The 54,030-nt window shown below is 71.7% G+C and carries 55 protein-coding genes and 2 pseudogenes (1 of these 57 only partly in view); 27 read left to right on the top strand and 30 right to left on the bottom strand.

Features of this window, described 5'->3' with window-relative positions:
- The 3 genes in view from AB0A65_RS09380 to AB0A65_RS09370 are tightly spaced (at most 11 nt apart) and all read left to right on the top strand, a layout consistent with a single transcriptional unit that may run on beyond the window.
- On the top strand, nt 1–1,065 hold the 3' portion of the coding sequence (locus tag AB0A65_RS09380; protein WP_359948900.1) for an extracellular solute-binding protein. The gene continues 600 nt to the left of window position 1, outside the view; 1,065 of the gene's 1,665 nt are visible here — the last part of the coding sequence; the start codon falls outside the window, past its left edge; the stop codon is at nt 1,063–1,065.
- Nucleotides 1,066–1,076: 11 nt separating this feature from the next.
- Nucleotides 1,077–2,039, top strand: coding sequence for an ABC transporter permease subunit (locus tag AB0A65_RS09375; protein WP_359950054.1), 963 nt, complete (start codon nt 1,077–1,079; stop codon nt 2,037–2,039).
- Nucleotides 2,036–2,929 (top strand): carbohydrate ABC transporter permease, encoded by an 894-nt coding sequence (locus AB0A65_RS09370; protein ID WP_359948897.1) that lies wholly within the window; start codon nt 2,036–2,038, stop codon nt 2,927–2,929. The genes AB0A65_RS09375 and AB0A65_RS09370 overlap by 4 nt, the downstream gene beginning before the upstream one ends.
- Nucleotides 2,930–2,967: 38 nt before the next feature.
- Here the strand turns inward: AB0A65_RS09370 and AB0A65_RS09365 are convergent, their stop codons facing one another.
- The 10 genes from AB0A65_RS09365 to AB0A65_RS09320 all read right to left on the bottom strand — a co-directional run bounded on the left by AB0A65_RS09365 (nt 2,968) and on the right by AB0A65_RS09320 (nt 13,929).
- Complete coding sequence (locus tag AB0A65_RS09365; RefSeq protein ID WP_359948894.1) at nt 2,968–5,757, bottom strand: family 78 glycoside hydrolase catalytic domain; 2,790 nt, start codon at nt 5,755–5,757, stop codon at nt 2,968–2,970.
- Nucleotides 5,758–5,777: 20 nt separating this feature from the next.
- On the bottom strand, nt 5,778–6,611 hold the full coding sequence (locus tag AB0A65_RS09360; protein ID WP_359948891.1) for a carbohydrate ABC transporter permease: 834 nt from the start codon (nt 6,609–6,611) through the stop codon (nt 5,778–5,780).
- Entirely contained in the window at nt 6,608–7,507 is a 900-nt protein-coding gene (locus tag AB0A65_RS09355) for a sugar ABC transporter permease (protein ID WP_359948888.1), read from the bottom strand. The genes AB0A65_RS09360 and AB0A65_RS09355 overlap by 4 nt, the downstream gene beginning before the upstream one ends.
- A 5-nt stretch (nt 7,508–7,512) precedes the next feature.
- On the bottom strand, nt 7,513–8,820 hold the full coding sequence (locus AB0A65_RS09350; RefSeq protein ID WP_359948885.1) for an ABC transporter substrate-binding protein: 1,308 nt from the start codon (nt 8,818–8,820) through the stop codon (nt 7,513–7,515).
- An 81-nt stretch (nt 8,821–8,901) separates the two neighbouring features.
- On the bottom strand, nt 8,902–9,972 hold the full coding sequence (locus tag AB0A65_RS09345; RefSeq protein ID WP_359948883.1) for a LacI family DNA-binding transcriptional regulator: 1,071 nt from the start codon (nt 9,970–9,972) through the stop codon (nt 8,902–8,904).
- A 105-nt stretch (nt 9,973–10,077) separates the two neighbouring features.
- Nucleotides 10,078–10,809, bottom strand: a complete 732-nt coding sequence (locus AB0A65_RS09340; protein ID WP_359948880.1) for an SDR family oxidoreductase — start codon at nt 10,807–10,809, stop codon at nt 10,078–10,080.
- Nucleotides 10,810–10,899: 90 nt separating this feature from the next.
- Nucleotides 10,900–11,892 carry an LLM class flavin-dependent oxidoreductase gene (locus AB0A65_RS09335; RefSeq protein ID WP_359948877.1) on the bottom strand — a complete coding sequence of 331 codons (993 nt, stop codon included), beginning with the start codon at nt 11,890–11,892 and terminating at the stop codon, nt 10,900–10,902.
- 151 nt (nt 11,893–12,043) lie between these two features.
- Entirely contained in the window at nt 12,044–12,439 is a 396-nt protein-coding gene (locus tag AB0A65_RS09330; RefSeq protein ID WP_359948874.1) for a hypothetical protein, read from the bottom strand.
- Nucleotides 12,440–12,655: 216 nt separating this feature from the next.
- The gene (locus tag AB0A65_RS09325) at nt 12,656–13,189 is read right to left on the bottom strand and encodes an SUKH-4 family immunity protein (protein WP_359948871.1); all 534 of its coding nucleotides are present in this window, start codon (nt 13,187–13,189) and stop codon (nt 12,656–12,658) included.
- A 2-nt stretch (nt 13,190–13,191) separates the two neighbouring features.
- Complete coding sequence (locus tag AB0A65_RS09320; RefSeq protein ID WP_359948868.1) at nt 13,192–13,929, bottom strand: FadR/GntR family transcriptional regulator; 738 nt, start codon at nt 13,927–13,929, stop codon at nt 13,192–13,194.
- Nucleotides 13,930–14,255: 326 nt separating this feature from the next.
- Here AB0A65_RS09320 and AB0A65_RS09315 point away from each other — a divergent pair, with 326 nt between their 5' ends.
- From AB0A65_RS09315 to AB0A65_RS09290, 6 genes are read left to right on the top strand one after another with little or no spacing between them, the layout of a single operon-like run.
- Entirely contained in the window at nt 14,256–15,521 is a 1,266-nt protein-coding gene (locus AB0A65_RS09315) for an MFS transporter (protein WP_359950051.1), read from the top strand.
- Complete coding sequence (locus AB0A65_RS09310) at nt 15,518–17,245, top strand: dihydroxyacetone kinase family protein (protein ID WP_359948865.1); 1,728 nt, start codon at nt 15,518–15,520, stop codon at nt 17,243–17,245. Before AB0A65_RS09315 ends, AB0A65_RS09310 begins: the two co-directional genes overlap by 4 nt.
- On the top strand, nt 17,238–17,708 hold the full coding sequence (locus tag AB0A65_RS09305) for a ribose-5-phosphate isomerase (RefSeq protein WP_359948862.1): 471 nt from the start codon (nt 17,238–17,240) through the stop codon (nt 17,706–17,708). The genes AB0A65_RS09310 and AB0A65_RS09305 overlap by 8 nt, the downstream gene beginning before the upstream one ends.
- A complete protein-coding gene (locus tag AB0A65_RS09300) occupies nt 17,708–18,478 on the top strand; it encodes a triose-phosphate isomerase family protein (protein WP_359948859.1) in 771 nt (256 codons plus the stop codon). Before AB0A65_RS09305 ends, AB0A65_RS09300 begins: the two co-directional genes overlap by 1 nt.
- Nucleotides 18,475–19,269 (top strand): TIM barrel protein, encoded by a 795-nt coding sequence (locus AB0A65_RS09295; RefSeq protein WP_359948856.1) that lies wholly within the window; start codon nt 18,475–18,477, stop codon nt 19,267–19,269. Before AB0A65_RS09300 ends, AB0A65_RS09295 begins: the two co-directional genes overlap by 4 nt.
- On the top strand, nt 19,266–20,123 hold the full coding sequence (locus AB0A65_RS09290) for a phosphogluconate dehydrogenase C-terminal domain-containing protein (protein ID WP_359948853.1): 858 nt from the start codon (nt 19,266–19,268) through the stop codon (nt 20,121–20,123). The genes AB0A65_RS09295 and AB0A65_RS09290 overlap by 4 nt, the downstream gene beginning before the upstream one ends.
- 91 nt (nt 20,124–20,214) lie before the next feature.
- Here the strand turns inward: AB0A65_RS09290 and AB0A65_RS09285 are convergent, their stop codons facing one another.
- Entirely contained in the window at nt 20,215–20,715 is a 501-nt protein-coding gene (locus AB0A65_RS09285) for a TetR/AcrR family transcriptional regulator (protein ID WP_359948850.1), read from the bottom strand.
- Between the two features lie 148 nt (nt 20,716–20,863).
- Between AB0A65_RS09285 and AB0A65_RS09280 the strand changes: the two genes are divergently transcribed.
- Nucleotides 20,864–21,472, top strand: coding sequence for a hypothetical protein (locus AB0A65_RS09280; protein ID WP_359948847.1), 609 nt, complete (start codon nt 20,864–20,866; stop codon nt 21,470–21,472).
- Between the two features lie 25 nt (nt 21,473–21,497).
- Here the strand turns inward: AB0A65_RS09280 and AB0A65_RS09275 are convergent, their stop codons facing one another.
- Nucleotides 21,498–21,872 (bottom strand): RICIN domain-containing protein, encoded by a 375-nt coding sequence (locus AB0A65_RS09275; RefSeq protein WP_359948844.1) that lies wholly within the window; start codon nt 21,870–21,872, stop codon nt 21,498–21,500.
- Nucleotides 21,873–22,033: 161 nt separating this feature from the next.
- Here AB0A65_RS09275 and AB0A65_RS09270 point away from each other — a divergent pair, with 161 nt between their 5' ends.
- Nucleotides 22,034–22,759: a VTT domain-containing protein gene (locus tag AB0A65_RS09270; protein ID WP_359948841.1), complete on the top strand. Its 726-nt coding sequence runs from the start codon at nt 22,034–22,036 to the stop codon at nt 22,757–22,759.
- Here the strand turns inward: AB0A65_RS09270 and AB0A65_RS09265 are convergent.
- The 3 genes from AB0A65_RS09265 to AB0A65_RS09255 form a co-directional block, all read right to left on the bottom strand.
- Entirely contained in the window at nt 22,740–23,351 is a 612-nt protein-coding gene (locus tag AB0A65_RS09265) for a hypothetical protein (protein ID WP_359948838.1), read from the bottom strand. The genes AB0A65_RS09270 and AB0A65_RS09265 overlap by 20 nt on opposite strands.
- A gap of 251 nt (nt 23,352–23,602) precedes the next feature.
- The gene (locus tag AB0A65_RS09260; RefSeq protein WP_359948835.1) at nt 23,603–23,923 is read right to left on the bottom strand and encodes a hypothetical protein; all 321 of its coding nucleotides are present in this window, start codon (nt 23,921–23,923) and stop codon (nt 23,603–23,605) included.
- Nucleotides 23,916–24,188: a hypothetical protein gene (locus tag AB0A65_RS09255; protein WP_359948832.1), complete on the bottom strand. Its 273-nt coding sequence runs from the start codon at nt 24,186–24,188 to the stop codon at nt 23,916–23,918. The genes AB0A65_RS09260 and AB0A65_RS09255 overlap by 8 nt, the downstream gene beginning before the upstream one ends.
- Before the next feature lie 139 nt (nt 24,189–24,327).
- Between AB0A65_RS09255 and AB0A65_RS09250 the strand changes: the two genes are divergently transcribed.
- The gene (locus tag AB0A65_RS09250) at nt 24,328–25,128 is read left to right on the top strand and encodes a helix-turn-helix transcriptional regulator (protein WP_359948829.1); all 801 of its coding nucleotides are present in this window, start codon (nt 24,328–24,330) and stop codon (nt 25,126–25,128) included.
- 13 nt (nt 25,129–25,141) lie between these two features.
- A complete protein-coding gene (locus AB0A65_RS09245; RefSeq protein WP_359948826.1) occupies nt 25,142–25,375 on the top strand; it encodes a DUF397 domain-containing protein in 234 nt (77 codons plus the stop codon).
- A gap of 60 nt (nt 25,376–25,435) precedes the next feature.
- On the opposite strand, the gene AB0A65_RS09240 is transcribed toward AB0A65_RS09245, so the two are convergent.
- From AB0A65_RS09240 to AB0A65_RS09230, 3 genes are all read right to left on the bottom strand, one after another.
- Nucleotides 25,436–25,876: a hypothetical protein gene (locus tag AB0A65_RS09240; RefSeq protein ID WP_359948824.1), complete on the bottom strand. Its 441-nt coding sequence runs from the start codon at nt 25,874–25,876 to the stop codon at nt 25,436–25,438.
- Nucleotides 25,877–25,961: 85 nt separating this feature from the next.
- Entirely contained in the window at nt 25,962–26,564 is a 603-nt protein-coding gene (locus AB0A65_RS09235; RefSeq protein WP_359948821.1) for a hypothetical protein, read from the bottom strand.
- Between the two features lie 47 nt (nt 26,565–26,611).
- Nucleotides 26,612–27,571, bottom strand: a complete 960-nt coding sequence (locus AB0A65_RS09230; RefSeq protein WP_359948818.1) for a GntR family transcriptional regulator — start codon at nt 27,569–27,571, stop codon at nt 26,612–26,614.
- 120 nt (nt 27,572–27,691) lie between these two features.
- On the opposite strand from AB0A65_RS09230, the gene AB0A65_RS09225 reads away from it, so the two are divergent.
- From AB0A65_RS09225 to AB0A65_RS09210, 4 genes are read left to right on the top strand one after another with little or no spacing between them, the layout of a single operon-like run.
- A complete protein-coding gene (locus AB0A65_RS09225) occupies nt 27,692–28,273 on the top strand; it encodes a GNAT family N-acetyltransferase (RefSeq protein ID WP_359948815.1) in 582 nt (193 codons plus the stop codon).
- A gap of 12 nt (nt 28,274–28,285) precedes the next feature.
- Complete coding sequence (locus AB0A65_RS09220; RefSeq protein WP_359948812.1) at nt 28,286–29,146, top strand: alpha/beta fold hydrolase; 861 nt, start codon at nt 28,286–28,288, stop codon at nt 29,144–29,146.
- A complete protein-coding gene (locus AB0A65_RS09215; protein WP_359948809.1) occupies nt 29,143–29,850 on the top strand; it encodes a sensor domain-containing protein in 708 nt (235 codons plus the stop codon). The genes AB0A65_RS09220 and AB0A65_RS09215 overlap by 4 nt, the downstream gene beginning before the upstream one ends.
- A 27-nt stretch (nt 29,851–29,877) precedes the next feature.
- Nucleotides 29,878–30,873 carry a hypothetical protein gene (locus tag AB0A65_RS09210; RefSeq protein WP_359948806.1) on the top strand — a complete coding sequence of 332 codons (996 nt, stop codon included), beginning with the start codon at nt 29,878–29,880 and terminating at the stop codon, nt 30,871–30,873.
- Here the strand turns inward: AB0A65_RS09210 and AB0A65_RS09205 are convergent.
- The 3 genes from AB0A65_RS09205 to AB0A65_RS09195 form a co-directional block, all read right to left on the bottom strand.
- Complete coding sequence (locus tag AB0A65_RS09205; RefSeq protein WP_359948803.1) at nt 30,870–32,582, bottom strand: ABC transporter ATP-binding protein; 1,713 nt, start codon at nt 32,580–32,582, stop codon at nt 30,870–30,872. The two genes, AB0A65_RS09210 and AB0A65_RS09205, sit on opposite strands and share 4 nt — an antisense overlap.
- Nucleotides 32,579–34,267 (bottom strand): ABC transporter ATP-binding protein, encoded by a 1,689-nt coding sequence (locus tag AB0A65_RS09200; RefSeq protein WP_359948800.1) that lies wholly within the window; start codon nt 34,265–34,267, stop codon nt 32,579–32,581. The genes AB0A65_RS09205 and AB0A65_RS09200 overlap by 4 nt, the downstream gene beginning before the upstream one ends.
- Before the next feature lie 91 nt (nt 34,268–34,358).
- Nucleotides 34,359–34,934 (bottom strand): TetR/AcrR family transcriptional regulator, encoded by a 576-nt coding sequence (locus AB0A65_RS09195; RefSeq protein WP_359948797.1) that lies wholly within the window; start codon nt 34,932–34,934, stop codon nt 34,359–34,361.
- Nucleotides 34,935–35,028: 94 nt separating this feature from the next.
- On the opposite strand from AB0A65_RS09195, the gene AB0A65_RS09190 reads away from it, so the two are divergent.
- Nucleotides 35,029–35,580: a DUF308 domain-containing protein gene (locus AB0A65_RS09190; protein ID WP_359948794.1), complete on the top strand. Its 552-nt coding sequence runs from the start codon at nt 35,029–35,031 to the stop codon at nt 35,578–35,580.
- Here the strand turns inward: AB0A65_RS09190 and AB0A65_RS09185 are convergent.
- Nucleotides 35,570–36,310, bottom strand: coding sequence for a GAP family protein (locus tag AB0A65_RS09185; protein ID WP_359948791.1), 741 nt, complete (start codon nt 36,308–36,310; stop codon nt 35,570–35,572). The two genes, AB0A65_RS09190 and AB0A65_RS09185, sit on opposite strands and share 11 nt — an antisense overlap.
- A 166-nt stretch (nt 36,311–36,476) precedes the next feature.
- Here AB0A65_RS09185 and AB0A65_RS09180 point away from each other — a divergent pair, with 166 nt between their 5' ends.
- The 4 genes and pseudogenes from AB0A65_RS09180 to AB0A65_RS09165 all read left to right on the top strand — a co-directional run.
- Nucleotides 36,477–37,775, top strand: coding sequence for a BNR-4 repeat-containing protein (locus AB0A65_RS09180; protein WP_359948788.1), 1,299 nt, complete (start codon nt 36,477–36,479; stop codon nt 37,773–37,775).
- Nucleotides 37,776–37,875: 100 nt separating this feature from the next.
- Nucleotides 37,876–39,522 carry a serine hydrolase domain-containing protein gene (locus AB0A65_RS09175; RefSeq protein ID WP_359948785.1) on the top strand — a complete coding sequence of 549 codons (1,647 nt, stop codon included), beginning with the start codon at nt 37,876–37,878 and terminating at the stop codon, nt 39,520–39,522.
- Between the two features lie 11 nt (nt 39,523–39,533).
- Nucleotides 39,534–40,202: a response regulator transcription factor gene (locus AB0A65_RS09170; protein WP_359948782.1), complete on the top strand. Its 669-nt coding sequence runs from the start codon at nt 39,534–39,536 to the stop codon at nt 40,200–40,202.
- Nucleotides 40,199–41,155 (top strand): annotated as a pseudogene (locus AB0A65_RS09165) (HAMP domain-containing sensor histidine kinase); the annotation flags it as partial. The gene AB0A65_RS09170 and the pseudogene AB0A65_RS09165, both read left to right, overlap by 4 nt.
- 78 nt (nt 41,156–41,233) lie before the next feature.
- Here AB0A65_RS09165 and AB0A65_RS09160 read toward each other — a convergent pair.
- The 6 genes from AB0A65_RS09160 to AB0A65_RS09135 all read right to left on the bottom strand — a co-directional run bounded on the left by AB0A65_RS09160 (nt 41,234) and on the right by AB0A65_RS09135 (nt 45,318).
- Nucleotides 41,234–42,259, bottom strand: a complete 1,026-nt coding sequence (locus AB0A65_RS09160) for a hypothetical protein (RefSeq protein ID WP_359948779.1) — start codon at nt 42,257–42,259, stop codon at nt 41,234–41,236.
- On the bottom strand, nt 42,256–42,576 hold the full coding sequence (locus AB0A65_RS09155) for a type VII secretion target (RefSeq protein ID WP_359948776.1): 321 nt from the start codon (nt 42,574–42,576) through the stop codon (nt 42,256–42,258). The genes AB0A65_RS09160 and AB0A65_RS09155 overlap by 4 nt, the downstream gene beginning before the upstream one ends.
- A gap of 1 nt (nt 42,577) precedes the next feature.
- Entirely contained in the window at nt 42,578–42,931 is a 354-nt protein-coding gene (locus tag AB0A65_RS09150; protein WP_359948773.1) for a YbaB/EbfC family nucleoid-associated protein, read from the bottom strand.
- A 92-nt stretch (nt 42,932–43,023) separates the two neighbouring features.
- Nucleotides 43,024–44,022, bottom strand: a complete 999-nt coding sequence (locus AB0A65_RS09145; protein WP_359948771.1) for a 2-dehydropantoate 2-reductase — start codon at nt 44,020–44,022, stop codon at nt 43,024–43,026.
- Nucleotides 44,019–44,852 (bottom strand): alpha/beta hydrolase, encoded by an 834-nt coding sequence (locus tag AB0A65_RS09140; RefSeq protein WP_359948768.1) that lies wholly within the window; start codon nt 44,850–44,852, stop codon nt 44,019–44,021. Before AB0A65_RS09140 ends, AB0A65_RS09145 begins: the two co-directional genes overlap by 4 nt.
- Nucleotides 44,827–45,318 carry a MarR family winged helix-turn-helix transcriptional regulator gene (locus tag AB0A65_RS09135; protein WP_359948765.1) on the bottom strand — a complete coding sequence of 164 codons (492 nt, stop codon included), beginning with the start codon at nt 45,316–45,318 and terminating at the stop codon, nt 44,827–44,829. Before AB0A65_RS09135 ends, AB0A65_RS09140 begins: the two co-directional genes overlap by 26 nt.
- Before the next feature lie 194 nt (nt 45,319–45,512).
- Here AB0A65_RS09135 and AB0A65_RS09130 point away from each other — a divergent pair, with 194 nt between their 5' ends.
- Both AB0A65_RS09130 and AB0A65_RS09125 read left to right on the top strand, forming a co-directional pair.
- Nucleotides 45,513–47,291, top strand: coding sequence for a 5'-nucleotidase C-terminal domain-containing protein (locus tag AB0A65_RS09130; RefSeq protein ID WP_359948762.1), 1,779 nt, complete (start codon nt 45,513–45,515; stop codon nt 47,289–47,291).
- 144 nt (nt 47,292–47,435) lie between these two features.
- Nucleotides 47,436–48,626: a M20 family metallopeptidase gene (locus AB0A65_RS09125; RefSeq protein WP_359948759.1), complete on the top strand. Its 1,191-nt coding sequence runs from the start codon at nt 47,436–47,438 to the stop codon at nt 48,624–48,626.
- A 54-nt stretch (nt 48,627–48,680) separates the two neighbouring features.
- Here the strand turns inward: AB0A65_RS09125 and AB0A65_RS09120 are convergent, their stop codons facing one another.
- Both AB0A65_RS09120 and AB0A65_RS09115 read right to left on the bottom strand, forming a co-directional pair.
- Entirely contained in the window at nt 48,681–50,075 is a 1,395-nt protein-coding gene (locus AB0A65_RS09120) for a GntP family permease (protein WP_359948756.1), read from the bottom strand.
- A gap of 87 nt (nt 50,076–50,162) precedes the next feature.
- Complete coding sequence (locus AB0A65_RS09115; protein WP_359948753.1) at nt 50,163–50,666, bottom strand: gluconokinase; 504 nt, start codon at nt 50,664–50,666, stop codon at nt 50,163–50,165.
- Nucleotides 50,667–50,758: 92 nt separating this feature from the next.
- Here AB0A65_RS09115 and AB0A65_RS09110 point away from each other — a divergent pair.
- From AB0A65_RS09110 to AB0A65_RS09100, 3 genes and pseudogenes are all read left to right on the top strand, one after another.
- Nucleotides 50,759–51,466: pseudogene (locus tag AB0A65_RS09110) on the top strand (FCD domain-containing protein); the annotation flags it as partial.
- 292 nt (nt 51,467–51,758) lie between these two features.
- Nucleotides 51,759–52,793, top strand: a complete 1,035-nt coding sequence (locus tag AB0A65_RS09105) for a hypothetical protein (protein ID WP_359948750.1) — start codon at nt 51,759–51,761, stop codon at nt 52,791–52,793.
- Nucleotides 52,794–52,870: 77 nt separating this feature from the next.
- Nucleotides 52,871–53,752 (top strand): alpha/beta hydrolase, encoded by an 882-nt coding sequence (locus tag AB0A65_RS09100; RefSeq protein ID WP_359948747.1) that lies wholly within the window; start codon nt 52,871–52,873, stop codon nt 53,750–53,752.
- Nucleotides 53,753–54,030: the final 278 nt, after the last annotated feature.

The following is a 54,030-nucleotide window of genomic DNA, read 5'->3' as shown; positions in this document are numbered from 1 at the left end:
TACCCGACCGCCGCATGGGCCATGGGCGTCTTCGGCGGCACGCTCCTGGGCGTCCCGTGGGAACGCGCGCCGTACACGAACACCATGTTCGCGCGCCAGGACCTCCTCGACGGGCTCGGCGTGGAGCACCCGGCGAACCTCGAAGAGCTGCTCGCGTTCGCGACCGAGGTGAACGACCCGGCCGCGAACCGGTGGGCCTTCGCCGGGATCGACCAGACCGTCCAGGAGGCCATGGGCGTCCCCACGCTGTGGAAGGTCGTGGACGGCAAGCTCGTCCACAAGTTCGAGACCGAGGAGTTCGCCGCCGCCATCGAGTACACGCGCGGCCTGTTCGACCAGGGCCTCGTCCACCCCGACTACGTCGCCGACCGGCTCACCAACGTCAAGGAGATCATCGGCTCCGGCCAGGGCGTGTTCTACGAGGACGGCCTCGGCGCCTGGCACGAGATGCTCGGCACCTACCGGGACGTGGCCGGGTTCGACCTCCAGGCCGTGAACCCCATGGCCCGCGAAGCCGGGGGCACCCCCACGATCTGGCGCGACGACCCCGCCGGGATGTTCACCTTCATCAAGAAGGACCTCTCCGAGGAGCGGATCAAGGAGTGCCTGCGGGTCGCCAACTGGTGCTCCGCGCCGTTCGGCACCGTCGAGTGGGACCTGGTGTGGGACGGCGTCGAAGGCGTCCACTTCACCGTCGACGCCGAAGGCGTGCCGCAGCGGACCGACCTGGGGCAGAGCGAGGTCGCCAACACGTACCTGTTCCTCTCGGGCCGCGCGAACGCGAACTTCAAGTTCCAGTACCCCGGGCTCGTGGAGGCCCAGCACGCGTGGGAGACCAACGCCGCGCCGTTCCTCGACGACCACCCGTTCCAGGGCCTGCGCGTCGAGATGCCCTCCGACCTCTCCGCCGAGAACGAGCCCATGACCGAGGCCCACCACGAGATCTACCGCGGGCAGCGGGAGGTCGCCGACTGGGCGGGCATCGTGGACGACTGGCGCGCGAACGTCGGCGACGCCGCCCGCGAGTACTACACCGAGGTCGCCAAGGACAACGGCCGCCTGTGAGCACCGCGACGATCGAGTCCCCCGCCCCCGCGGCGGGGGACGCTCCACAGCGGACCCCCAAGGGCCACTGGCGGTCCCGCCTGCGCCGGGACTGGCCGCTGCTGCTCATGGCCGCCCCGATGATGCTCCTGGTGTGGGGGTTCTGGTGGATCCCGACCCTCGGCAACGTGGTCGCGTTCCAGGACTACAAGCCGTACACCGGCGGGATCTTCGGCTCGCGCCTGGTCGGGTTCACGCACTTCCAGATGCTGTTCTCCGACCCCGACTTCACCCGCGCGCTCGTGAACACGCTGTCGATCACCGCGTTCCAGCTGGTGTTCTACTTCCCGGTCCCGATCGCGCTCGCGCTGCTCATGCACTCGCTGGCGTCCGAGCGGCTGCGGTCGATGCTCCAAAGTGTGGTGTACCTGCCGTACTTCTTCTCCTGGGTGCTCGTCATCGCGATCTTCCAGCAGATGCTCGGCGGCGCCGGGCTGCTCAGCCAGACGCTGCGCGGCGCGGGCTTCGAGGGCGTCGACTGGATGACCAACCCGGACACGTTCATCCTGCTGGTGACCTCGCAGGCGATCTGGAAGGAGGCCGGGTTCGGGGCGATCATCTTCCTCGCCGCGCTCGCGGCGATCGACCCGAACCTGTACGAGGCCGCCGCGGTCGACGGGGCCGGGCGCTGGCGGCGGCTGTGGCACATCACGCTGCCGGGCATCCGGCCGGTCATCGTGCTGCTGCTGATCCTGCGGCTCGGCGACGCGCTGAACGTCGGGTTCGAGCAGTTCTTCCTGCAGCGCAGCGCCGTCGGCACCCAAGCGTCCGAAGTGTTCGACACGTTCGTGTACTACAGCGGCATCCGCACCGGCGACTTCGACTACGGGGCCGCGGCCGGGCTGTTCAAGGGCGTGGTCGGGCTCGTGCTCATCCTCGCCGCCAACAAGGCCGCCCACCTGCTGGGCGAACGGGGGGTGTACTCGAAGTCATGAGCGCCAAGCTGAAACGGGCCGCCTGGGAGGAGCCGCCCACCGTGGCCGGGCAGGCCGCGAAGGGCGCGAGCATCGTCGTGATCGCCCTGCTCATCCTGTTCCCGCTGTACACGATCGCGCTGACGAGCCTGTCGAGCGCCGAGACCGTGCACCGCGTCGGCGGCCTCGTGGTCTGGCCCGGCGACGGCATCACGTTCGAGGCGTACGAGCAGATGTTCCGCAACCCGGTGGTGCTCCGGTCCCTCGTCGTGTCCCTCGGGATCACCGCGGTCGGGACCGCGGTCAGCGTCGTCGTGTCGATCCTCGGCGCGTACTCGCTGTCGCGGCCGGGGTCGTTCGGGCACAAGACCGTGCTGTTCTCGGTCCTGATGATGTTCGTGGTCTTCCCCGGGCTCATCCCCGTGTACCTGTGGGTCAGCGGGCTCGGCCTGCGCGACAACTACCTGGCGATCATCCTGCCGATGGCGGTGTCCGCGTTCAACGTCGTAGTCCTACGGGCGTTCTTCATGAGCCTCCCGCAGGAGCTGTTCGACTCCGCGCGCATCGACGGCGCCGGGGAGTTCCGGGTGCTGTGGCAGATCGTGGTCCCGCTGTCCAAGGCCGTCATCGCCGTGGTCACGCTGTTCTACGCGGTGGGCTACTGGAACAACTGGTTCAACGCGTTCCTGTACCTCGACGACACCTCGAAGTGGCCGCTCGCACTGGTCCTGCGCACCTACGTGGTCGAGTCGGCGCCGCTGCCGCAGGCCGCGGGCCTGAGCGACGCGCCGCCGACGCTCGCGGTGAAGATGGCCATCGTGATGATCGCGATCATCCCCGCGCTGATCATCTACCCGTTCGTGCAGAAGCACTTCAAGAAGGGCGTCATCATCGGCGCCGTCAAGGGGTGAGGACAGGGGGCCGGTACGACGCCGGCCCCCTGCGATCCCTACTCCCGGTTCAGGTCTGCGAGCGCGGCCTCGACGCCCGCGATGAGCGCGGCCGGGCCCGCCGACAGCTCGCCGTGGAGCGTCCGGTGCTCGGTCCACTCGGCGCGGCGCAGGTTGCGGGCCCGCTCGGGGTCGGCGGTCTCCACGGCGTGCAGTACCGCCCCGTACGCCTCCGCGTCCTCGATGAGGTCCGACAGGCGCGCGTCGATCGTCAGGCCCGGCGAGCGCGGCTCGGTCCGCGGGTCGTCCACGGTCCACTCGTGGTCGCCCGAGCCGACCTCCTCGGGCTCCCGGCCCGGCAGCGTGACCAGCGCGGTCGTGTTCGGCGGGACCTGCGCGTGGACGACGATGCGGCCGTCGTGGACCTCCCAGCCGACGCGGGCCCGCCCGTACGGGGTCTCCAGCTCGGCCGCGGCCCGGTCGAGCCCCGCGAGCGGGACCGGGGCGACGGCGAGGCGCCGGTACCCGGGTTCGAGCGGCGCGAGCCCGGCGACGGTGCGGTGCAGCCAGTCGGCGATGGCCCCGAACGCGTAGTGGTTGAAGGAGGTCATCTCCCCCGGGTTGATCGTGCCGTCCTCCATCATGGAGTCCCAGCGCTCCCAGATCGTGGTGGCGCCCATGGTCACCGGGTACAGCCACGACGGGTTGTCGGTCTGGAGCAGCAGCCGCCGCGCCGTCTCGGCCTGCCCGGTGCGCGTCAGGGCGTCCTGGATGATCGGCGTACCGACGAACCCGGTCCCGATCCGGTAGCCCGCGCGGCGCACGAGCCACGCGAGCCGCGCGCCCATGCGGGTGCGCACCGCGGGGTCGGTGACGAGGTCGAACTCGATCGCCAGCGCGTACGCCGTCGGCGCGTCCGAGACGATGCGGCTGGCGGCCGTGACGTACTCGCGGACCCACGCCTCGCGCGCCGACTCAGCGAGCGCGCCGTACTTCGCGGCGTCCTCGTCGTGCCCGAGTTCCCTTGCGGCCCTGGCGGTGAGGGCCGCGGAGCGCTGGAAGTAGGCGCTGGCGACGATGTCGGGGTCGGTCTTGGCGCGGGCGGGGTCCTCCGGCGGGGCATCGGGGTCGAGCCAGTCGCCGAACTGGAAGCGGCCCTCCCACAGGAGGCGGTCCCCGGCGAGGGCGGCGAGGTGGTCGGTCCAGGCGCGCATGCTCGGGTACTGGCGTTCGAGGACGGCGCGGTCGTCGAAGCGCTCGAAGAGGACGGTGGGGACGACGGTGGCGGCGTCGCCCCAGGCGGCGGCGGGGGTCTGGGCCCATTCGAGGACGTTGGGGACGATGAAGGGGACGGCGCCGTCGTCGAACTGCTCGTGGGCGAGGTCGTCGAGCCAGGAGGCGAGGAAGCCGTCGCAGTCGTAGAGGAAGCTGGCGGCGGGGGCGAAGACCTGGATGTCGCCGGTCCAGCCGAGGCGCTCGTCGCGCTGGGGGCAGTCGGTGGGGATGGACACGAAGTTGCCCCGCATGCCCCAGACGACGTTCTCGTGGAGGCGGTCGAGGAGTTCGTGCGAGGACGAGAAGTGGCCGGTGCGCGTCAGGTCGGAGTGGACGACGACGGCGGTGACGTCGGCGGGGTCGAACTCGCCGGGCCAGCCCTGGATCTCGGCGTAGCGGAACCCGTGGAAGGTGAACTCGGGCTGCCAGGTCTCGGTGCCGTTCCCGGCGAGGGTGTACGTGTCGGTGGCCTTGGCGTGGCGCAGCGGCCGGGTGCCGAGTTCGCCGTGTTCGAGGACTTCGGCGTGGCGGAGAACGACGGTGTCGCCTTCGCGGCCTTGGACGCTGATGCGCAGGTGGCCGACGAGGTTCTGTCCGAAGTCGAGGACGGTGCGGCCGCTGGGGGTGGTGATGACCTCTTGGACGGCGAGTTCGCCGGTGGCGCGCACAGGGGGCGCGGTGGCGGGGACGGGGACTTGGGCCTTGGCGGTGTCGGGGCGGGCGTCGAGCCAGCGGGAGTCGTCGTAGCCGGGCGAGGACCAGCCGGGGAGGGCGCGGCGGGCGTCGTGGGCTTCGCCGGCGTAGATGCCGCTGGCGGTGACGGGGCCGTCGGCGGTGGCGCGCCAGCCGTCGCCGGTGGCGACGACTTCGCCGGTGCCGTCGTCGTATTCGAGGTGGAGCTGCGCGGCGAAGGACGGGTACTTGCCGTAGAAGGGGCGGGCCTGGCCGTGGAAGCCGAAGCGCTCGGTGTACCAGCCTCCGGCGAGGTTCGCGCCGATGGCGTTGGGGCCCTCGCGGAGGAGGCCGGTGACGTCGGTGGTCTCGTGGACGAGGCGGGAGCGGTAGGCGGTCCAGCCGGGTTTGAGGCGGTCGGCGTCGACGGGGGCGCCGTCGATCTCGACCTGGTAGACGCCGCGAGCGGTGGCGTAGAGAGTGGCGGCCTTGAGGCCGGGCTTCACGGTGAACTCGCGGCGCAGCAGGAGCGGCTGGCCGATGTCGGCGGGTTCGGGGACGGTGATGAACCGGGCGTGCCATTCGCCGTCGCCGAGGAATCCGGCGCGCACGTCGCGGGGCTCGCTCCAGTCCGAACTGGACCCGTCGGCGCCGTGGACGCGGATGCGCACGCTGCCCTCCTCGCGGGGCAGGAGCGACTCGAACGGCCACTCCACGAGGACCGAGTCGCGGCCTTCGACGCGGGCGACGGCGGCGGCCTCCCCTCGGCGCCATTCGATCTCGGCGCCCGCCTGGGTCCAGCCGGGCGCGGCGTCGGCGGTCTTCCACGACAGGCGGGGCCGGCTCGCGGCGGTGAACGGGGTGTCGGTGCGGTACTCGGCGCGCAGTCCGTAAACGTGCATCGGGTCTCCCTATCGGGTATTCAGCCCTTGACGGCGCCGGAGGTGAGCCCGGCGACGATCTGGCGGTTGAAGAAGGCGTACATGACGAGCGGCGGGATCGTGATGAGCAGGATGTCCATGAACAGCAGGTTCCACTGGGTCGTGTACTGGCTCCTGAAGTTGTAGAGGGTGAGCTGCACGGTGGCGTGGTCGTCGCCGGGCAGGAAGTACAGGGGGTTCTGGAAGTCGTTGAAGACGGCCACGGACTGGACGATCACGGCGGTGACGATCACGGACCTGAGCAGCGGGAACACCACTTGGAAGAACAGGCGCACGGGCCCGGCGCCGTCGATGACGGCGGCCTCGTCGAGCTCGCGCGGGATGGTGGCGACGAAGGCCCGGAACAGCAGCACGCAGAAGGACAGCCCGTAGGCCACCTCGATGAGGACGAGGCCGTGGAGGGTCCGGAACAGGCCGAGCCCCTGCAGGACCCAGATGGTGGGGACGACCGCGGGCGGGATGATGAGCCCGGCGAGCACGAGCGCGTTCAGCCAGGGCGTGAGGCGGTTGGGGCGCCGCTGCATGACGTACCCGACCATGGCCGCGAGGACCACCATGATCGCGACGCTCGCGACGGTGAGGATCGTGGAGTTCACGAAGGCGCCCAGGAGCATGTAGTCGCGTTCGCGGATGACCGCGAGGAAGTTCTCCCAGATCGCCCACTCGCTGGGGAGCGAGAACTCCCGCAGGGCCGCTTCGCCGCGGGTCTTGGCGGCGGTGAGGACGATGAACGCGAACGGGACGAGGAAGACCACCGCGGAGAGGACGATGGCGACGATGCCGGGGAGGACTCCGGCGGTGCGGCGGCGCCTCACTGCTCCACCTCCTTGCGGTTGAGCTTCCAGTAGAGCGGGACCATGAACGCGGCCACGAGCAGGAACAGGACGACGTTCCCGGCGCTGGACAGGCCCCAGAACCCGGCCTGGTACTGCTTGAAGATCACCGAGGCGACCACGTCGGAGGTGAAGCCGGGGCCGCCCTGGGTCATGGCCCAGATGAGGTCGAAGGACCTGAGGCCGCCGATGAGCGACAGGACGATGACGGTGGCCGTGGCGGGCCGCATGAGCGGGAGCGTGATGTGCCGCAGGCGCTGCGCGGAGGTCGCGCCGTCGACGCGGGCGGCCTCGAAGTACTCCTGCGGGATCGCCACGACACCGGCGATGTAGATGAGCGTCGCGAGGCCCACGCCCTTCCAGACGTCCACGAGTGCGACGGAGATGAGCGCGAGGCTCGGGTCGGTGAGCCAGCCGGGCCCGTCGATCCCGAGCACCGCGAGGGCCTGGTTGATGAGCCCGTCGCCCGGGTCCATGAGCACCGTGAACGTGATGCCGACGCCGACGGTGCTCACCAGGGTCGGGAAGAACACGACGGAGCGCAGGTACCCGCGGGCGATGATCTGCGAGGTCAGGAACACCGCGAGGAACAGCCCGAGGACCACTTTGAGCCCGGAGGTGAGCACCCCGTAGATGAACGTGTTGACCAGGCCCTGGAACAGGTACGGCTCGCTGAAGAACAGCGCGAAGTTCTCGAAGCCGATGAACTCGGTGCCCGACATGTTCCAGCGGGTGAACGCGAAGTAGAACGACGCGATCGTGGGGGCGATGAACAGGACGCCGTAGACGGCGCCCGCGGGGAGGTAGAACCAGAGCGGGTAGTGGCTCCGGTGGCCGCGGCGCCGCCGGGGCGGCGCCGCGATCGCCGTGGTCGACATGGGGCCTACCAGCCTTCGAGGCCGAGCTGCTGCGCCTGCTTCTTCACGTCCTCGTCGTAGAGGGACGCGGCGTCGGCGGCGCTGCGGATGCCCGAGCCCACCTCGACGGTGATCTGCTCCAGCGCAGGGCCCTTGACCGGGGAGAGGAACTCCAGGGCCGGGGCGGTCAGGCCGGAGTCGAAGTAGGACTGGAGCTGGGCCACGGCCGGGGGCACGTCCTCGGGGACCGTGCAGCCCTCGATGAAGTACGGGCCGATGACGCTGGCCCCGGCGGTCTGGGCGTCGCAGCCCTCGGTGCTGGCGACGAACGCCAGGAAGTCCTTCGCCGCACTCTGGTCTTCAGTGGACTGCGGGAGGTAGAGCGCGCCGGGCAGCCAGGTCGTGAGGCCCGCGTTCGCGGGGTCGGTCCCGGGGAGGGCGAAGAAGCCGATGCCGTCCAGGGCCCCGGGGTCGGTCGCCTCGATCTCGGTGAGGGCGGTGGTGAGCATCGGGTAGTGGACGCCCTCGCCCGCGGCCAGCGCGGCGAGGCCCTCGGCGTAGGTGAGGGACGCGTAGTCCTCGTTGAGGTACCCGGCCTCGGCGACCTCCTGGAGGTGCTCGAACCCGGCCGCGGCGGCGGGCGTGTCGGCGAAGTGGGCCTGGTTGGAGGTGTACTCCTCGGCCCAGTCCGGTTCGGCCGCAAGGACGTTGTAGTTGTCGGCGAGGATGAACAGCTGCGAGGTCCAGGCGGACTCGGTGCCGTAGGTCTGGATCACCGGCGCGGCGGTCCCGGCGTCGAGGATCGCCTGGTTGTTCGCCATGAACGCGTCCCAGGTGGTCGGCACTTCGAGGCCGAGCTCCTCGTAGGCGGCGAGGTCGTAGAGGACGCCGCCGCCCACGGCGTGGCCGACGGGGACGCCGTAGAGCGCGTCGCCCGCGCTCACGCCGTCCTTGAAGGTGTCCGTCACGACGTCCATGTAGGACTCGCCGGCGAGGTCGACGAGGGTCTGGTCCGGCGCGAGGGCCTGGAGGAGCGACCCGGAGTTGTAGAAGAACAGGTCGGTCATGTCGTCGGTCTGCAAGCGGGTCTTGACGATGTTGTCGCCCTCGCCGCCGCCGGGGCGCAGCTCCAGCTCGATCTCGACGTCGGGGTGCGCGTCCGTGTAGGCGTCGGCGAGGGCCTGCATGAGCTGGCCGGTGGCCTCGGAGTTGTCGATGAGGATGTGCAGCGTGCCGTCGTCGCCGCCGCCGGTCGAGCACCCGGTGAGGGCGAGTCCTGCGGCGAGTGCGGCTGCGGCTCCGGCCGCGGTGCGGCGAAGGGGTGTCGGGGACATGGTCGTGACCTCCATTGGTGACGCCATTGGAACGATTCATTCCAGAGGGATTGCATGGTGCGGTTCAGAATTGGGTGATGGTCAGGTCCCGCCGGCCGCGCGCAGGCGCGCGGCGCCGCCCCTCGGGCGGGGCGGGCGGGTGCTGGCGCGGACCACGAGTTCGGGCCGCACCACCTCGTGCCGGGGCTCGGCGCGCCCGGCGATGCGTTCGAGCAGCAGCTCGGCGGCGAGGCGGCCCATGCGCTCGCCGTGCTGGTCGACGGTGGTGAGCGAGATGCCCGGGTGGGCGGCGATCTCGATGTCGTCGTAGCCCGCGACCGACACGTCGGCCGCGGTGAGCCCGGCGTCCGCCACGGCGTGCAGGACCCCGAGCGCAGGTTCGTCGTGCGAGGCGAACACCGCGGTCGGGCGGTCGGGTTCGGCGAGCAGCCCTAGCGCCACGCGCCGGGACTCGGGCGCCCCGTTCGGGGAGCGCACGACGCGGATGCGGTCGCCGAGACCGGCCTCCTGCATCGCGTCCCGGTAGGCGTCGACCCGGATCGCCTGCGGCGCACCCGATCCGATTCCGGTGAAACCGGCCGCGGGGGTGAGGTGCGCGATGTCGCGGTGCCCCAGGTCGAGCAGGTGCCGCATGACCATGCGCGCGCCGACCTCGTCGTCGCTGACGACCGCGTCGTACTTGGCCGAGCGGTCGTGGCGCCCGATCATCACGACCGGGACGTTCGCGGCGAGCGCCTCCAGCCATTCGGGGTCCACCAGCGGCGAAACCGCGATGACCCCGTCGACCTGGCGGTCCACCAGCGCCTGGATGGCGCGGTAGCCCTCCCCGTGCTCGGGGTCGGCCGGGGCGATGATGAGCTGGTAGGGCGAGCCCGAGAGCGCGGCCGTCGCGCCCGCGAGGAGCTTGGGGAAGAACGGGTTCGACAGTTCGGGGATCTCGATCCCGACGGTGAACGTCGCCCCGCGCATCCCCCGGGCCGAGACGCTCGGGCGGTAGCCGAGCTTCTCGATCGCTTCGGCCACACGGGCTTTCATCGCGGGGCTGACGCCGTACGCGTTCCGGATGACCTTGGAGACCGCCGCCCGGGAGACGCCCGCCTCGCGCGCGACGTCCTCGATGGTGACCGAGCCGGCCGACGGACGCGATGCCACTGGGAGCCTCCCTGGGGATTGGTGTAGATCAATCTACACAGACTGTAGACCGATCTACAAGAGGGAAGATCGCATTTTCTTCCGTGGGAGCGCGGGTTGTTTCGCCTAGTCCTGAGCCCAGGCGCCGGGGCCTCCGGCGAGGACGACCGCGCCGGTCTCCAGGTCGGCGGTCGCGGCGTCGGCCACGTGCTGCGCGAACTGCTCGACGGTGAGGAGCCCGCCCGCGGCCTCGCGGCGCTGCGCGATCGTGCCGGGCTGGGCGCGTTCGAGGAGCGTCGCGGTGATCGTCCCTTCGATCATGTCGCCCGAGACGGTCACGAAGCCGACGCCCGCGGCGTCGAACTCGGGGAGCATGGCGCGCAGGGCGTCTTCCCCGGCCCGCTTGGAGCGGGCGACGGGCGCGTAGACCGCGAGCTCCTCGGTGGCCGCGAAGTGGGCCTGGTGGCTGGTGACGTAGACGATCCGGCCGCCCTTGGGCAGCAGCGGGAGTGCGCGGGCGGCGAGGTCCACCTGGGCGTCGCGGTTGAGGCGCAGCGCGTAGTCCGGGTCCACGTCCTTCTCCAGGCCGCCGGAGGCGTTGAGGACGAGCACGTCGAGGCGGTCGATCCCGGCGAAGAGCCGGTCGAGGTCCGCGGCGGCGGTGATGTCGGCCTGCACGGCGGCCGCGGAGCCGCCCGCGGACTGGATCGCGTCCACGACGGTGTTCGCGCGCTTCGCCTTGTCGCGGTAGTTGACCAGGACGTGCGCACCCTCGGCGGCGAGGAGCCGCGCGGTGGCCGCGCCGATGCCGCGCGACGCTCCGGTGATGAGCGCGGTGGTGTCCGTCAGCTGTCCCAATGCCCTGGCCTCTCGTGAAGGTCGAATCGAGAGGACAGCGTAAGAGGCCCGCCGATCCCGGCGGGCCTCGTGTGGTGCGCGTGTGACTCGCTAGCCGATGCCCATGGCCGCGGCGGTGATCTCGACCGAGCGGAGCCGGTCGGGGACCTGCTCGGTGTAGTGGACGGTGATGAGCTCGTCGGCGCCGGTCGCGGCGGCGAAGGACTCCAGGAACGCGCGCACGTCCTCGGGGCCGCCGACCGCGGTGTACCGGGCCATGTTGGAGAGCTGCGCGCCCGCGGGCGAGGCCAGGAACTCGTCGATCTCGTCGTCGGTGTACTCGCCGCCCTGCGGGCCGCGGGCGATGAACGCGCGGGCGCGGTTGCGGAAGGCGATGCGGCGCTGGGCGTCCGCGGACTCGTGGTCCTCGGCGGCGAACACGTTCACGCCCGCGATGAGGTACGGCTCGGCGAGCTGCTCGGAGGGCTGGAACTGCTCGCGGTAGACCGCGACGGCCTCGTGGAGGGCGTCGGGCGCGAAGTGCGAGGCGAACGCGTACGGCAGGCCGAGGCGGGCGGCGAGCTGGGCGCCGAACAGGGAGGAGCCCAGGAGGTACAGGGGCACTTCGGTGTCGGCGGTGGGCACGGCCTGCACGCCCTCGATGAGGGACTTGCCGCGCAGGTAGCCCTGAAGTTCGAGCACGTCCTGCGGGAACGTGTCGGAGGAGGTCGCGTCGCGGCGGATCGCGCGCATGGTCTGCCGGTCGGTGCCGGGCGCGCGGCCCAGGCCGAGGTCGATGCGGCCGGGGAACAGCGATTCGAGCGTGCCGAACTGCTCGGCGATGACGAGCGGCGAGTGGTTGGGCAGCATGATCCCGCCGGCGCCGAGGCGGATCGTCTCGGTGTGCTCGGCGACGTGGCCGATGACGAGGCTGGTCGCGCTCGACGCGATGGTCGGCATGGAGTGGTGCTCGGCGTACCAGACGCGCTCGTAGCCGGTGCGCTCGGCGGCGCGGGCGAGCTCGACGCTCGCGGCGAAGCTGTCGCGCGCGGTCCGTCCGGGCGCGATCGGCGCGAGGTCGAGGATCGACAGGGCTACGGGCATGGACGGCCGCCTTTCAAAGTTCGGGTTCGCCCTTCGCGCAACGCTCCCCGCGCCTCCCGCAATCCCGGACCGGGGTCCGTTTCCCCCATGACCCTCGTCACCGCCCCGGAGGGCGCCCCGCCCCTACTCCCGGGGCGCCCTGCTCAGGCCGCTAGCAGGCGCCGATCCAGGTGATCTTGGTGATGTAGGCGTTGTTCCAGATCACCGCTTCGGTGGGCTCGTCGTCATTGGGGTAGTGCAGGCACCCGTCGATTTCATCGCCGTAGAAGGAGACGCCCTGGTAACGGATGTGATCCTTGCCGGGGTCGGGCCAGCCGTTGTTGCGGATCTTCCCGCCGCCCTCGAACTGCGGGAGGACGACGTCGAGGTTGCCTTGGCTGCTCCAGATCAGCGTGCCGTTCCCGTTGTAGACGCAGACTTCTCCCCGCAGGCATGTGTCCTGCGCGGAAAGGTCGACGGCGCCGGCGGGAGCAGCGCCGGTGAACAGGGAGCAGGCGAAGAGGGCGGCTGCGGCAGAACCGAGTATGCGGCGTTGTGTCGAGACCATGAGTGATCCGTTCAGAGAGGAGGGGTCAGCGGGGCGGGCGGGGGAACGTGGGGGGCGTCCCGATCGCGGACTCGACGGGGTCGCTGGGGGTCTCGGGGCGGTGTGCGGTCATGTGCGGTCCGATTCTTGAGGAGTTCGACGGTTTCGGGTCGAATCCTGGCGCGGCACTGCACGGGTGCCGCACGGATTCCGCACGGGTCGGGCCGTTCCGGGCGGTCAGCCCGAAGGGGCGAGTTCCTTCCACACCGCGGGCCACCACTGCTCAGCCTGGAACGCGAACGGGTCGACGGTGCCGAGGGTCGCGCGCAGGCCGGGGCCGAGGACGTCGGCGAGGTCGGCGCCGCGCTGCTTCTTGGCGGCCTCGATCTGCCACAGGAACTCCACGAACCAGCGGTAGGAGGAGTTCACGCCGCGCACGCCGTGGCTGCGGCGGTCGAACTGGAGGACCTCGCCGGAGGCGGGGTCGAGCACGTACAGCAGGTTCGCCGAGCCGGGGACCGTGCCGAGCAGGATGAGCCGCATGTCGACCGTGACGTCCCCGGCCTGCAACTCGATCACCGCAAACGGCGTAAGCGGTTCGGGCGCGCCGTCGGCGTCGTACACGCCGGGCACGAGCCGGGGCACCCAGTCGTCCTCGGGGAGGCCCGCGGCGGGGACGCCGAGTTCGAGGAGCCCGGCGCGCGGGAGTTCCATGAGGTCGCTTGGGCCCCAGACGAACGCGGTCTTGTCGGAGGGCGGCGCGGGGGTCATGGTCAGCCCGCCTGCTCTGCCGCGAGGCGGATTGAGGCGGTCGCCATGTGGACGGCCATCGCGGAGGCGGCGGCGTCGTGGTCGCGGGAGGTGACGGCGCGGAGGATCGCGTCGTGCTCGTCGAGGGCGGTGCGGGCCTCCTCGGCGCCGGAGACGGCGCGGTCGGCGTAGACCTGGAGGAGGGAGCGCACGACGTCGAGGAGGTCGATGAGGACCTCGTTGCCCGCGGCCCGCGCGAGCGCGTTGTGGAAGTCGCGGTCGGCCTCGGCGAACGCGGCCAGGTCGCCGTCGGCGTCCCTCATGCGGGCGACGTGCCCGGCGAGCGCGGCGAGGTCGTCCTCGGAGGCGCCGGAGGCGGCGAGGCGGGCCACGTAGATCTCCAGGCCGGAGCGCAGTTCCAGGAGTTCGTCGGTCTTGCGGCGGCCGATGAGGAGGCCCCAGCGGAGCGTCTGCGGGAGCAGTTCGGAGGCGGTGCCGCGCAGGTAGGTGCCGGAGCCGGGGCGCACGTCGACGATGCCGAGGAGTTCGAGCGCCGCGAGTGCCTCGCGGACGGCGGAGCGGCCGACGCCGAGGGTGGTGGCGAGCTGCCGTTCGGCGGGCAGGCGCGTCCCGGGCTCGATGGAGCCGCTGGTGAACAGGTCGAGGAGCTGACGCGCGACCTCTGAGACCGGGCTGCTGCTCGGCAGGGCGCCGAGCGAGGCGGCGATGTCGGCGGCGCGGTCTCCTGGGTAGGCGGGCATGGAAGCAATTTACCGTCCCCTTGCGCGGTGAAACCACCCTTCCTGCCCGGATGCGACGCCGGTCTAGTCGCGGTCCAGGCGGCCCGCGGCCGGTCCGGGGATTCTCTGCAACCCCTGCGAGCTGCCGCTTCATTACAAGATGATCAACATGTGGGACATCACGTTGCAATTGGTCAACCGGTTAGCCAATATGGGAGACGCCCCCGTTGTCATCAGAGCCGATGTCAGGAGACACCGTGAACCGGTCCGCAGCCCCCGAAGCGCCGCCCGTAGCCCGCAGCGCCATCCGCAAGGTCTCGATCCGCCTCGTGCCGTTCGTCGCCTTGATGTTCTTCATCAACTACCTCGACCGCACCGCGATCGGGTTCGCCGCGCCCAACGGCATGAACGGGGACCTGGCGCTCTCCGCCGCCCAGTTCGGCTTCGCGTCCGGCGTGTTCTTCATCGGCTACATCCTGCTGGAAGTGCCGTCCAACCTGGCCCTCCACAAGTTCGGCGCCCGCCGCTGGCTGGCGCGCATCATGATCAGCTGGGGCATCGTCGCGCTCCTGTTCACGTGGGTGCAGAACTTCGAGCAGCTCGTCGCCCTCCGCTTCCTCCTCGGCGTCGCCGAGGCCGGGTTCTTCCCCGGGGCGATCCTCTTCCTGAGCCTGTGGGTGCCCTCGCAGTACCGCGGCCGCATCCTCATGCTGTTCTACCTGGCCCAGCCCCTGACGACGGTGATCGGCGCGCCCCTCGCGGGCGCCCTCATCCAGCAGCACGGCGTGTTCTTCGGCCTCGAAGGCTGGCGCTTCATGTTCATGGGCGTCGCGATCCCCGCGATCGTCGTCGGGATCATCGCCTGGTTCTACCTCAAGGACAAGCCCGCCGACGCCAAGTGGCTCACCCCCGAGGAGCAGACCTGGCTCACCGGCGCCCTCGAAGCCGAGCAGAAGACCACCGAGGCGAGCGGCAAGCACCCGTCCGTCAAGCACGCCTTCAAGAGCGGCCGCGTCTGGACGCTGTCCTTCATCTACTTCGGCTTCATCTACGGCCTCTACGCGCTCGCGTTCTTCCTGCCCACGATCATCGACGGCTTCCAGGCCGCCGCGGGCACCGAGTTCGACGTGTTCGAGAAGGGCCTCATCACCGCGATCCCGTACCTGCCCGCGGCCGTCGCCATGTACTTCTGGTCCAAGGACGCCTCCAAGCGCGGCCTCAAGACCTGGCACATCGCCGTCCCGGCCGTGCTCGGCGCGGTCTCGATCCCGCTCGCGCTGCTCGTGGACTCGCCCGCCGCGACCATCGCGGTCATCACCGTGACGGCCTGCGCGATCTTCGCGGCGCTCCCGAACTTCTGGACGCTCCCGACCCGCTTCCTGACCGGCGCCGCCGCAGCGGCGGGCGTCGCGCTCATCAACACCGTCGGCAACCTCGCCGGGTTCAGCGCCCCGTACGTCACCGGCGCCGTCCACGACTGGACCGGCGGGTACGAGCTCGCGATGGCCGTCGTCGGCGGGTTCATGCTCCTGTCCGCGGTGCTCATGGTGGCGCTCGCGCGCCGCGACAAGAGCAGTGCCGTTGCAGACCTTGAGGAGGCGGAAGCGCGATGACCCGGATCTGGAACGACCCCGCCGACTTCGCCGACGAGATGACCGACGGCTTCGCGGCCGCCAACGGACGCCACGTGCAGCGCGTGACCGGCGGCGTCGTCCGCGCCACCGAGTCCCCCCGCGGCCAGGTGGCCGTGGTGGTCGGCGGCGGTTCCGGGCACTACCCGGCGTTCGGCGGCCTCGTCGGCCAGGGCCTCGCGCACGGCGCGGCCATGGGCAACCTGTTCGCATCGCCTTCCACGCAGCAGATTCAGGCGGTTGCCAAGGCCGCCGACAACGGCGGCGGCGTGCTCTTCACGTACGGGAACTACGCCGGGGACGTGCTCAACTTCGACGCGGCCCAGGAGCGCCTGCGCGCCGAAGGCGTCCCGTGCGCGACGGTGGCCGTCACCGACGACATCTTCAGCGCCACATTGGAAGAGCGCCACAAGCGGCGCGGCATCGCCGGTGACCTCGCGGTCTTCCGCATCGCCGCCGCCGCGGCCGAGGTCGGGCACGACCTCGCCGGGGTCGAGCGCCTCGCGCGCCTCGCCAACGACCGCACGCGGTCGTTCGGCGTCGCGTTCTCGGGCTGCACGCTCCCCGGTGCCGACGAGCCGCTGTTCTCGGTCCCCGAGGGCCGCATGGCGGTCGGGCTCGGCATCCACGGCGAGCCCGGCATCGACGAGACCGACATCCCCACCGCGGACGGCCTCGCGGAGCTGCTCGTCGCGAAGCTCCTGGACGAGGTCCCTGACGGGGTCGCCGTCGCGGGCGCGCGGGTCGTGCCGATCCTCAACGGGCTCGGGTCGCTGAAGTACGAGGAGCTGTTCGTCGTCTACCGGCGGGTGGCGCAGCTGCTTGAGGCCGCCGGGCTCGTCATCGTGGACCCGCACGTGGGCGAGTACTGCACGAGCTTCGACATGGCCGGGACCTCGCTCACGCTGTTCTGGCCGGACGAGGAGCTGGAGGCGCTGTGGGAGACCCCGGTGGACGCCCCGGCGTACCGCCGCGGTTCGGTGAACGCCGCACAGCTCAAGGCCGCCAAGGGGAGTGCCGCCGCCGACGCGGACGCCGTCCCCGAGGCCGACGAGGCGTCCCGGGAGGCCGCGGGCACCGTCCGCGCCGCCCTGGAGGTCATCGCCGCCGTCATCGACGCCAATGTGGACGAACTCGGCCGCATCGACGCCATCGCCGGAGACGGCGACCACGGGATCGGCATGCAGCGCGGCGCCAAAGCCGCCCTTGCGGCCGGGACCGCCGCAGCAGGCGCAGGCGCGGGCACCACCCTGGCCCGCGCCGCCGCGGCCTGGGCCGACAAGGCCGGGGGCACCTCCGGGGCGCTGTGGGGCGTGATCCTCACCGGTGTCGCGAACCGGCTGGGCGACAACGGGAAACCGTCATTGGCCGACCTCGCAGCCGGCGTGGCCGACGGCGCCAAGGGCGTCATGGACTACGGCAAGGCCGAGATCGGCGACAAGACCCTGGTCGACGCGCTCGTGCCGTTCGCCGAAGCGCTGCAACGCAACGCCGACGCCGGAGCCGACCTCCGCACCGCGTGGAAGGCCGCCGCCGAGGACGCCGCGCGCGCCGCCAAGGCCACCGCGGACCTCCTCCCCCGCATGGGCCGCGCCCGCCCGCACGCCGGCAAGAGCCTCGGCACCCCCGACCCGGGTGCCCACTCCCTCGCACTGATCGCCACCGCGATCGGCGAACTGCTCGAAGGAAGGAACGACCATGCCTGAGCCCCTGCACATCGTGGTAGGCAGCGACGACGCCGGCTTCGACTACAAGGAGATCCTCAAGCGGGACCTCGAAGGCCACGCCGGAGTCGCGTCCGTAGTGGACGTCGGCGTGGACGCCGAAGGCCACACCCCGTACCCGAAGGTCGCCATCGAGGCCGCCCAGCGCGTCGCCGACGGCCAGGCCGACCGCGCCCTCCTCATCTGCGGCACCGGCCTCGGCGTCGCCATCGCCGCCAACAAGGTCCCCGGCATCCGCGCCGCCACGGCCCACGACAGCTTCTCCGTCGAACGCAGCGTCCTCTCCAACGACGCCCAGGTCCTCACCATGGGCCAGCGCGTCATCGGCGTCGAACTCGCCCGCCGCCTGGTCCGCGAGTGGCTCGACTACCGCTTCGACCCGCAGAGCGCCTCGGCCGAGAAGGTCGCGGTCATCGGCGAGTTCGAGACCACCGGGTCCTGCTGATGGCGCCGGTGGTGGTCGGGGTGAGCCTGAAGATGTACTTCGGGCACGCCGCAGCGAAGGACTGGTTCGCGCGCGTCGCCGACCGCGTGCGCTCGCACCCGGGCCTGGCCTCGGGCGCGGTCGAGCTGTTCGTGATCCCCACCTACCTCCAGATCCTCCCGGCCCGCGAGGCGTTCGCGCACATGCCGATCCGCATCGGCGCGCAGGACGTCGCGGTCGCGGACTCCGGTCCGTTCACCGGCGAGGTAAGCGCCGCCGAGCTCGCAGAGGTCGGCGTCTCGATCGCGGAGATCGGCCACGCCGAGCGCCGCCGCCTCTTCGGCGAGACCGACGACGCGGTGGCGGCGAAGGCCGCTGCCTCCCTGCGTTCCGGCGTGACGCCGCTGGTGTGCGTCGGCGAATCGGACCGCCTGGGCCCCAAGGCCGCCGCGGCGGCCACGGTGGCGCAGCTGCGCCGGAGCCTGTCGGGCGCACCGGCGGGTCCGGTCGTGGTGGCGTACGAGCCGGTGTGGGCGATCGGCGCGGCCGAGCCCGCTCCGGTCGAGCACATCGCGGCCGTGACCTCGACTTTGCGCACGGCGCTGGACATCGCGCCGGACCGCACGGGTTCCACCGTCATCTACGGCGGCTCCGCGGGCCCCGGTCTGCTGACGGCCCTGGGGAAGTCGGTCGACGGCCTGTTCCTGGGCCGCTTCGCGCACGACCCGGAGAACCTGGCGGCGGTGCTGGACGAGGCGACCGCGCTGGCCGAGGCGAGGGCGGCGTCATGATCGGCCTGGGGACCTATGCCTTCTTCTGGCAGCACTCGGACCGGGTGGAGCGCCCGCTCTCGCTGACGGGCGCCTTCGAGGCGACCCGTGAGCTGGGCGTGGACCTCTTCCAGGTCTGCGACTACGCGCCGCTCGAAACCATGTCGGACCGCGACCTGAAGGACGCCGCGCGGGCCGCCCGCGAGCTGGGTCTCCGGATCGAACTGGGCACCAAGGGAATCGAGCCCGAACGCCTGACCCGCTTCCTCGCGCTGGCCGAGCTCTTCGACGCGAAGCTGGTGCGGAGCATGGTCACCGGCCCGAACTCGGCGCCGACGCTCCCCCAGGCACTGACGTGGCTGACCGAGTCGCTCCCGGCCTACGAAACCGAGGGAGTGACGCTCGCGCTCGAAACCTACGAGCAGGTCGCCACAGAGAACCTTGTCGAACTCGTAGCGGCCGCCGGCAGCCCGAACATCGGCATCTGCCTCGACCCCGCGAACGTCGTCGCCAGGCTCGAACAGCCGAGGCAGGTCGTGGAGCTCGCGGCCCCCGTCACGGTCAACGTGCATGTCAAGGACTTCGCGTTCGCCAGGCAGGACGGCTGGGTGGGGTTCACCTACTCGGGCGCGGCGATGGGGACCGGCCTGCACGACTACCCGCACCTGCTGCGGGAGGTGCGCCCGCGCGAGCGCGGCGTCAACGAGATCGTCGAGCACTGGCTGCCGTGGCAGGGCGGCGCCGAAGCGACCGTCCGCGCCGAGCAGGCCTGGACACGAACCACAGTGGACTATTTGAGGAGCATCCGATGAGCACCGAGACCTACAACATCGCCGTGATCGGGGCGGGCGGCAAGATGGGCATGCGCGTCTCGAACAACCTGGTGAAGACCGCGCACACCGTCGCCTACGTGGAGAACTCCCCCGCCGGCCGCGAGCGCACGGTCGACGCGGGCCGCGAGCTGACCGACCTCGCCGCGGCCGTGGCCGACGCCGACATCGTGGTCCTCGCCGTCCCCGACCTGGCGCTCCAGTCGGTCACGGCCGAGGCGGTGCCGCTCATGAAGTCCGGTGCGATCGCTCTGACCCTGGACCCGGCGGCCGCGTACGCGGGCCTGCTGACCAAGCGCGAGGACGTCGTGCAGGCCGTGGCGCACCCGTGCCACCCGTCGATCTTCTTGCAGCGCACCACGCCCGAGGAGTACGCGGACACCTTCGGCGGCATCGCCGCCCCCCAGGACGCCATCGCCGCCGTCGAGTCCGACGACCCGGCCGCGAAAGCGATCGTGGAGGCCACCGTGCGGGCGATCTACGCCCCGGTGATCGACGTCCACTGGGTCACGGTGAAGCAGCTCGCGCAGCTGGAGCCGACGCTCGTGGAGACGATCGCGTGCATGGTCGGCGCGCTCCTCAAGGAGTCCCTGGACGAGGCCGTCAACACGATGGGCGTCCCCGAAGCCGCCGCCCGCTCGATCCTCCTGGGCCACACCCAGGTCGCACTCGCCAACGGCCTCCGCGGCGACAACCCGTTCAGCGAGGCGTGCCTCATCGCCATGGACTACGGCCGCGAGTCGATCGTCAAGGACGACTGGAAGAAGATCTTCCAGGACGACGAGCTCGACAAGAACCTCGCCCGCATGCTCCACCTCGACAAGATCGAGCGCTGATAGACCCGAAAGGTCCCGGAACGCCAGGTCAAGACGTGTGCGGCGCTCCGGGACCTTTCGCCTGCCCGCCGGGCGCCGAACCGGGGCCCGGTCAGCGCCGGCGTGCGGTGGTGGTGTCGAACCGGTCGGGTGATCCGGCGAGGCGCTGGACGGTGTCGAGCCAGACCGCGCCGTGGAGGCGGAGCCACCAGGCGAGGGCGTCGTGCCGGTCGCCTTCGAGGTGGGCGGCGGCGCGGTCGAGGACCGTGTCGATGAGGTCGAGGCGGAGGGACTGGTCGAGCCCGAAGGTCTCCAGGTCGACGGCGAACAGGTACAGGAAGTGCCGGGGTTCCTTGCGGGCGTAAGCGGTGTAGTCGCGTTCGAGGCCGATGGCGTCACGGGCGCCGGCGAGCGCGGCGGTCAGGTCGTCGGCGCAGGAGCGGTAGACCTCGGCGAGGAGGCGCTTGCGGTTGCCGAAGTGGCTGTAGACGCACATGGTCGAACGTCCCGCGGCTTCGACGAGGCGGCGCACGGAGAGGTCGGCGGTGCCTTCGCTGCTGATGAGCGCGCGTCCGCCGAGGACCAGCTGCTCGGCGACGGTGGGTGCAGGCATGCGCGGACTCCGCTCCGGGACGACGGGTCGGGCGCGGTCCGGCCGCGCCCGGCAGCGCGCCCGCCAGGTACTTGACAGGCCGCCACCACCAGGATAACAATCGTTATTGCAATAACAAGTGTTATCTTCCCTCGGCTTGGAGGCCGCCATGACCCGACCCCTCGACACCCGCGCCGCACCCCGCACCGAACTGCGGTCCTACCTGCGGATCGCCGCGTTCGCTGGATGGCTCTGCGCGGCAATCGTCCTCGTCAACACCGCCAAGCGGGCCGAGATCCTGCCGACCACTGCGGTCACGCAGCTGCTCGCGCCGCTCGCGCAGATCTTCGCGCTCGGCTTCGTCCTCGGGCTCTACCTCGCTTACAGCCGCGGGCGAAGCGGCCTGCTCACGGTCGGCCTCCTCGCCAGCCTCGCGGCGGTGGGCGCGCTCGTGGGCGTCGAGTTCGTGATCAACCTCGTGTTCGCGTACCTCGAACCGGCGCAAGTGGAGACGCTGCGATCCGGGCCGCTCGGGACCGCGCTCACCGCGGCGTCGATCCTGTTCATCCTCGCGGCGGCCGTGTACGCGGCCGCGCTCTGGCGCACCGGCGCACCGCGCGTGCCGCTCGCGCTGTACGCCGCGGCGACGTTCCCGATCGGGCTGCGGGCCCTGGTCCCCGAAGCGGCCCTTCAGATCGCATTGCTCACGCTTGCGGCGGCGGTCGTGTGGCTCGCGGTGTCCCTGTGGCAGCGCGCGGCATCGCCCGCCACGGCCTGACCCCGAACCGGCTCACCCGCTCGCGTCAGCGGGCCCAGAGGCCCCTGGCGTCGAGCGGGTCGGTCGACAGGCCGATCGTCCAGGGGCTCGGTTCGCGCTGGGTCATGCGGCCCGGGTAGGCGACGTTCTCGTACGACACGGCTCCGTCGGGGCCGGGGACGGGGATCCACTGCTGGGTCGGGTTCTGCGAGCCGTAGCAGGGTTCCTGGAGCACGAGCGGCCGGTATCCCTCCAGGCAGTAGCCGTTGGCCTTGTTGATGATCCGCATCGGGCCGCCGTGCAGGTCGCTCTGGATCGTGTACCAGACCTGGTAGTCCCCCGCCTCGACCGAACAGGGGGCCACGGACAGCGTCTCGTCCCCCGAGCTCGCGTCCAGGCAGCCCCCGAACTGCACGTTCACGAACCGCCGCTCCTCCACCGACTCATCGGCGGAAGCCGACGCGGGAGATCCGATCAGCACTGCTCCGAGCGCCGCGGCGCCCGCAATAACCCTCATCACAGGGTGAAGATAGCCGCGAACGCCCCCGGCCGTTCCGGGTTTCGCTCGGTAGCATGGCGCGCATGCTTCCCGCCTGGCTCGATCCCGAACACCTGCTCACCGCCTTCGGGCCGTATGTCGTGGCCGGGCTCTGCCTGGTCATCTTCGCGGAGAGCTCGGTGTTCCCGGTCCTGCCGGGCGACTCGCTCCTGTTCACCGCGGGCCTGTTCGTGACGCAGGGCGCGATCGCCGCGCCGCTGTGGCTGGTCTGCCTGCTGGCGTCCGCCGCGGCCGTCATCGGCAACGTCGTCGGCTACGCGATCGGCCGCAAGGCCGGTCCCGCGCTGTTCCGGAAGCCGGACTCGCGCTTCTTCAAACGCGAGCACGTCGAGAAGACCCACGCGTTCCTCGAAAGGCACGGCCCGAAGGCGATCATCCTGGCCCGCTTCGTGCCGTTCGTGCGGACCTTCATCACCTGGATCGCCGGGATCGGCCGCATGGACCCCCGCAAGTTCTTCCTGCACTCCACGATCGGCGGCGTGGTCTGGGCGGCCGGGATCATCCTCCTCGGCGCGGCCCTCGGCAACATCCCCGCGATCGGCGAGCACATCGAGTCGATCTTCATCCTCATCGTGCTCGTCTCCGTGGTCCCCATGGTCATCGAAGCGATCCGAGCCCGCCGAAACAAGCCCGCCCTCGCCGCCGACGACACCATGATCCTCACCCTCCCCCGCCCCGCCGCACCCGACGACACGATCCAGCTCACCGCCATCCGCCCGAACGCCGGGCCTAATCGGCCCCGCCGCTGACACGGATCTCCCCGCGCCGGAGCACGACCTCGGTGGGCACTCCGGTCTCCGGGTGCGGATACTCGGCCACGACCACCTCGGGATCGGGTAGTTCCACGATGACGACGATCGTCCCGGCCCGCAACCGGGCGACATCATCGACCAGCTCGACCTCGTCTCCGACCGCGAGCCCCCTCGCCTGGCGCGGTATCGGCCCGACCCGCGGAGGATCGGCCCGAGGCCGGGTCGGTGCGGGCTGGGACTTACCGCCGTCGCACCAGAGCCGGGTGTTGCGCTGGAGCAGGAAGAGCATCAGGACCAGCCAGAACGCGAAGAGTGTCGAGTAGCTGGAGTTCGGGGTGACGGAGTTGACGACCCGCATCGCCTCGATGAGGAAGAACCCCGCCAAGGTCCCGGCCCAGACGGCGCCGCCGATGCGGGCCCACCGGCGGCGCAGCGACACCCCGACCGCGATCACTGCGGCCAGCGCGGCTCCCGCGAACAGGAGCGCGCTCAACCATGGAATCTCCGCGAGGAGTGCGATTCCGGTGGGGATGCTGAGCAAAGCGGCGAGTCCGAGGAAGACGACCGCGAGGATCGCAGACCCCGGCATTCGAGGCAGTCTCATTGCAGGGTTGCGGGACACGGGGCGCCTCCGGAATTGAATCTGCGGGTTGCCGTCCGTTGTAGCTGAGCGCGGCCGGGACCCCTCCCGGCAAAGGCCGCGGCCTGCTCGTCACAGCAGGCCGCGGCCCCGGGTCCCGCGTGATGCCGGAAGGAGGCGGCGGGACCGGTGCCGGGCCATCCACCAATGGCCCGGCGGGAAGTCGGGGCGGGGTCCTGGGGAGACGCACCCCGACTGGTCTACTCGGCCGGGTGGGCGATCAGCTCTTGGCAGCGGAGCATGATCGACGGGCACCACGGGTCGTTCTGCCAGGTGCGCGCCCACTCGGGGACCGTGTCCGGCTCATCGGTGAAACGGCAGCACTCGCGCGGGCCCGCGCCGTCTTCGACATCGACCAGGTACGAGGTGATGCGGGCCGGATCGGCCGGATGGGCGCCGAGCGAGTACAGCGTGAACACCGCTGGGCCGCGGTAGAAGTCGCCTATGTAGCCCTCGACGCCGGGCTTGCCGTCGGACCGGAGGTTGTACGGGCCTTCTTCTGCCGCAGCGAGATCAGCCATTGCACACCCGCACTCGGGAGACGTAGGCACGATAGGCCCGCTCCTCGAAGTCGTCGCGCCATTCGAGCGGGTAGTCGCCCCACCCGGCGCCCCAACTCGCTTTCAGGTCACCGGAATTGAGTCCTGAGACGACGAGCGCGATCACGCTCCGGTCGCCCGCTTGATAGACGCGCATCGCCTCGGGCGCCAACGCGCTTGAGGCACATACGTCGAACCGGGACCCGTCCTTGTCGAAGGTCCCCCGTTGCACTTCGGTGTCGGTCATTTGAACAACATAGGTGCAGTTCAGCGGCGCAATCCAGTACTAAATATCCGCTTGGAAAAGCCGAGTGGAAATCCCGAGCGTAAATCCCACCCCGGTTTGGGCTTGACAACACAGAGTCACAGGCTGGGAGGATGTTCGGATGAGCGCAGGATTCTTGCAACGCGATCTCGGAGACCTGTTGAAGAGCTGGCGGATCCGTGCCGGTTTCTCTAGTAGGGACGCAGCCGCCGAGGAGCTCGGCACCACGAAGGAGATCGTCGGCTCATACGAGGCAGGCAAGCTCCAATACATGGAGCCCATGATGGTCGGGGGGCTCCTCCGCAAGTACGAAGCACCGGAGTACGTGATCGCCGAAGCCGAGGCGAAGGCCAAGCAGATCCGGCAGGGCTCATCGAACACCTGGCGCGACAACGGACCGATGTGGTTTGAGCGGCTAACGCAGCTCGAACCGCTGGCGACTTCGATCGACATCTTCGAGGACAGCTATGTCACGGGACTATTGCAGACCCGCGCTTACTCACGCGCGAGCATGGAAGCCGAAGGCCTTCTGACACTAAAGAAGATCGAAGTGGCGCTCAATGTCCGATCAGAGCGACGGGAGGCGATCATCGAAAGCGCTAGGCCCACGAAGATCCGGGTGATCCAGTCGCGGTACTCACTCGATGTCTTTCAAGGATCAGACTTCTGCGAGGAGCAGCTCGCTCAGCTCCATGCAGACAACAAGCGGCCGAATGTCGAGATCTATGTCCTGCCTGCGAGGGGGTTTCACCCCTCGATGGTTGGGCCCTACACCATTCTCGGATTCGAGGGTGGGGCTAACCGGGATGTGGTCTACCACGAGGGCCCACTCGGCGGAATGTACGAAGCGGACAAGAAGTGGGCCGAACGGGTGCGTGGACTATTCTCGGACACGCTCGCATTGTCCGAGCGGCTGACATGACGGGAGACCAGCGATGCTGACAGAGAACTGGAAGAAGTCGTCGCGTAGCGGTGGCCAAGGCGGGGCATGCCTGGAGGCGCGGTGGAAGAAGTCGTCGCGCAGCAGTGGCCAGGGGGGCCAGTGCGTCGAGGCCCGTGCGCACGGTGGGGTGACTCAGGTTCGGGACACCAAGCTCGGGGAGTCCTCCCCGATCCTGGAGGCTTCGGCCGCCGACTGGGTCGCGTTCCTCGCTAAGGCGACGCGCTAGACAAGTTGCAGGACCGACGGCCCCCGCGTCACCGGGGGCCGTTCTGTGTCTCCGGGGTCTTCAGGCGGGCCACGGGATCTGGGCGAGGGCTGCAATTCCGGCGATGAGGCCGCCGACGGTCGCCAGCGCGATCACCGCGCATCCGGCTCCGGCCGTCGAGTTCTGACGGCTTTGGAAGCGGCGCAGGAGGTCTTGGTGGTGGTCGTCGAGGTAGAACACGCCCGCCTGGGCCGGTGCGAGTCCGCCTTGCACCGGGAAGACCACCCAGCCCCGGATCGGCGGGCACACGACGAGCAGTGCCTGGCTCGACCTCGTCATCACCCGCAGGAGCTTCGCAGCCTGCGCCTCGGTGCTGGCCTCCCTGCCGAGGTCCAGCAAGAACTGCAAGTGCTCCCGTGCCGCGTCCTGCGTGTCGTACAGCTGGTCCCTGACGTCGATCACGAATCCGGGCACCCCGTCCATGCGGGGCTCGATCTCGCCTACGGCCCATTTCATCGCCATGTCCTGCTCCCTTGGCCTCGCTAACGGTCTGTGTGGCAAGCAATGTAAGTGGAAGCGTCATCGATCCGTCATCGGAAGCGGGCGGCTAGTAGTCGATGCGGGCGTTGGTGAGGGTGGTGTACCAGGCGGTTTCGGTGAAGTCGGGGCCGGTTTCCTCGCCGAGGTAGAGGTCGATGTGGTTGGTGCCGCCGAGGCCGGGGGTGAATTCGTCTTCTATGGTCCAGGCTGCGGCTTGGAGGCGGTCGCAGACTTCGGGGTCGACGTCGTCGGCGTCGCCGCAGTCGGTGATGCGGAGGCTGGTGCCCTCGGGGAGGACGTCGGGGTCGGCAGCCGCTGAGGCGAAGGGGCGCAACGGGTCGCCGTGGGAGTTGCGGGGTTCGGTGTCGAGCCAGTAGCCGACGTCGTAGGACCAGTTCAGGTACTCCCCCGCGTGGTCGCCGCTGGTGATGCGGCCGGTGCCCTCGTCCTCGACGGCCTGCGCGAAGTCCTCCGGGTAGGCGCCGAGGACGTCGTCGCCGCCGTCGCATTCGATTGCGGGGCAGCCGAAGACCTCGGTCGGGGCGCCGTCGTGGAAGGACTCCACGGCCGTGTAGTAGACCGTCACCTCCCACCCGGGATCGTCATCGGGTGTGCCGGAACAGCCGGACAAGGCGAACGCGGTCAGGGCGATGGCGGTCGGGAGGCGCATGACCGCAGTATGGCTTCCGGCCGCACCCCGCCCGGGAGTCGTCGGGACTAGGGGCGTCCCGACCTGGCGAGGAACGCCTCGAAGCCGTCGAGATGGCGGGCGAGCGTGTACTCGAAGAGCGCGGTCAGGTCGGTGAAGGCGTCCTCGGGGGTGGCGGCCAGGCGCGGGAAGTCGTTGGCGTCGAACAGCTCCGAGGTCAGGTGGCGCCGGGTGCGGTGCCACTGCGACAGGGACACGCCGCTCTCCTGCTCGGCCTCGACCTCCTCCGCGACGGACAGGGCCGCGGAGGTGACCAGGGCGTGCACGGCCATGGCCTCGCGCGCGCAGGTGCGCGGCGACAGGCCGAGGCCGTCGAGGGCCCGGAGCGTCCACTCGGTGTAGTCCGCGAGGCTGGGGACCAGCAGCGGCCGGGTGAAGGAGATCGCGCGCGCCGCCCACAGGTGGCGGCGGCACAGGTCCCACTGGCGGCGGGCGATGAACTCCAGGTCGCGCCGCCAGTCGCCCGATCCGGACGCGGGGAGGGCGTCGCGGCCGGTGATCTCCTCGATCATCTGGAGGAGGAGGTCCTCCTTCGTCTCGACGTGCCGGTAGAGCGACATGGGCCCCACGTTCAGCTCGGCGGCGACTCTGCGCATCGTCACCGAGTTCAGGCCCTCGCGGTCGGCGATGGCGACGGCGGTGCGGCGGATCTGCACCGCCGTCAGGGCTTTCGGCAGGACCCCGCGGCGGCCCGCCGCGGCCGCCGGGGCAGGGACCGCCGGGGAGGGCGAGGGAGCGGACGCGGGCCGGTCGCTCACCACCGTCCCGGCCCCGACCTTGGTGGTCACCAGTCCCTCGTCGCGCAGCACCGCCATGACCCTCGTCGCGGTCGCCGCCGCCACGCCCCAGCGCTGCGCGATCTGGCGCACCGACGGCACGCGGTCGCCCGGGCGCAGCTCGCCCGCGGCGATGCCCGCCCGCAGCTCGGCGGCGATCTGGCGGTACGGCGGTTCCTGCGGTGTCGACATCCTCGGCCTCCGGCTCGGGTCCACGGTGTGCCAAGTGTACTAGGTCGTTGCCTGCTGGACTAGTGCACTTCATGGCTGTTTGGGTGGCATATCCGGTTCGTTATGCGGCAGTCTGGGGTCATGAAGATCGATACAGCGTACGCAACCGAGAGTGACGCCGACGCCGTCACCGCGGTGCTCACCTCGGCGTTCGGCGCCGACGCGCTCGCCGCCTGGCTCTTCCCCGACCCCGAGCGCCGCCCCGCCTACCAGGACGGCTTCTACCGCTCGTTCATCGCCCACCCGCAGGCCGAGTGCGCGCTCGCCGCGGACGGCGCCGGCGCCGCGGTCTGGATCCGGCTCGCCGCAGGCGAACCGCTCCACGCCGAGACCGCCGGGCCCACCGCCGGACCGCTCGCCCGGCTCGCCGCCGTCGGCGCCGCCCTCGACGCGCGGCACCCCCTCGACCGCGACCACCTGTACCTCCCGCTGATGGGGGTGGCCGCGGGCCGCCAGGGGCAGGGCATCGGCTCGGCGCTGCTGCGCGAGGGCCTCGCCCGCGCCGACCGCGCCGGGCTCCCCGCCTACCTCGAAGCCAGCTCGCCGCAGAGCCGCGCGCTCTACCTGCGGCACGGGTTCGCCGACCTGGGCCTGCCGGTCCGGGTCGAGGACTCGCCCGAGATCCAACCCATGTGGCGCGAAGCCGCCGAAACCAACCACTAAGAGGAGTCCAACATGTCCGCCGTCCCCACCTTCGTGCTCGTGCACGGCACGCACGTCTCGTCCTTCAGCTGGGTCGGGCTCACCTCCGAGCTCACCCTGCGCGGGTACCGCACCGTCGCCGTCGACCTCCCCGGCCACGGGATCGACGGGTCCTTCCCGCAGGCGTACCAGGCGCCGCAGGACCTCGCCGCGCTCGCCAAGGAGCCCACGCCGATCGCGTCCTACACCCTCGACGACTACGAGGCGCACGTCATCGACGTCGTCGAGCGCGCCAAGCGGCTCGGCCCGGTGATCCTCGTCGGCTCCAGCCAGGGCGGGGTCTCGCTCAGCCGCGTCGGCAACGCCGTGCCCGAGCTGGTCGACCGCCTCGTCTACATGGCCGCGTACTGCTGCGTGGACCTGCCGACGATGGCCGCGTACCTCGAACAGCCCGAGAACGCGGGCAGCCTGCTCCCCAACGTCACCGCCGCGCTCGCGGGCGACCCGGCCGAGCTCGGCGTGGCCCGCGTCAACTGGCGGACCAGCGACCGGAAGCTGCTCGACGGCATCCGCGACTGCCTCGCGGGCGGGCTCTCCGACGCCGAGCTCACCCGCCTCCTCAACCTGTTCCAGCCCGACGAGCCGGTCGCGATCCCGGTGTCGGAGGTCCGCGTGGACGCCGACCGCTGGGGCCGCATCCCCCGCACCTACGTGCGGTTCACCGAGGACCGGCTCATCCCGCCGGCGCTCCAGGACCGGTTCATCGCCGAGGCCGACCGGCTGACCCCGCACAACCCGACCGAGGTGTTCTCGGCGCCGCTGCCGCACGTCGGGCCGTTCTACCGGCCCGAGGTCGTCGCGATCCTGTCCCAGATCGCCGAGCGGCACGCGTGAAGCAGGTCTACATCAAGGTGTTCCGGCAGGTCGCCGCGGACACCGTCTACCTGTTCGCGGCGTTCCCGATCGCCGTGGCCGCCTTCGTGGTCGCGGTCGCGGGGATCGGCGCGGGCGCGGGCACCGTCGCCGTGTGGGTCGGCGTGCCGATCCTCGCGGCGACCCTGTTCGCGCTGCGCGGCGTCAGCGCCGCCGCCCGCGGCCGGCTCGGCGCGCTGCTGGGCCGCCCGGTGGCCGCGCCCCGCTACAAGCGGGCGGCGTACGGTGCCGCGCCCCTGCGCCGGTTCCTGACGCCGCTGTCGGACGGCCGGTCGTGGAAGAACCTGCTGTGGGCCGCGGTGCAGTTCCCTGTGGCGCTCTTCGGGTTCGTCGTGGGCGTGACCTGGTGGGCCGTGACCCTCGCGGTCACCTTCTACCCGCTGTACGGCTGGCTCATCCGCCGCCACGTCGGGACCGACGGCATGGAGTACGCCACGCAGTGGCTCGGCTGGGGCGACTCGTACCGGGACGCCATGACCCTCGCGGGCATCGGGAGCTTCGTGTTCTCGGTCCTCCAGCCGGTCGTCCTGCGCGGCCTCGCCAAGATGCAGTCCGCGACCGACGCGGGCCTGCTCACCTCCCCCGCCGACGACCGCGACCCGTACGGGGCCCCTGCCGGCGCCGAGTCCGCGGCCGAGCGCGCCCGCCAGCGCCTCGCGGTCTGACTCGGTAAGCGACGAAAGGAGACCCTCATGGAAGACGGCACTCCGCGCGGCCGGCTCAAGGCCGCCTGGGCACTGGTCGTCCTGGCGCCCTTGTGCGCCGAGCTGACCTTCACGGCGGTCGCGGTGCCGCAGACGTGGATCGCGCTGCCGCTCTTGATCCCGATGTACGGCGCCGGAGTGCTGCTGATCCGCGAGGCCGCCGTCCGCGCCGGGGGCGGCTGGCCGAGCCTGGTCGTCCTCGGCCTGGCCTACGAACTGGCCGAGGACGGCCTGGGCCTCCAGGCCCTGACCAGCCCCACGATGTACGACGCCTCGGAGTGGAGCCTGCGCCTGCTCGGGTTCAACGCCACCTACTGGCTCGCGCAGGTGGGCATCCACGTCGTGTTCAGCGTCCTGATCCCGATCCTGCTGGCGGACCTGCTGTTCCCGCACCACCGCTCCCGGCCCTACCTGGGTACGGGCGGGTTCGTGAACACCGCCGTGGTCACCGTCTTGGGCATCCTCGGGCTGCGCTACGGGATCGCCGCCACTCAGGACCCGGGCTACCAGACGCCGCCGGTCGCGCTCATCGCCATCGGCGCCGCCATCGCGGTGCTGGCGGTGGTCGCCCTCAAGGTCCTTCCTGGACGGTCCGCTCCCGTCAGGGCCCTGCCGTCCCGGCCGCTCCCGGTCGCCGTCTTCTCGTTCGCCGCGACGCTCGCGTTCCTCGGGCTGCTCATGCCCGCGGGTCTGCGTCCGGGCGGCCCGGTGTTCGGCGACGCCGTGCCGCTCCTGCTGCCGATCGCGGCCGCCCTCGCCCTTGGCGCCGTGACGATCTGGCTCGTCCGGCGCTGGGCCGCCCACTCCGAGTGGGCCGACGCCCACTGCCTCCACCTCGTCGCCGGGGCCATGGTCGCGCACACCGCGTTCATGGTCCCCGGCCACGGCGTCTCGGGCCTCGTCACCGCGGCGTTGACTATCGCCGTCGAGGTTCTGGCCCTCGTCTATCTCGGCCGGGTCCTTCGGCGCCGAAGCGCCGCTTAGGAGCGGCCCCGGGTCCAGAGGCTCCAGGCGCGGGCGTAGGGGCCTTCGGCGGCGGCGAGGGTGTCGTGGGTGCCCTCCTCGACGATGCGGCCGTGCTCCATGACCACGATCCGGTCGGCGCGCGCCGCCTGGTCGAGGCGGTGGGCGACGAGCAGGCCCGCGCGGCCTTCGAGGGCGGCCGACGAGGCGTGGTCGAGGGCCGCGGAGTCGGCGCTCCCGGCCTCGGAGGTCGCCTCGTCCAGGACCGCGAGCGGCGGATCGAGGAGCACGATGCGCGCCAAGGCGAGTGACTGCGCCTGGGCCGGAGTGAGCTCCGTGCCGCGGTCGCCGACACCGGTGTCGAGGCCCTCCGGGAGGGACAGCAGCGAGTCGGCGCCGACGCGCTCCAGGGCCGCGATGAGCTCGTCGTCGCCCGCGCCCGGGCGGACCAGGTCGAGGTTCTCGCGCAGGGTCCCGTCGAAGACGTGGACCTCCTGGGTAACCAGGGCGGCCGTGCCCTTCACGGTCCCGGCACCCGGGTCGAGGACGCCCGCGACGATCGCCGCGAGCGTCGACTTGCCCGCACCCGAGGAGCCGACGAGGGCGACGGTCTCGGTGGCGCCGATGCGAAGCGAGACGCCGTCGAGCACCGGGTGGCCCGGGAGGTACTCGAAGCGGATGTCCGAAGCGTCGGCCGCGGCGGTGCCCGGCTCGGCGCGTTCGGCGGCCTTGAACTCGTCGGCGTGGATGACGCCGACGATGCGGCGCATCGAGGCCAGCGCGGACTGGAGCTCGTCCACCACGAACATGAGCTCGTTGATGGGCCCGAAGAGGCGCAGGAAGAACAGCATCGCGGTCGTCGCGGCGCCCACGGTCCCGTGGCCCTCGCGCACCAGCAGGAAGCCGACGACGAGGATCGAGCTCATACCGAGGAACTCGGCGAGGTTGATGCGCGCGAAGAACCCGTTGATGACGGTGCGGGCGCGCACGGACCAGATGCTGACCGCCCAGGAGGCGATGAGGATCCGCTTGCCGTGCGTCCCTGAGAGGTTGAACGCGTGGACGGTCTCGATGCCGCGCAGCGACGCGAGGAGGTGCTGCGCGCGGGTCGCCATCGCGGCGCGCTCGGCCTCGTAGATCTGCGGGGCGTTGCGGCGGTGCCAGCGCAGCGTGACCACGTAGACGGGGATGACCAGGACGAGGGCCGCGACGGCGAAGCGCCAGTCGAGGACGGCGATGCCGACGACGGTGGTGGCGATGGTGAACGCCGAGCCCGTGACGGCCGGGACGACGTACGGCGCGGCCTCGGCGATGACGGCGACGTCGTCGCCCGCGCGGGAGACGAGGTCCCCGGCGCCGGCGCGTTCGAGGGCGGCGCGGGGCAGGGAGAGGCCGCGGGCGACCATGCGCTCGCGGGTGGAGGCGAGGACGCGCTCCACGAGGCGGGTGGCGCCGACCTGGCCGAGGCCGTCGAAGAGCGCGGCGAAGAGCGCACCGGCGGCGATGGCCCCGGCGAGGAGCCAGACGGCCTGGGCGCCTTCGCTATCGGCGACGGCGTCGACGAGGGCGCCGAGCGCCCAGGGGGTGGCGAGTCCGGCGGCGGCGCCCAAGGTGAGGAGCGTGACGACGCCGACGACTTTCCATGCGCCGCCCTTGAGGGCGAGGCGGACTTCGGAGCGGACCTGCGCGGCGGAGGCGAGCGGCAGGGTCTCGCGGGTGTCGTCGCTCATGCGGCGGCCTTCCCGTTCAGGTCGACCACGCGGTCGCACACGGCGAGGAGCGCGGGCGCGTCGGTGACGAGGAGGGTCGAGCGGGTCCCGCGGGCGGCGCGGAGGCGCTCGGCGATGCGGGACTCGGTGACCGAGTCGACGGCGGTCGTCGGGTCCTGGAGGACCAGGAGCGGCGGTCGCTGCGCGAGCGCGCGGGCGAGGGCGATGCGCTGGCGCTGGCCGCCGGAGAGGCGCAGGCCGTCCTCGCCGACCTCGGTGTCGATCCCGTCGGGGGCGGCGTCGATGATCTCGGCGCAGTCGGCCGCTTCAAGGGCCGCGTCCACAGTGTCGCGGTCGGCGGTGAGGAGGCCGACGTTCTCCAGGATGCTGCCGTCGAAGAGGGCGGCGTGGTGCGGGACGACGAGGACGGCGGCGCGGAGCGCTTCGAGGTCGTACTCGGCGAAGGGGCGGCCCTGCCAGGTGACGGTGCCCGCCTCGGGGTGCGCGCCGCCGGAGAGGAGCGCGGCGAGGTCGGCGGCGGCCGCGGGGGTGGCGCGGAGGCCGACGCATTCGCCGGGGGCGACGACGAGGTCGACGCCGTCGAGGTGCTCGGTGCGCACGCCGCTCAGGCTCAGCTTGCCGTCGCCCTGGTCGGGGCGGGCGTCGCCGTGGGCCGCGTCGCGGTGGGGCAGTTGGAGGATGGAGAGCACGCGCTCGGCGGAGGCGAGGGCGGCGGCCCAGATCGCACCGGCGTTCGTGGCGAGGCCGCTGAGGGGGCCGATGATGAACTGGGTGAGGCCCACGATGGTGATGAGCTGGCCGACGGTGAGGTCGCCGTTGAGGGCGCGGAGGCCCGCGACGAGCGCGAGCCCGGCGACGAACAGGCCGGAGGCGAGGTTCATCGAGCCGGTGTAGACGCCTTGGGCGCCTGCGGCGTGGAGGCTGCCGTCGAGGGCGTCGCGGCTGGCCCTGCGGTACCGGTCGGCGGCGGCGCCCTGGGCGCCGAGGCCGGAGAGGACCCGGTACCCGGCGAGGAGGTCGGCGGCCTTGCCGGAGGCTTCGGCGGCGAGCGCGGACTGGTCGTGGCTGCGGCGGCGCAGGGGCCCGCCCGCGCGGTCCATGATGAGGAGCAGCAGGGGGACGCCGATGAGGACGATGAGTCCGAGCTCCCAGGACAGGACCATGAGCACGGTGCCGGTGAGCAGGACGGCGGCGAGCTCCCCGACGGGCCAGGCGGCGATCGAGACGGCGCGTGCGAGGTTGTTGACGTCCGTGGAGGCGATGGAGAGGGAGACGCCGGGGAGTCCGGCGCGTCCCTTGACGCCCTTGGGGTCGAGGAGGCGGTCGGCGACGAGGGTCCGCAGGCGGTGCTGGACCGCTTCGATGCCGAGGAGTCCGAAGCGGGACCCGAACCGGTAGCTGTAGCTCAGGAGCGCGAAGTCGGCGCCGAGGAGGAGTACGCACAGCGCGAGCCTGACGTAGTCGCCGGTGGCGACGGCCTGGTCGATCGCGAAGCCCATGATGACCGGGACGAGGGACTCGCCGACCTGGTGCATGACGAGCAGCAGCGCGGCGGGGACCATCTGCCGGGGCGCGGCGGCGATGGCGCGGAGCGTCAGCTGCCTGGGCGTGGTCTTGGCGTCGATGCGGATGGGCCGCACCGGGATCGGCTCGGGTGGGGCCTGGAGCAGCACGGGGAGCGGCATGGGTTCCTGTCTGGGTGTCGGGCTTCACCGGAATATTAGGCAAACCTAACTTACGGCGCAAGGTGAAGCCGCCCACGTTCCGCGGTCGGGGTCAGTCCCGCTTGAGTCCGTCGAGGACAGCGGTGGCGCTGCGGAGGAAGGACGCGGCGACCGCTTCGGGGGCGTCGAGGTAGCCGGCGACCATGGCGCCGTCGCGCAGGAGCATGAGGTCGTCGGCCGCGGCGGCGGGGTCGGCGGCGAGGGGGGCGACGAGGTCGGCGAACGCGTCCTTGCACCAGCGGCGGTGCTCGTCGACGGCCTTGCGGACGCTGCTCTCGGGGTCGGGGTACTCGGCGGCGGCGTTGATGAACGGGCAGCCGCGGAAGCCGGGCTCGCAGGTGATGACGGCGAGGGCCTCGGAGACGAGGCGCATCACGGCCGCGGGGTCGCCGCCGCCGTGACCGACGGCCGCGCCGATGCCCTCGCGCTCGATGGCGGCGCGGCGCTCCAGGTAGGCGACGACGAGGTCGTCCTTGCCCTTGAAGTGGCGGTAGAACGTGACCTTCGTGGTCGCGGCGGCCTCGATGACCTTGTCGACGCTCACCGCCCGCAGGCCGGAGGCGTAGAACAGCTGCATGGCGGCCTCAATGAGGCGCTCGCGCATCGAGGTCTTCACGGTCGCGATCATACGTGCCCCTCCGCTCTTGCCCTCCGGGATCGCCGTGCGTATGATCCTCAAGTAGAGTGACTAGTCATTCTACTTCACTTCACAGGAGGACGCCATGACCACCGATCTCGAGTCCCGGCCCGCGCAGCGCTCGCTGCGCAGCCTGTACTACGGCCGCTTCGCCTTCGCCGCCGTCTGGGCCGGGCTCCTCGTCGCGAGCGGCGCGGAGATCGGCCCGCTCGGGGCCGCGCTGCTCGTGCTCTACCCGCTGTTCGACGTGGCCGCGGCCGTCGTCGACTTCCGCTCCCCCACCGGGGACCGGCCCGCCCTGTACGTCAACATGGCGCTGAGCCTCCTCGCCGCGGTCGGCCTCGGCTTCGCGGCGGCCTCCGGCCTCCCGGCCGTGCTCCGCGTGTGGGGCGCCTGGGCGATCACCGCCGGAATCGTGCAGCTCGTCGTCGCGATCCGCCGCCGCAGGCTCGGCGGCCAGTGGCCCCAGATCCTCAGCGGCGCCCTCTCGACCGTCGCGGGCACCGCCTTCATCCTCCAGTCCGGCACCGACGCCGCGGCCCTCACCGGCCCCGCCGGATACGCCGTCGTCGGCGGCCTCTTCTTCCTCGTCTCGGCGATCCGCCTGCACCGCAAGCCGAACCCCGTCACCGATTGAGCAGCTGCTCCAGGAGTCCGAGGCGCCAGGCGGCGTCTCGGGCCACCAGGAAGCCGACGATGCCCACGATCCAGCCGGTGGTGGAGGCGGCGTTCTTGGTCATCCAGTCGTTGATCTTCACCAGGAGCGGCTCGACGGCGTTGCGGGCGACGAGGCGGGCCGTCATGAGGACCAGGGCCGGGACGACCATGACGAGGCAGTACCCGGCCATCGTGGCGGTGGTGGCCGCCGCGCCGAGGCCCGCGGTGGTGACGATGCCGATCGCCGCGAGGTACGGGAGCATCGTGGCGACTTCGAGGGTGGCCGCGCCGAGGGCGAGGCCGACGAGGGGGAGCGCGCCGGTGCGGGTCCTGGTCGTGCCGGGCCCGGTCTCGGCGCCGAGGGCGCGCTCGCGCCAGCGGGCCATGCGGCCGCCTCCTTCCTTGGACTTCTTGGAGTCGAAGCGGAAGCTGAGGACGACGAGGCCGACGCCGACGGCGAGCTGCACCCACATCGCGGGCCGGGTGTCCAGGAGCGCGCCGAGGTCGTCGACGAACGTGGTCGCGCCGAGCACGATCGCCATGCCGACCGCGAAGTAGAACACCGTGATCGTCCCGAGGTAGACGAGCATCCGGCCGGCCCTGACGCGACCGGGCGCGAGGAGCAGCCAGATCGGGATGAGCAGCGTCCCGAAGCTCGTCGAGTCGATGAGGGCGAGGGCGGCCAGCGAGGCGGCCATGGCGAGGTCCATGGTGCGAGCGTATGGAGCGCAAGGGGGTCCGGGCGTCGGCCGCGGGATCGATCTTCACCGCCGGGACTGCGCCTTTGGTCGCAGGACGAAGGTGGGGACTGGATTTGGATAGCGCTTTCCAGTAGGGTGGGACCAAAGGCAAGGACGCCGACGAAGGGAACCCTCCGTGAACGCGAACCCCCCGATCCTCACGGTCAACGACAACGGAGCCTGGTGCTGGTTCCAGGACGAGCGCGCGCTCGTCGACCCCGCGACGCAGACCCTCGTGGTCGGCTCGATCAGCGCGGCCGAAGGCCCCGGCGGGGAGGGCCGGTCCGGGAACGTCGAGCTCGCGGTGGTCGACCTGCGGGCCGGGACGAGCCGGGTCGTGGTGCTCCACGAGGCGTTCGAGACCGACGACCACGACGTGCCCGCGCTCTGGCGCCGCGCCGACGGCCGCTGGCTCGCCGTCTACACCAAGCACAAGACCGACGACCGCACCCGCTGGCGCGTCAGCGAACCGGGCGACCCGACCCGCTGGGGGCCCGAGCGGGAGTTCGACTGGAGCGGCCTCACCGGCGGCGCGGGCGTCACCTACTCGAACCTCCGGTCCATGGGCGGGCGCCTGTACTGCTTCGCGCGCGCCGTGAACGACGACCAGTGCGCGCTGGTCTCCGACGACGACGGCGACACGTGGACCTACGCGGGCAAGCTGTTCACGCGCCCGAAGGTCGGCTACGTCAACGGCTACACGCGGTACGCAGGGGACGGGAAGCGGATCGACCTGGTCACCACCGACCACCACCCGCGCGACTACGACAACTCGATCTACCACGGCTACTTGGAGAACGGGGCCCTGCACCGCAGCGACGGCACCATCGTGGACGCCGCGGCCGTGAGCGGCGAGGCGCCGTCCCAAGTGGAGCTGACGACGATCCTGGAGGCCGGGTCGCGGTGGGGCGGGGTGCGGATGTCGCACTGCTGGACCACCGACATCCGGCGCGGCGAGGACGGCTCGGTCGCCGCGGTCCTCACGGCCCGCGCGGGCGAGGAGGAGCACCTCGACCGGCGGCGCGCCCACCCGGACCTGCGGTTCTTCTACGCGCGCATGGCGCCCGGCGGCACGTGGACCGTGAACGAGTTCGCGAAGGCCGGGGCGGGCCTCATGCCGCACGAGGAGGACTACACGGGCCTGGCCTCGATCGACCCGTACGACCTCGACTCCGTGTACGTCTCGACCACAGTGGACCCGCGCGACGGCTCGGCCCTGGCGTTCCACGAGATCTTCCACGCCCGCACCGAAGACGACGGCGCCACCTGGACGTGGACGCCCGTGACCGAGGACTCCGCGGTGGACAACCTGCGCCCCATCGCCGCCCCCGGCGACCCGTCCCGCACGCCGCTGCTGTGGTTCCGCGGCACCATGACCGCCTCCCAGCACTACGACTGCGAGATCGTCCTGCGCGACCTCCCCCGCGGCGCCTAGGACAGGCCCTGAGCTCCCGGGCCCCCGGAAAGAGCGCCGGGGGCCCGGGGACCGCCTTCGTTCAAGCCCGGTTTACACCGCGGCCCTTACGGTCCGGGGTATGAGACGAGTTTCAGTGATGGTCGCGGCGGCGCTGCTCGCCGCGGGGTGCACGTCGGTCGCGGAGGGCCGGGCGCCGGAGGCGGCGCCGGGCTGCGACCCGGACCTGGTGAGCGGGCTGGGGCGGTGGGCCGACGCCGGGTTCAGCGGGACCGTGGCGCTCACCGGCGGGGGCGTGGAGTGCAAGGCCGCGTTCGGGACCGCCGACGGGACCGCGCCGGTCACCGACGACACGGTGTTCGCGATCGGGTCGGTGAGCAAGTCGTTCACGGCCGCGGCGGTCCTCGGACTGGCGCATGAGGGGAAGCTGTCCCTTGAGGACACGGCCGGGTCGCTGCTGCCGGGGCTCTCCGGTCCGGCCGCCGAGGCCACGGTCGAGCAGCTGCTCCTGCACACGAGCGGCCTCGAAGGCGAGCACGGCCGCGACCACGAGCCGCTCGACCGGGACGAGGCGGTCGCGGCGATCAGCGGCCTCGCGTCGGCGTTCGAGCCCGGGAGCGACTTTCTGTACTCGAACGCCGGGTACTCGCTGCTCGCGCTCATCGTCGACGAGGTGACCGGGTCCTACAGGGACCACATGGCGTCGGAGATCCTCGTCCTGCAAAGTGAGCCGTTCGGCGGGTTCTGGGACGGCGAGCCAGCCGCGCCCGGGCCGCGCGCGGTCGGGCAGGTCGACGGGGCGCCGTCGACCGCGAACGGGGACTTCGCGGGGCCGTTCTGGGCCATGGAGGGCAACGGGGACCTCGCCATGACCGCCGGGGAGCTCGCCGCCTGGACGCGGGCCCTGTTCGAGGGCGACGTCATCGATGACGAAGCGGTGCAGACGCTCACGGACACGACGTTCGACAACGGGGACGGCAGCGCCGAGATCCCCGGGTGGGTCTCCGTGGGGCCGGACCTGCTCGGCACGCCCGTGATCACCGCGTCCGGGGGCGGCGGCGACACCGGGCACAACGCGGTCGCCGCGTGGCTGCCCGAGCAGGGCATGAGCCTCGCGGTCGCCTCGAACGGCGAGGAGGTCACCGCGGGCGACCTCGTGGACGCGATCGGGCCCGCGCTCGCCGCCGGGGAGCCCATCCCGCTCCCCGAGGGGCACGCCGAGGTCGATCCCGAAGAGCTGCAAGCAAGGGAGGGCACCTACGTGCTCGACTCGGGCGGGTCGTACACGGTGACCGCGACCGAGGACGGCCTCGAAGCCGCCGCGACCGGGGCCGACGCCGTGGCGGCGATGTTCGCCTCAGCGGACTTCACCGCCGAGGACGTCGCCGCCCACGAGGCCCTGGTCGCCGCGCTCCTCGCCGGGGAGACCGACGCCGGACGCGAGGAGCTGGAGGCCGTCGAGGGCGACATCGGCGCGATCGAGGAGGTCCGGCCCGCGGGCACCGTGGAGGAGCAGGGCGAGCTGCGCACCTACGTCGAACTCGTGACCGCCGAGGAGACCGTGCTCGGCTGGTACGCCCTGGACGAGCGGGGCGGCATCGGCGGCGTGTGGCTCGGCGCCGAGCCCCCGGCGTTTACGCTGGTGCCCACCGGTGAGGGCGAGTACCGCCGCGACCTCGCCGGGGTCGGCGACGGCGTGCGCGTCGCCTTCGACGAGGACTCGATGACCGTGACCGGGCCGGCCGGGTCCGCCGCGGCCCGGCGCTGAGAGGAGACGGCGTGCGCATCCTGCTGGTCGAGGACGACCCGGACCTGGGCCCCGTGCTCGCGCTCGGGCTGCGGAACGAGGCGTATGCCGTGGACCTGGCTGTGACCTGCGCCGAGGCCGAGGAGCTGCTGTGCGCCAGCGACTTCGACGTGGCCTGCCTCGACCTGGGGCTGCCGGACGGGGACGGCCTCGCGCTGCTGCGGCGGCTCGGGGCCGACCCGCACCTGCGGCGCCCGCGGCGCCTCATCGTGCTCACCGCCCGCGACGCCGTGGACGACCGGGTCGCCGGGCTCGACGCGGGCGCCGACGACTACCTGGTCAAGCCCTTCGACTTCGCGGAGCTGGCGGCGCGGCTGCGGGCCCTGTCGCGCCGCGCCGACGTCAGGGACGCGGTCCTCGAAGTCGGGGACCTGCGGCTCGACGCCGCCGCGCACCGGGCCTGGCGCGGCGGCGCCGAACTCGAACTGACCGCGAGGGAGTTCTCCATGCTCAGGTACTTCATGCACCACCCCGGCGAGATCACGTCCACTGAGGACCTGCTGGAGCACGTGTGGGACGCGCAGGCCGACCCGTTCACCGCCTCCGTGCGGGTGATCCTCAGCCGCCTGCGCCGCAAGCTCGGCGAGCCGGGCCCGATCAGCACGGTCACCGGCGCGGGCTACCGCCTGGAGGCCGGGTGAACTCGCTGCGGGTCCGCTTGGCGCTCACCGGGTCCCTCGCGATCTACCTCCCGGTGGTCCTGGTCTTCGCGGTCACCGCGATCACGCAGGAGGTGTACACGGAGATCGGCGCGGACGGGGTCGAGCGCGTCGTCTCGCGCACCGGGGTCGGCCCGAACCCGTGGGGCGTGCTCACCGTGGTGCTCCTGCTCCCGGTCACCGTCGCGCTCGCGTGGTGGTGGTCGGGCCGGGCGGTGCGCCCGTTCGAGCGGGTGCGGGCCGCGGCCGAGCGGATCGAGGCGTCGGACCTGGGGCTGCGGGTGGGGAGCGCGCAGGGGACGGCCGAGGCGCGGGCGCTCGCGGCCGCGTTCGACTCGATGCTGGACCGGCTGGAGCGGTCGGCCCTGGTGCAGCGCAAGCTCATCGAGGAGGCGAGCCACGAGCTGCGGACCCCGCTCGCGGTCCTCATCACCGGCGCGGACGTGGTGCTGGCGCACCCGGAACCGGACCTGGACCTGTACCGGGAGGGCCTGGAGCGCAGCCGGAACGCGGCCCAGCGGCTGCGCGACGTCGTGGGCGAGCTGCTGGTGGACGCCCGCGGCCGGGCCCGCGTGATCGACCGGCGGCCGGTGGACCTGGCGGTGCTGGCGAGGGAGGTGGCCGCGGAGTTCGCGCCCGCGCCGGTGGAGGTGAGCGGGGCGGCGAGTGCGGAGGCCGCGGTGGACGGTCCGAGCGTGCGCCGCGCGGTGGCGAACCTCGTCGGGAACGCGGTCAAGCACGCTCCTGAAGGGACCGTGGTGCGGATCGAGGTCGAGGCGGGCCCGGACGCGTTGGCGCTCACCGTGATCGACGAGGGCCCGGGGATCGCCGAGGCGGACCGGGAGCACGTGTTCGAGCGGTTCTGGCGCGGCGACCGGGCCCCGGGGACGGGCCTGGGCCTGCCGATCGCGCGCCAGATCGCGCAGGCGCACGGCGGCGACGTCGTGCTCCTCGACGGGGCGGGAGGGTGCCGGTTCCGGCTGGTGCTGCCGCGCGGAACCGGCGTGCGGGGGTTACGGCCCGCCGTTGGCCTCGCGCTCCTTCTCCATGTTGGAGACCTGGTTCTCGCCCGCGGCCGTGGAGTTCGCCGTGTACTTGATCGTCTTCATCTTGTCGATGGGGTTCTTCCAGCTGTTCTTCAGCGGGTCCATCGACTTCGCGAGCGGGGTGTTGGAGAGGTTCCGCAGGTTCTGCGCCCCGTCCATGACCTTCCCGCCGCCGCGCATCAGGCCCGTCGAGGTGCCCTTGAGGAGCTGGTCGGTGGCGCCGTCGAGGGACTTCTTCAGGCCGGTCGACTGGCTGCCGAACTTGCGCAGCGAGGAGACCCAGCGGCCGAGCTTCGACATGAGCTGGCCGAGCTTGCCGACCAGGTTCGCGAAGACCGACACGGCCTTGGAGACGACCCGCGCGACCGCGGCGGCCGCGGTGGCGCCGAACGTGAACCCGGCGGTGGCGAGCGCGGAGAGGATCCACAGGATCGCCTCGGCGATGAAGTTGGAGATGATCTCCAGGAACATGGTCCGGAAGATCGCGACGAGCACGCCCGCGCCGGTGATGAGGTTCGCGGTCCACTTCGCGCCGTCGGCGGTGCCGCTGATGACGCCGCCGAACGCGGTGGCGCTGTTGCGGTACGCCTCGGCGTCCTGGCCCTCCCAGTCGGTGGTGGTCTGGACCTCGGTGTTCCACGCCTCGGAGGCGTCGTGGAGCGCCATCGCGATGTTGTTCCAGGTCATCGCCAGGCCCTCGATGGCGTTGGGGTTGCCCGCCAGCCAGTCGAGGGGTTCGCGCAGGAACGAGATGTGCTCGAACAGCCAGGAGACGCCGGCCTGGACGAGGTGCTTGAAGGGGTTGGAGATGAACGAGAGGGCGTCGAGCCCGAGGGAGAACGTGGACGAGGCGATGTCGCCGACGTCCACCTGCCCCTGGGTGATGGCGTTCCCGTACGCCTGGCCGGCCTTGTAGACGCCGTAGAAGATCTTGGAGCTCTGCGGCATCGAGGTGGGGGTCTCGCCCTCGATGAGGGGGTTCGCGGCGTTCACCGGTCGAGCTCCTTCTGGAGGGCGTCGAACACGGCGGCGACCTCTTCGTCCACGGTCTGGTACTGCTGGGCGGTGGCCTGGAGGGCCGCGGTGAAGCCGTTGCCGAGGTCGTCGATCGAGTCGAGGGTCTCGGTCCCGTCGTCGAGGAACAGGTCCAGGGCGGGCGGGATCAGCTGGGCGAAGACGATGCCGTAGGCGTTCTCGTCGCCGAGGCGCACGGTCTTCGCGGCGTCGGCGGCCTGGACCACGATCGGCATGGGGCCGTTGACGAGCTTCGACGCGTGGTCGCGGAGCATCTGGGGGTCCACTTTGACCATGTCAGTCCTCCGCCTTGGGCCGGGCGAAACCGGTGATGACGTCCATGGCCTCGGAGTCGGCCCCGAGGAGGCCGGACATGATCTCGGCGGTCTTGCGGCCGGACTCCTCGACGGCGAGCCGGTAGACCTCCAGCACCAGGTCGGCGAGGCCGGTGCCGGAGAGGCCGCGCGCCTGGGGCGAGAAGCGCAGGCCGGTGAGCGTGCCGCCCGCGTTGACGGTGACGGTGACGATCTCGTCCTCGTCGGCGGCGGTGACCTCGGATTCGGCGAGCAGCTCCTCGGCGCGGCCGGCCTGCTCCTGGATGACGGCGACGCGGGATTCGAGTTCCTGCATGATCTCTTCTGGCGTTCGCATCCCATCCTCCTTCTTCGGTTGTGCCGTTGGTGCGGATGTCAAGCTAGCCAACGAGAGTGAACCGGAGGTGGCGGCGCCCTGAACGGGTGCGCTCAGTCAGGGCGCGTCATGGCCGCGATGAGCTCGGCACCGGTGAAATCGCGGCGGCCCCCGGCCTCGGCGGCGTGGACGAGCGCCGTCAACCGCTCGTTCACCGGCGCGGCCGTGCCGTGCTCGGCGGCGAGCGCGGCGATCTCGCCGTTGAGGTAGTCGACCTCGGTGGGGCGGCCCGCCGCGAGGTCGTCGAACGTGGAGGACCGGGCGTGGGGGTCGACGGCGAGCATCCGGGCGGCGACGCGCGCGAACAGGGCGTCGGGCAGGCCGAGCACGTACGGGACGAGCCGCGGATCGGTCCCGGCGGCCTTGGCGGGCCTGATGCCCGCGGCCCTGTAGGCGGCGAGGGCCTCGCGCTGGGCGCGGGCGAGCACGCGCCGGTAGTTCCTTTGGGACAGTTCAGTGCGCAGCGGCAGGCCCGAGAGGGCGTTGACGGCGTTGTTGAGGTTGAGGAGGAGCTTCGCGGCCTGCACGCCGAGAAGATCGCCGTGGAGCGTCAACGGCATTGCGGCCCTGGCGAAGTCGGGGAGGAACGGGGCGAGCGCCGGACTGGCCTGGGCTTCGAGGCCGCCGCCGGTGCCGCGGTGGAAGCGGCCCTCCCCGCGGTGCACGACGTTGAACGCGACCATGCCCGGGACGACCTCGGCGTCCGGGAGCCCGGCGCGCAGGACCGCGGCGTTGCGCAGGCCGTTCTGGAGGCTGACGACGGGCGTGCCGGGGCGCAGCAGCGGCGCGAGCTCCGCGGCCGCATCGGCGGTGGCGGCGGACTTGACGGCGACCAGCACGAGGTCCGCGTCAGCGGCGGCGGCCGGTCCGGTCTCGTAGCGGGGCTTCGCGATCCGCTCGTCGGCCCCGTCGAGGTCGGTGACGTGGAGCCCGTGCGCGCGGACCTCGGCCGCGAACCGCTCGCGCCCGACGAACACGACGTCCGCCCCGGCCGCGGCGAGCCGCCCGCCGACATAGCACCCGATGCTTCCGGCCCCGTAGACGCAGATCATCCGGGGATGCTACCCCGCTGCGGCGTACCGGGGTCCGCGTGCTCGCGCAGGAACGGGAGGAGGTGCGCCGCGACCCGGCCGGGCCGTTCGAGGTCCGGGAGGTGCCCGCAGTCCTCAAGGACCGTGATGCGGGCGTTGGGGAACGCCGCCTCCAGACGCTCAGGGGACGGCAGCGGGGTGACGCGGTCGCCGCGTCCCCACAGGACGAGCGTCGGCACGTCGGCGACGGCGCGGTACTGCTCGGCGGCGTCGTGGATCGGCATGTGCCGCACCGAGGACAGGACCGCGCGCGTGAGCGCCGGGGTGGCGTGGGGGCGGAACCGCTCGCGGAGCGCGGCGACGATCTCGGGCCGGTCGGAGTAGTCCGCGAGCCGCGACAGGAGCGCGCGCGGCCCGGCGGCGCGCGCGAGGAGGTCCCCGGCGACGGGGAGCAGCAGCAGTCGCGACCGCAGCGGCAGGCGCACGCCGAACCCGTCGGGCGCCACGTGGACGAGGGAGCGGACGCGCTGCGGGCGCCGGGCCGCGAAGCCCGCGGCGATGAGCGCGCCGAACGCGAGGGACACCAGGTGCACGGGCCGGTCGGGGCTGAGGTGGTCGAGGAGGGCGTCGAGCTGCCGGTCGAACAGCGCGGCGTCGTAGCGGGTCCGGGGCGCGGCGGCGGCGTCGCGGCCGAGGAGGTCGTAGCGGACGGTGCGGAACCCGTGCCGCGCGAGGGTTTCGGCGGCGTCCTCCCAGACGAACTTCGGGAGGGTGGCGCCGGGGACGAACACGACGGGCTCGCCGTCGGCCGGGCCCGCCTCGGTCTCAGCGGAGGTCTGCGGAGTCGTCATGGGGCCCTTCCGGTTCGAGGAGGTCGGCGACGGCGTCGGGCAGGCCCTCGACCGCGGCGGCGGCGAAGCCGCGCATGACCGCCCGCCAGCCGTCCATCGCCTCGGGCCCCGCCGCGGCGAGCACCTGAGCGATGTGGTCGAGCTGCGGACCGGTCGCGCGCCGCTCCAGGTCGCGTCCGGCGGCGGTCGCGGCGAGGGCGCGCTCGCGCCCGCTGCGGGCGGGCACGTCGGCGCGGACGAGTCCGCGGCGGCGCAGCGCCGACAGGGGCCGGTGCAGGGCCTGGCGGGTGATGCCGAGGGCGGCGGCGAGTTCGGTGACGCCGATGCCGGGACGGCGGACGACGACGTAGAGGACCCGGTGGTCGGTGCGGCCGAGGCCCTCGGCGCGCAGGGTCTCGTCGGCGGCGGCGGTGAAGCCGCGCCAGCCGGCGAAGAACAGGGCGATGTCGGCGTCGTCCACGAACATGTCAACTATGTTGACATATCTGCGGACCGTCGCGCAAGCCGCACCGGGACCTGTGCGGCCGAACCGCTGCGAACTGGAAACCCGCCGTTCAAGATGGGGTCATGGGATGACACCCGGCGGGGAGTGGAATCTCCGAGTGCCATACTCCAGGCATCCCTCGCATAACACCGGTGCTGAGTTAGGAGCAACCCCGAATGCCAGTCAACCGCAGAACCCTCCTCGGCGCCTCGGCCGCCGGGGCCGCGGCCGCCGTCGCCGCCGCCTCGCCCGCGGAGGCGAAGCAGTCCGCCAAGCGCTACTCGTTCACCGTCATGGGCACCACCGACCTCCACGGGAACGTCTTCAACTGGGACTACTTCAAGGACGCCGCCTACAGCGACGCCGCCGGGAACACCCGCGGCCTCGCCCGCGTCGCGACCCTCGTCGAGCAGATCCGCGACGAGCTCGGGAAGAAGAACACCATCCTCATCGACGCGGGCGACACCATCCAGGGCACGCCCCTCGCGTACTACTACGCGCGCGTCGACCCCATCGCCGAGGACGGCGGCCCCGTCCACCCCATGGCCCAGGCCATGAACGCCGTCGACTACGACGCCGCCGCGCTCGGCAACCACGAGTTCAACTACGGCCTCGACACGCTCCGCAAGTTCGAGTCGCAGCTCGACTTCCCGCTCCTCGGCGCCAACGTCGTCGACACCGAGACCGGCCGCCCCGCGTTCCCGCCGTACCACATCGTGCGCCTGCGCACCCCGCGCGGACGCGACGTCAAGGTCGCGATCCTCGGCCTCTGCACGCCCGGCGTGACCATCTGGGACAAGGCCATCGTCGACGGCGTCCTGGAGTTCCCCAGCCTGGAGACCGAGGCCGCGCACTGGGTCAAGCACCTGCGCGAGAGGGAGTGCGTCGACGTCGTCATCGTCTCCGCGCACTCCGGCACCTCCGGGACCTCCGCGTACGACACCTCCACCGGCCTGGGCATCGAGAACGCCTCCAAGATCGTCGCCGAGACCGTCCCCGGCATCGACGCGATCCTGGTCGGCCACGCCCACGTCGAGATCGCCGAGACCCGCGTGGCCGGCCCCGACGGGCGCGAGGTCATCCTCTCCGAGCCGCTCTGCTACGGCCAGCGCCTCACCCGCTTCGACTTCGACCTGGTGTGGGACAAGGGCTCCTGGAAGGTGGAGTCCGCGGGCGCGACGGTCCTCAACTCGAACACCGTCGAGGAGCACGAGCGGATCACCGAGATCCTCACCGCCGAGCACGACGAGGTCGTGGCCTACGTCAACCAGGTCGTCGGCCAGGCGTCGATCGACCTCGACACGGCCGAGGCCCGCTACAAGGACGAGCCGATCATCGACCTCATCACGAAGGTCCAGGAGGACGTCGTGAAGGCGGCGCTGGCGGGCACCGAGCACGCGGACCTGCCGGTGGTGTCGCAGGCGTCGCCGTTCTCGCGGACCTCCCTGATCCCCCAGGGCGACGTGAAGATCAAGGACCTGTCGAGCCTGTACATCTACGACAACACCCTCGTCGCGAAGCTGCTGACCGGCGCCGAGATCCGGGACTACCTGGAGTACTCCGCGCAGTACTACGTGCAGACCGCCGCGGGCGGCGACGTGGACCCGGACGCGATCACCAACGCGGACGACCGGCCCGACTACAACTACGACTACGTCTCGGGCTTCACGTACGAGATCGACATCGCCAAGGCCGCCGGCTCGCGCATCGCGAACCTGAAGTACGCGGGCGCCGACGTGGACGACGCGCAGCAGTTCGTGTTCGCGGTCAACAACTACCGCGCGAACGGCGGCGGGAACTTCCCGCACGTGGCCGCCGCCGAGGAGGTCTGGAGCGAGTCGATCGAGATCCGCACCCGGATCATCGAGTGGGTGACCGCCAAGGGCGCCCTGGACCCGGCCGAGTTCGCGTCGGTCGACTGGGTGCTCACCCGCGACGGGGCGCCGGTCTTCTAGCGCCGCCTCGCAGTACCGCCTCCCGGGGCGCCGCGGTTCTCCGCGGCGCCCTGGTGCGTTCCGCCACCGCGTGGCAGTATTGCGTCCACCAGGCGAACTGACCGCCCGGCTAGCAAACGAGAACCCAATACGCCAGGAGCGCACATGGACTTCCGGGAAGAGGCCGCCGCCATCGAGGGCGAGCTCGTCGCACTGCGGCGCGAACTCCACCAGATCCCCGAGATCGGACTCGACCTGCCCAAGACGCAGGCGGCCGTCCTCGCCGCCCTGGAGGGCCTGCCGCTGGAGATCACCCTCGGCGAGTCCTCGACCGCGGTCACCGCGGTCCTGCGCGGCGGCAAGCCGGGTCCGGCGGTGCTGCTGCGCGGCGACATGGACGCACTGCCGGTGACCGAGGAGAACCCCGCCGAGTGGGTGTCGAAGCACGTGGGCACCATGCACGCGTGCGGGCACGACCTGCACACGGCCGGGCTCGTGGGCGCCGCGAAGCTGCTTTCGGCGCACCAGGCCGAGCTGGCCGGGGACGTGGTGTTCATGTTCCAGCCGGGCGAGGAGGGCTGGGACGGCGCCGGGCACATGATCGCCGAAGGCGTGCTGGAGGCCGCGGGCCGCAAGGTCGACGCCGCGTACGGGCTGCACGTCATCTCGGACACCGTGCCGCGCGGGGTGTTCACGACGAAGGCGGGGCCGATGATGGCCGCGTCCTCGGGGCTGTTCGTGAACGTGATCGGCAAGGGCGGGCACGGGTCCCGTCCGAACACGACGCTCGACCCGATCCCGGTGGCCGCCGAGATCATCACGGCGCTCCAGGCGCTCGTGACGCGCCGGTTCAACGTGTGGGACCCGATCGTCATCACCGTGGGCACGTTCAACGCGGGCACGCGGCACAACATCATCCCCGACAACGCGCAGTTCGCGGCGACGGTGCGCACGTTCTCCGAGGAGGCGCTCGCGCAGGTCGAGAAGGAGTCGGTGAAGCTCGCGCAGGACATCGCGACCGCGCACGGGCTCACCGCGGACGTGCGGTTCGAGCGCGAGTACCCGGCGACGATCAACGACGCGGACGAGGCGGCGTTCGTGGCCGAGACCGCTACTGACCTGTTCGGCGCGGACCGGTACGTGGAGATGCCCGACCCGGTCATGGGCTCGGAGGACTTCTCGCGGGTCCTGGAGGCGGTGCCCGGGAGCTACATGTTCTACGGCGCCACCGTGAAGGAGAACCCGGCGGACGCGGCGTCGAACCACTCGCCGCGCGCGGCGTTCGACGACTCGATCCTCGCCGACGGCGCAGCGCTCCTCGCGGAGCTGGCCGTGCGCCGCATGAAGCGCGGCTAGAGCGACGTTCGAGGGGAGGTGGGCGTGCGCCCACCTCCCCTCGTTCCGTCTGTGTCAGCTTGCGAGCGTTGCGATCCCGTAGATCGCGCACGCGAGGCCGAAGCCCATGAGGCCGATCGTGGTCTCCATGACCGTCCAGGTCTTCAGGGTGGTCTTGACGTCCATGCCGAGGAACCGGCCGACGAGCCAGAACCCGGAGTCGTTGACGTGGCTGGCCATGACCGAGCCCGCGGCGAGCGCGAGGACGATCGCGGCGAGCTGCACGGCGTTGAAGTCCCCCGCGCCGACGACGGGCTGCACGAGCCCGGCGGCGGCCGTGAGGGCCACGGTCGCGGACCCTTGGGCGACGCGCAGGGCCGTGGCGATCACGAAGCCCGCCACGATGACCGGCAGGCCGATCCCCGAGAGCGCGTCGGAAAGGGCGTCGCCGATGCCGCTGGTGCGCAGGACGCCGCCGAACATGCCGCCCGCGCCGGTGATGAGGATGATCGCGCAGACCGGGCCAAGCGCGTTGTTGAGCAGGTCCTCGACCCAGTCGCGGGTGCGGCCGCGGCGCTCGCCGAGGACGTAGGACGCGACGAACACGGTGATGAGCAGGGCGATCGGCGTGGAGCCGAGCGCGCGGGCGACGCTGAACCAGGGCGCCTCGGTGTCGACCCAGCCCGCCGTGCCCGCGGTGTTCAGGCCCGTGTCGAAGAAGATCATCACCAGCGGCAGGAGCAGCAGGAGGATGACGGTGCGGGCGCGCGGCGGGTTCTCGGCGTCCTCGGTCTGCGGGCCGCCGGAGAGGACGTCGGGCACCGGGAGTTCGATGCGCTTGCCCGCCCAGAGGCCGTACAGGTAGCTCGTCAGGTACCAGGTGGGGATCGCGACGAGCAGGCCGAGCGCCACGACCAGGCCGACGTCGGCACCGAGCAGGGAGCTGGCGGCGACCGGGCCGGGGTGCGGCGGCACGTAGATGTGCATGACCGAGAACGCGCCTGCCGCAGGCAATGCGTACTTGAGGACGCCGCCGCCGAGGCGGCGCGCGACCGCGAAGATGATCGGCAGCATGACGACGAGCCCGGCGTCGAAGAAGATCGGGAACCCGAAGATCAGCGACGCGACGCCCAGGGCGAGCGGCGCGCGGTCCTCCCCGAACTTCGCGATGAGCATGTCGGTCAGGGCCTTCGCGCCGCCGGAGACCTCGACAAGGCGCCCGAGCATCGCGCCGAGGCCCACCAGGAGGGCCACGCTCGCGAGGGTCGAGCCGAAGCCCGAGGAGATCACGGGGATGAGGTGCTCGGCGGGGATGCCGGTCGCGAACGCGGTGAGCACCGAGACGGTGACCAGCGCGAGGAACGCGTGGACGCGCAGCCAGATGATGAGGACGAGCAGCAGGGCCACGGCCCCTGCGGCTATCCCCAGGAGCGGTCCGGCTCCGAGGGTCTGGGTCCAGTCCAATTCCATGGGGTGCAAGCTCCTTTGCGTTGCGGGGAGGCGGGATTGCCGGGGAGGGGGCGATCCGAGGGGAGTCTGCGGGGGCGGGTGGCGGGGTCAGTGTCCGAGGAAGGCCAGGACCTCGTCGGCGATGACCTCCGGGGTGTCGGCGACGTTCACGACGACGCCGTCCTCGTCGGGGCCGAGCGGTTCGAGCGCGGCGAACTGGGAGTCGAGGAGGCGCGGGGGCATGAAGTGGCCGCTGCGGCGGCCGAGGCGGCCGCCGATGAGCTCGCGGGAGCCGTCGAGGTGGACGAAGCGCACGCGCGCGTCGGCCTCGCGGAGGACGTCGCGGTAGGCGCGGCGCAGGGCCGAGCAGGTGAAGACGGAGGAGTGCCCCTTGGCGGCCTCGGCGCCGATCCGGTCGCGGATGATCCGCAGCCACGGTTCTCGGTCGGCGTCGGTGAGCGGCACGCCCGCGGTCATCTTCGCGATGTTCCCGGCGGGGTGGAGCTCGTCGCCCTCGGTGAACGGCCAGTCGAGCCGGTCGGCGAGCAGCTTGGCGACGGTGCTCTTTCCCGAGCCCGTCACCCCCATGACGACCAGGCAGGTCGCGGACATGGACCCCTCCTCTTTGAAAGGTAATACTTTTCCGTCGGAAAGGTAACACCATTCGTTCGGCGGCGCAACCCGGGCCCGGATAGGATTCCGACATGGGCGACACGCGAAACCCCACGGGCCTCCATGATCCCGTGCTCGACAAGCTCGGGCTGGAGATCGCCTCCGGCGAGCTGCCGGACGGGCACGTGCTCACCCTGGACGGCATCCAGGAGCGCTTCGGCGTCTCCCGCACCGTCGCCCGCGAGGCCATGCGCGTCCTGGAGAGCATGGGCATGGTCCGCTCCCGCCGCCGCGTCGGCATCACCGTGCGCCCCATCGCCGACTGGAACGTCTTCGACCCCAAGGTGATCTGGTGGCGCCTGGCCGGGCCGGGCCGCAACGCCCAGCTGCGCACGCTCACCGAGCTGCGCATCGCCGTCGAGCCCCTCGCCGCCGGAGCCGCGGCCCGCGCCGCCACCGCGCCCCAGCGCGCCCGCGTGGTCGAACTCGCCGCCGTCCTGCGCCGCCTCGGCGAGGCCGCCGAGCTGACCGAGTTCATGGAGCGCGACGTCGAGTTCCACGAACTCCTCCTGCGCGCCAGCGGCAACGAGATGTTCGGCGCCCTCGCCGACCCCGTGGCCGCCGTCCTGCGCGGTCGGACCCAACTGGGCCTCATGCCCCACCGGCCCGTCCCCGAGGCCCTCGACCTGCACGACGCCGTCGCCGCCGCCGTCGCCTCGGGGCACTCCAACGACGCCGAGAACGCCATGCGGCGGCTCCTCGCCGAGGTGCGAACCGCGATGCTCCCCCGCTTACGACGGGCCCGGCCTCCACCGAGAGCGAGCCCGAGGCAACCCCCGGGGCGCCTGACAGCGCCTTCCAAGCGACAGGGACGGACCCGTGTTCGCCCACCGCACACCAGGACCACCCCACGCGCGGTCGGCAACCCCACCCCGCGCGCGCACCACTCGGCTCATCGCACCGGCGTGTTTGGGCGACGACACGGCGTTTCGCCTGGTCTGAACAGAGAAGTACACGCAGTAACCGATTAGCATGAGCCCCAAAGACACCACGGCTCACAAGGCCGCGACTCCACCGCAGATCGGACTAGCCATGCCCGAGTTCGCACCCGTGCGATTGCCGCACTACGACGGCCGGGGCTCCGAGCCCCGCTCGCTCCTCGACGACGTCGCCGCCTGGGTCGGATCCGAACCCATGGCCGCCCTCCTGCACCGCTACGGCGGCTCGCTCCCGGGCACCGGCACCGCGACCGACCTCGCCTACCTCGAAGCGTTCTCCGCCGTCCACTGGGACTTCCGGGCCGGACGCGAACGCCACGAGACCGAGGCGCGCCCGCTCGACCCCGAGCAGGAGGCCGCCGTCGCCGAAGCCGCGCTGGCCCTCGGCCTCGGCGCCGAACTCAAGCCGCGGCTGGAGCACTACACGCACGTCCTGGTGCTCGGCGGACTCGTCGCCTCGTGCCTGTTCCGCACCCGCTTCGCCGCGGAGATCCTCGCGGCCGGGACGGAGGCCGACCACGTCACCGGCGTCGGCGGCTTCCGGCCGCTCGGCGACGCGGACCTGGAGTCGGCCCGCCTGAGCGGGCTCCACTGCGGCGCGTTCGAGGTGGACGCCATCGAGGCGTCCCTCAAGCGGGCCTTCGGGATCGAGGGCCGCCCGCACATCGCCGAGGGCGGCGACCCGCACCGCGAGCCGGGCCGGTCGTGGAAGGTGGCGACCTACGAGCACGGGCCGATGTCCGTGCGCGCCGTCGCGGCCCCGTCCTCCATCCCGGACCGCCGCCGCGCCGACACCGTGGACACCTGCCGCTTCTGGGCCGACGAGGTCGCCGACCTCGCCCCCGGCGACAGCGTCCTCGTCGTGACCTCCGCACCGTACACGGCGTTCCAGCACTGCGACGCCATCGCCCACATGGGACTCCCGTACGGCGTCGCCATCGACACCGTCGGCGTGGACCCCGCTGTGCTCCCCGAACCCCACTTCCGCAAGGCGCACACCGCGAGCGGCTACCTCCAGGAGATCCGCTCCGCGATCCGCTCGATGCGCCGCCTGCACTACGCGGCGGCCACCGCGGAAGCGGAGCTCGCGGTCGAGGCGGCGCACGCCTTACTGCGCGAGGACCGGTGATTTCACCGATGCACGACCGCACCGAACAATAGATATTTACGTCCATCACTTGATTTCCCATCGAGGAGGACGTAGCCATGCAGGCAACCAGGAAGCGGGGAATGCTCGCCGCCGTGCTCGCGGCGGTGCTGTCGGCGGCCGTCGGGGTCGCCGTCGCGACCGCGCCGAGCGCCGCGGCGGCCGACAACCCGTACGAGCGCGGGCCGGCCCCCACCAACTCCAGCATCGAGGCCGTCCGCGGCTCCTACGCGGTGTCGACCACGAGCGTGTCCTCACTGGTCACCGGATTCGGCGGCGGCACCGTCTACTACCCGACGACCACCGCCGACGGCACGTTCGGCGCCGTCGTCATCGTCCCCGGCTACACCGGGACGCAGTCCTCGATCTCGTGGCTCGGCCCGCGCCTGGCCTCGCAGGGCTTCGTGGTCTTCACGATCGACACCAACACCACGCTCGACCAGCCGGGCCAGCGGGCCGACCAACTCCAGGCCGCCCTCGACTACCTCACCGAGCGCAGCTCGGTCCGCACCCGCGTGGACGCCGACCGGCTCGCCGTCATGGGCCACTCCATGGGCGGCGGCGGCTCGCTCGAAGCGACCCGGGAGAACCCGGACATCAAGGCGAGCATCCCGATGACGCCGTGGCACACCACGAAGTCGTGGAGCACGATCAGCACCCCGACCCTGATCTTCGGGGCCGAGAACGACTCGGTCGCGCCGGTGGCCTCGCACAGCGTGCCGTTCTACAACTCGATCCCCAGTTCGGCCGAGAAGATGTACATCGAGCTGAACGGCGCGTCGCACTTCGCGCCCAACTCATCCAACACCACCATCGCGAAGTACGCGATCTCGTGGCTCAAGCGGTTCGTGGACGACGACACCCGCTACGACCAGTTCCTCTGCCCGGTCCCGACCGGATCGGCGATCGAGGAGTCGCGGGGCACCTGCCCGCTCGGATAGAGGCCGCACCGAAGGACCGGACGGCCTCGGCCGTCCGGTCCGCGGGCTTCCACCCCTTCCAAACCGACTGGTCGGTTTTGTACGATGTTCAGATGGGACGGAGCGCACCGAGGCACCCCGCCCGGGCCGCCCCGCCCGCGCGGCGAACACCGACGCCCGTCCCGGCACCAGCCGCTCCGCCCGCTCCGCCCGCTCCGCCCGCTCCGCCCGCTCCGCCCGCTCCGCCCGCTCCGCCCGCTCCGCCCGATAATCACGCTAAGCGCGCTGGGCGCGGGAGG

Source organism: Glycomyces sp. NPDC047010 (assembly GCF_040644205.1).
Lineage (GTDB): Bacteria > Actinomycetota > Actinomycetes > Mycobacteriales > Micromonosporaceae > Glycomyces.
The sequence above is the reverse complement of the archived record's forward strand: the minus strand, read 5'-3'. Positions and strand labels throughout refer to the sequence as shown.

Excerpts from the sequence above, each read along its gene's own strand:
- AB0A65_RS09250 (WP_359948829.1), top strand. The coding sequence starts at position 24,328 with ATGAGCGCAGGATTCTTGCAACGCGATCTCGGAGACCTGTTGAAGAGC.
- AB0A65_RS09150 (WP_359948773.1), bottom strand. The coding sequence starts at position 42,931 with ATGCGAACGCCAGAAGAGATCATGCAGGAACTCGAATCCCGCGTCGCC.
- AB0A65_RS09185 (WP_359948791.1), bottom strand. The coding sequence starts at position 36,310 with ATGGACCTCGCCATGGCCGCCTCGCTGGCCGCCCTCGCCCTCATCGAC.
- AB0A65_RS09255 (WP_359948832.1), bottom strand. The coding sequence starts at position 24,188 with ATGACCGACACCGAAGTGCAACGGGGGACCTTCGACAAGGACGGGTCC.
- AB0A65_RS09300 (WP_359948859.1), top strand. The coding sequence starts at position 17,708 with ATGGCGCCGGTGGTGGTCGGGGTGAGCCTGAAGATGTACTTCGGGCAC.
- AB0A65_RS09350 (WP_359948885.1), bottom strand. The coding sequence starts at position 8,820 with ATGTCCCCGACACCCCTTCGCCGCACCGCGGCCGGAGCCGCAGCCGCA.
- AB0A65_RS09225 (WP_359948815.1), top strand. The coding sequence starts at position 27,692 with ATGAAGATCGATACAGCGTACGCAACCGAGAGTGACGCCGACGCCGTC.
- AB0A65_RS09370 (WP_359948897.1), top strand. The coding sequence starts at position 2,036 with ATGAGCGCCAAGCTGAAACGGGCCGCCTGGGAGGAGCCGCCCACCGTG.
- AB0A65_RS09325 (WP_359948871.1), bottom strand. The coding sequence starts at position 13,189 with ATGACCCCCGCGCCGCCCTCCGACAAGACCGCGTTCGTCTGGGGCCCA.
- AB0A65_RS09365 (WP_359948894.1), bottom strand. The coding sequence starts at position 5,757 with ATGCACGTTTACGGACTGCGCGCCGAGTACCGCACCGACACCCCGTTC.
- AB0A65_RS09320 (WP_359948868.1), bottom strand. The coding sequence starts at position 13,929 with ATGCCCGCCTACCCAGGAGACCGCGCCGCCGACATCGCCGCCTCGCTC.
- AB0A65_RS09105 (WP_359948750.1), top strand. The coding sequence starts at position 51,759 with ATGCCCGAGTTCGCACCCGTGCGATTGCCGCACTACGACGGCCGGGGC.
- AB0A65_RS09355 (WP_359948888.1), bottom strand. The coding sequence starts at position 7,507 with ATGTCGACCACGGCGATCGCGGCGCCGCCCCGGCGGCGCCGCGGCCAC.
- AB0A65_RS09285 (WP_359948850.1), bottom strand. The coding sequence starts at position 20,715 with ATGCCTGCACCCACCGTCGCCGAGCAGCTGGTCCTCGGCGGACGCGCG.
- AB0A65_RS09130 (WP_359948762.1), top strand. The coding sequence starts at position 45,513 with ATGCCAGTCAACCGCAGAACCCTCCTCGGCGCCTCGGCCGCCGGGGCC.
- AB0A65_RS09115 (WP_359948753.1), bottom strand. The coding sequence starts at position 50,666 with ATGTCCGCGACCTGCCTGGTCGTCATGGGGGTGACGGGCTCGGGAAAG.
- AB0A65_RS09265 (WP_359948838.1), bottom strand. The coding sequence starts at position 23,351 with ATGCCGGGGTCTGCGATCCTCGCGGTCGTCTTCCTCGGACTCGCCGCT.
- AB0A65_RS09135 (WP_359948765.1), bottom strand. The coding sequence starts at position 45,318 with ATGTTCGTGGACGACGCCGACATCGCCCTGTTCTTCGCCGGCTGGCGC.
- AB0A65_RS09290 (WP_359948853.1), top strand. The coding sequence starts at position 19,266 with ATGAGCACCGAGACCTACAACATCGCCGTGATCGGGGCGGGCGGCAAG.
- AB0A65_RS09310 (WP_359948865.1), top strand. The coding sequence starts at position 15,518 with ATGACCCGGATCTGGAACGACCCCGCCGACTTCGCCGACGAGATGACC.
- AB0A65_RS09260 (WP_359948835.1), bottom strand. The coding sequence starts at position 23,923 with ATGGCTGATCTCGCTGCGGCAGAAGAAGGCCCGTACAACCTCCGGTCC.
- AB0A65_RS09330 (WP_359948874.1), bottom strand. The coding sequence starts at position 12,439 with ATGGTCTCGACACAACGCCGCATACTCGGTTCTGCCGCAGCCGCCCTC.
- AB0A65_RS09120 (WP_359948756.1), bottom strand. The coding sequence starts at position 50,075 with ATGGAATTGGACTGGACCCAGACCCTCGGAGCCGGACCGCTCCTGGGG.
- AB0A65_RS09240 (WP_359948824.1), bottom strand. The coding sequence starts at position 25,876 with ATGGCGATGAAATGGGCCGTAGGCGAGATCGAGCCCCGCATGGACGGG.
- AB0A65_RS09245 (WP_359948826.1), top strand. The coding sequence starts at position 25,142 with ATGCTGACAGAGAACTGGAAGAAGTCGTCGCGTAGCGGTGGCCAAGGC.
- AB0A65_RS09195 (WP_359948797.1), bottom strand. The coding sequence starts at position 34,934 with ATGATCGCGACCGTGAAGACCTCGATGCGCGAGCGCCTCATTGAGGCC.
- AB0A65_RS09220 (WP_359948812.1), top strand. The coding sequence starts at position 28,286 with ATGTCCGCCGTCCCCACCTTCGTGCTCGTGCACGGCACGCACGTCTCG.
- AB0A65_RS09155 (WP_359948776.1), bottom strand. The coding sequence starts at position 42,576 with ATGGTCAAAGTGGACCCCCAGATGCTCCGCGACCACGCGTCGAAGCTC.
- AB0A65_RS09145 (WP_359948771.1), bottom strand. The coding sequence starts at position 44,022 with ATGATCTGCGTCTACGGGGCCGGAAGCATCGGGTGCTATGTCGGCGGG.
- AB0A65_RS09295 (WP_359948856.1), top strand. The coding sequence starts at position 18,475 with ATGATCGGCCTGGGGACCTATGCCTTCTTCTGGCAGCACTCGGACCGG.
- AB0A65_RS09315 (WP_359950051.1), top strand. The coding sequence starts at position 14,256 with ATGTTCTTCATCAACTACCTCGACCGCACCGCGATCGGGTTCGCCGCG.
- AB0A65_RS09125 (WP_359948759.1), top strand. The coding sequence starts at position 47,436 with ATGGACTTCCGGGAAGAGGCCGCCGCCATCGAGGGCGAGCTCGTCGCA.
- AB0A65_RS09205 (WP_359948803.1), bottom strand. The coding sequence starts at position 32,582 with ATGAGCGACGACACCCGCGAGACCCTGCCGCTCGCCTCCGCCGCGCAG.
- AB0A65_RS09305 (WP_359948862.1), top strand. The coding sequence starts at position 17,238 with ATGCCTGAGCCCCTGCACATCGTGGTAGGCAGCGACGACGCCGGCTTC.
- AB0A65_RS09280 (WP_359948847.1), top strand. The coding sequence starts at position 20,864 with ATGACCCGACCCCTCGACACCCGCGCCGCACCCCGCACCGAACTGCGG.
- AB0A65_RS09335 (WP_359948877.1), bottom strand. The coding sequence starts at position 11,892 with ATGCCCGTAGCCCTGTCGATCCTCGACCTCGCGCCGATCGCGCCCGGA.
- AB0A65_RS09270 (WP_359948841.1), top strand. The coding sequence starts at position 22,034 with ATGCTTCCCGCCTGGCTCGATCCCGAACACCTGCTCACCGCCTTCGGG.
- AB0A65_RS09140 (WP_359948768.1), bottom strand. The coding sequence starts at position 44,852 with ATGACGACTCCGCAGACCTCCGCTGAGACCGAGGCGGGCCCGGCCGAC.
- AB0A65_RS09235 (WP_359948821.1), bottom strand. The coding sequence starts at position 26,564 with ATGCGCCTCCCGACCGCCATCGCCCTGACCGCGTTCGCCTTGTCCGGC.
- AB0A65_RS09230 (WP_359948818.1), bottom strand. The coding sequence starts at position 27,571 with ATGTCGACACCGCAGGAACCGCCGTACCGCCAGATCGCCGCCGAGCTG.
- AB0A65_RS09190 (WP_359948794.1), top strand. The coding sequence starts at position 35,029 with ATGACCACCGATCTCGAGTCCCGGCCCGCGCAGCGCTCGCTGCGCAGC.
- AB0A65_RS09210 (WP_359948806.1), top strand. The coding sequence starts at position 29,878 with ATGGAAGACGGCACTCCGCGCGGCCGGCTCAAGGCCGCCTGGGCACTG.
- AB0A65_RS09175 (WP_359948785.1), top strand. The coding sequence starts at position 37,876 with ATGAGACGAGTTTCAGTGATGGTCGCGGCGGCGCTGCTCGCCGCGGGG.
- AB0A65_RS09100 (WP_359948747.1), top strand. The coding sequence starts at position 52,871 with ATGCAGGCAACCAGGAAGCGGGGAATGCTCGCCGCCGTGCTCGCGGCG.
- AB0A65_RS09200 (WP_359948800.1), bottom strand. The coding sequence starts at position 34,267 with ATGCCGCTCCCCGTGCTGCTCCAGGCCCCACCCGAGCCGATCCCGGTG.